This is a genomic window from Actinomadura xylanilytica (assembly GCF_030283145.1).
Classification (GTDB): Bacteria; Actinomycetota; Actinomycetes; order Streptosporangiales; family Streptosporangiaceae; genus Spirillospora; species Spirillospora xylanilytica.
On record NZ_JASNWE010000004.1, the window covers coordinates 972,718 to 1,028,658 of the forward strand.

Consider the following 55,941-nt stretch of genomic DNA (forward strand, 5'->3'; position numbering starts at 1 on the left):
CCCTCGCCGGGGCACGGGGCGACCGGCACCCCGTCGCGCGCCAGGCCCAGCCGCAGCAGTTCGGCCGTGTGCTTGGGCACCGCCGCCGGACGGTCGCCGGGCGGGCCGCCGAACAGGTCCACCGCCAGCCGCTCGGCCAGCTCGGCTAGCGTCTCGACGCGGGCCCGGCCGACGCGCAGCAGCCCCGGCGCGGTCCCCGCCACGGGGACGGTCCGCGCGTCGACGAGCAGCCGGCTCAGCAGCTCGCCGTTCGCGACCAGGTCGCCGGGCAGCAGCACGACCGGCGCGGTGGTGCCGCGCGTCAGCCGGGCGATCTCCCGCAGGTCGGCGGCCGTGTCCTCGCACTCGATGACGTCGTGGCCGTCCTTGCGCAGCGCGGGGGCCAGATCGGGACGGGTCACGATCCGCCGTTCCGGTACCTTGAGCGTGGCCAGCTGGTCGCACAGGCGTGTCAGCACCGTCGGCGCCTCGGGGCCGTCCCCGCACGGCAGGACGGCCGTGGGGACCGGATCGGCCCCCGTTCCGGTCCGCCCGGTCGCGATGATCACCGCTATGGTCATCGGCGCCTCCGGCCTCGTCTGGCCGCACCGCGAAGACAGGGAACAAGGGTGCGGGCGGCTACACAGCGTATCCCTCAGATGACACTACGTCACAAGAGACCGTGTTCACCGGCCGGGGCGCCCGGCGCGATACCGGATAGAGGAGACATGACGACGCAGACGGTGGCGGTGGTGCTCGCGGGCGGCACCGGGCAGCGGGTGGGCGGCCCGCTGCCCAAGCAGCTCATCGAGGTCGGCGGACGGCCGATCCTGGCGCACGCGATCGCGGCCTTCGACTCCCATCCCGGCGTCGACGAGGTGCTGGTCGTGATGGCGGCCGGGCACATCCGCGCCGCCGCCGCGCTCGCCGCGCCGTTCCGCGCGGTGATCGCGGTGCTCGAGGGCGGCGACACCCGGACCGCCTCCACCGCCGCCGCGCTCGGCGCGCTGGCCGGGCGGCCGGACGGCACCCGGGTGCTGCTCCACGACGCGGCCCGCCCGTTCGTCGGCCGCGGCGTGATCGACCGGGTGCTGGCCGCGCTGGACGAGCACGACGCGGTCGCGGTGGGCGTCCCGTCCCCCGACACGATCGTGGAGGTGGCCGGCGGGCTGGTCGCCGCGATGCCGCCGCGCGCGTCGATGAGCCGCTTCCAGACCCCGCAGGGCTTCCGGCTCGGCACCCTGCGCGCGGCCTACGAGCTGGCGCTCGCCGATCCGGACCTGCTCGCCACCGACGACTGCGGCGTGGTGCATCGTTATCTCCCGGACGTGCCGATCCGGGTGGTGGAGGGCAGCGAGCGCAACCTCAAGGTCACCCGCCCCCTGGACGTGCTCGTCGCCGAGCATCTCGCCACCGACCCCCCGGAGACCCCGTGATCTTCGAGCACACCCCCACCGTCATCGGCCACCGCGGCGCCGGCAAGGGGAGGACCGAGAACACGCTGCCCGCGATACTCGCCGCCATCGCGGCCGGCCTGTCGTGGGTCGAGATCGACGTCACCCGCACCGCCGACGACGGCCTGGTGCTGCGGCACGACCCCACCACCGCGGACGGCGCGTTCCTGGTCGACGTCCCGGCCGCGGGCAGCGGCCTGCTCCGGCTGGAGGAGCTCTTCGCGGAGCTGCCGCCCGAGGTCGCGGTCGACGTGGACGTCAAGACGGTGCTGGAGGACGCGGTCGACGCCCCGTCCCGGCGCACCGGCGCGCTGCTCCTGCCGCTGCTGCGCCGCGAGGCCCGGCGCCGTCCGCTGCTGGTCACCTCGTTCGACCCGTCGCTGCTGCTGCACCTGCGCGACGAGCTGCCGGAGGTGCCGCTCGGCCTGCTGACCTGGCTGCGGTTCCCGCTCTGGCACGCCGTCCCCGCGGCGGCCGGGCTGGGCCTCCAGGCGGTCGCCGTGCACACCGGCTCCTGCGGCTTGGACCACCCCGACACCCGGCTGCGCCCGCTGGAGCAGTGCGTCGACATGACGCACAAGGCCGGCCTGGAGTTCGTCGCCTGGTGCCCCAGCGCCGAACGGGCCCCCGACTACGCGGCGGCCGGGGTCGACGCGATGGTCGTCGACGACGTCCCCGGCGTGGTCGCCGCGCTGGCCTGACCCCGTCCGGGGTGGCCCGCGTCAGGCAGGCGGGCGGCCCGCGCCGCGCCGGTCGTCGCCCCCGCCGTACATCTGCGTCCACTCGCCCGCCGGCTCGTCCGCCCCGGACTCGCCGGCCGCCGACGGCGCCCCGGACCCGGGGGCGGCCCCGCCGGACCCGCCGTCGTTGGGCGGCAGCGGGACGGCTCCGTGGCCCTGCTGCTGGGGCGGCTGCCACGGCTGGTCCTGCGCATGCCGGCCGATCGCGGGCTGACCCAACTGGGGCGCCGGAGGGGTGTCCATGCGCGCGGGAGGCGGTCCCTGCGGTCCGGGCGGCGGCGGCCCGTAGGGACCGGCGAACGCCGGTGCCCCTGAGACCGGACGGCTCGAACGGGCCGACCAGCGCGACGGTGCCAGGGACGCGACGACGAGGGCGACGCCGATGACCAACAGCAGGCCGAGAGACGCCGCGGTGGTGTAGCCGTAGTCCAGCTCATCGGGCAGCTTGCGCGCCGTGTGGATCATCGCCCAGCGGGGCGCGACGGCCCACAGCAGCCCGAGGGCCGTCAGCACGAACCCGGGGATCAGCGACGCCAGCGGCGACAGGCGCGACCCCATGACGAGCCCGAGCACGACGGCGACGGCCACGAGCACAGCCGCCGAGGTCAACTGCTCGGATCCCGCGTCCCGCATGAGGAACATCCGGACCAAGCGGCTCATCCGGTAGGTCCCGAAGCACAATCCGGCCAGGACCAGGGGCGTGGCGATCAGTCCGATCACCACGCCGAGCCCGTGACGTGCACCGTTGGTCATGGCCACCTCTTCGTGGATCGGGGCGCGATGGCGCCAAACCTAACCCTCAGACGTGCCCGAGACCAGCAAAGTTCAGCCGATTTGTCAGTTTTTCGACGGACTCGGCTGCCCGAGGCCGGGCGGACTGGTAAGGAAGCCCACCCCCCACGAGACGTGCATGGTGGCGAACACCAGCGGCAGCCGGACCCAGGCCGCCACCGGCAGGCCCCGTCCCTCGACCGCGGCGCCGGCCACGACCGCGACCGCGTAGCCGCCGGGCAGGATCCAGCCCGGCCAGAAGCCGAACGCGCCCGCCACCGCGCCCGCCGCCATCGCCAGCACCGCCGCCGGCGGCGCCAGGTAGCGCGGGTTGAGCGTGCCCTGGTGCTCGCGCCCGACGACCCGGCGCCAGCGGCCGGTGTGGAAGTACTGCTTGGCCAGCGCCCGCAGGTTGGGCCGCGGCCGGTAGGTGACCCGCATCCGCGGGGTGAAGAAGATCCGCCCGCCGCTCTGCCGGATCCGGTGGTTCATCTCCCAGTCCTGCGCGCGCACGAACGTCTCGTCGTAGCCGCCGACCCGCTCCAGCGCGCTGCGCCGGAAGGTGCCGAGATAGACGGTCTCGACCTCGCCGGCCTCGCCGCCGGTGTGGAACCGGGCGTTGCCGACGCCGAGCCTGGACGTCATCGCGCGCGCCACGGCCTGCTCGAACCCGGTGACGCCCTCGGCCGCCATGATGCCGCCGACGTTGTCGGCGCCGGTCTCCTCCATCGTCTCGACCGCGGCGCGGACGTAGTCGGCGGGCAGCAGCGAGTGGCCGTCGACGCGGACGATGATCGAGTACTGGGACGACTTGATCGCGATGTTGAGGCCCTGCGGGGTGCGGCCGGTCGGGTTGGCGACCACCACGATGCGCGGGTCCTCGGTGGCCAGGTGCCGGCAGATCTCCTCGGTCCGGTCCCGGGACGGGCCGACCGCGAGGACCAGTTCCAGCTCACCCGGATAGTCCTGGGTGAGGATGCGCCGGACGGCGTCGGTCAGGTGCCGTTCCTCGTTCAGCACCGGCATGACCACCGACACCGCGGGCCACGTGCGGTCACCGGTGCCGGCCTGTGGCTCCGGCTGCTGGCTGTGCTGAGCGCTCTGCGCGCGGGGCGAGGGATTCATCTGGGCTCGCGGGCACACCCCGGCCATGGACCGAGGGACGGCCCCTCTTCCTCTCTCTTGCAAGCGGGTCCGCGACGCACCCGCTCGACCCTGGTGAGCGCGGGCAGCCGGGGTGGAGGTCAAGACGGCGCCACGTTACTGCAAGGACACGAAGGCCCGGTAGCGAACGGACGGGTGTCCCCCACTTTAGAGTGGTGGGCACTCGGGTCAGAACACGCGGATGAGGCATCGGGAGGCGGGCCGCCAGAATGGCAGACGGGCACGACTCGGATCGTGGCGACGCCGATCCCCTTGAGCGCTACTTCCGCCCGCGCCCCGCGGGCGGCGACGCCGCCGGCGACGGCGACGACATCGAAGGCGTGACCGTCGAGGGCGTCCCCGCGCCCCGGGTGGCGGTCGACAGGCCGCGCGGCCCGCGCCGGCCGGGCCCGGGGCTGAGCCCGCGGGCCGCGATGAGCGCCCGGCGGCAGCGCCGCTTCCTGATGGTGACCGGGACGATGTCGGCGTTCGTCCTGCTGACCTCCGGCGGCGCCTGGGCCTTCCAGAACTACGTGAGCGCGGCGATCGACAAGGTCAAGGTCGGCGGGCTCGGCAAGGGCGGCGACACGCCGAAGGGCGCGATGACCATCCTGGTCGCCGGCGTCGACCGCCGCGACGGGCTGACCAAGGAGCAGCAGCGCGCGGCCAAGCTGGGCCACGAGCCGGGCGAGCGGTCCGACACCATGCTGCTGGTGCACGTCTCGCGCGACCACGACCGGATCTCCGTCGTGAGCCTGCCGCGCGACTCCTACGTCACCATCCCCGCGCACAAGTCCAACGGCACCGAGGGCGCCAAGGGCGCGCGGATCGGGGCCCGTCCCGGCAAGCTCACCTGGGCCTACCAGTTCGGCGGCCCCGACCTGACCGTCGACACGATCAAGAAGTCCACCGGCGTGTCGATCGACCACTACGTCGAGGTCAACTTCTACGGCTTCGTTAACATGGTCGACGCGCTCGGCGGCGTGGACGTCTGCACCGAGCAGGCGATCAACGACAGGAAGAGCGGCCTCCAGCTCCCGTCCGGCAAGTCCCACGTCGACGGCCTCAAGGCGCTCGGCTTCGCCCGCGCCCGCTACACCCTGACCGGCGGCAGCGACCTCGGCCGCATCGACCGCCAGCAGCAGTTCATGGCCTCGATGATGAAGCAGGCCCTGTCCACCAAGACCCTGAGCGACCCGGTGAAGTCGACCCGGTTCCTGAACGCGGCGCTCAAGTCGCTGCGGGTCGACCCGAAGCTCGCCAAGAACCTGCCGGGCCTGGCCGACCAGATGAAGGACCTGTCCACCGACAAGCTCACCTTCGGCAAGGTCCCCCTGTCCAACCCGGCCTACGACGTCGTGCTGTGGAACGCCGCGACCCCCCAGTCGACGGTGCAGTGGGACCAGGGCAAGGCCGACGACCTGTTCACCAAGATCCGCCGCGACCAGCCGATGGAGAAGGAGGACAAGCCCGAGCCGAGCCCGTCCCCCACCGCCGCGGACGCCCCCACCGTTCCCCCGGACGAGATCGAGCTGCGCGTCCTCAACGCGATCGGCACCAGGGGCCTGGCCACCCAGGCGGGCGCCAACCTGCACAAGGTCGGCTTCAAGACCACCGTGGTCCCGGGCGTGGCCCGCCGCGGCCTCCAGAAGACGGTGATCCAGTACGGTCCCGGCCGCAAGGACTCGGCCAAGACCGTCGCCGCCGCCATCCCCGGCGCCAAGATCAAGCAGATCGACTCGCTGGGCTCCCGCGTCCAGGTCCTGGTCGGCGCCAACTGGGACGGGGCCGAGAAGGTCAAGACCACCCCCTCGTCGTCGCCCACGTCCGAGAGCCCCGCCGCGGAGACCGGCACCGCCACCCAGAAGCTCTGCAAGTGACCCGCCCGGCGGACGACTCCCACCGTCCGCCGGGCCGTCCCGGGCTCGCCGCGTCATGGGCCGGGCAGATTCCCTGACATCGCCCGTGACATCCGGCTCTGCCCCGACATAAGAGGGCAGACGGCCAGGGACGGGGGAATGCGTGCGCGGTGACGTGGATTTCACGCGGATGTTCGAGGAGCACTACGAAGCGGTGCTGCGCTACGCCTGGCGGCGGGTCGGGGCCACCGACGCGTCCGATGTCGCCGCCGAGACCTTCCGCATCGCGTGGGAGAAGCGCAGCCGCTGCCCGGTGGACAAGCCGCTGCCCTGGCTCTACGCCACCGCGCGCAACGTGACGCAGAACCTGCGCCGCCGCGAACGCCGCCGCGAGGCCCTGCCGCTGCATGAGGACGCCGCGTCCGAGACCGACCACGCCGGCGCCGTGGTGAACCGCGAGGCGGCGATCGCCGCGTTGAACACCCTCAAGCCCGCCGACCGCGAGCTCGTCCTGCTGGTCTCCTGGGAGGGCCTCGATCTGCGCCAGGCGGCGGCGGTGGTCGGCATCACCCGCGCGGCGGCCGGGATGCGCCTGCACCGGGCCCGCGACCACCTGCGCCGCGCGCTCGCGGGCACGCCGGAGCCCGCCGCCTACGAGGAGAGGTTCTCATGAACGACATCGAACAGATCAGAGCCATGATCGGTGAGCACGACCCGGCCCGGGACGTCCGCGCGACGGGAGCGCAGGGCATCCTGGACGAGGTGACCCGGGCCGCGGCACCGCCCGCGCGGCGTCGGCGCCGGCGCCTGGCCTTCGCCCTGCCGGCCACGGCGGCGCTCGCGGCCTCGCTCGTCGCCGTGTCCGCCATCGGCTGGCCCTCCACGCCGATGGGCCCGCGGCCGGCCCAGGCGCTGTCCCTGCACCGGACGGGAGGGAGCATCGAGGTGCGGATCATCGACCCGGACGCGGACCCGGCCCGCTACCGCCGGGAGTTCGCCGCGGCGGGCCTGGACGTGGACCTGCGGATGCTGCCCGCCTCCCCCGGCCTCGTCGGCCGGATGGCCTCCTACAGCGCGCCCGGAACGCGCGTCCCTCCCCCCATCAAGGTGCTCGACGCCGACCGGGCCTGCGGCGACACGTGGTGCCCGTCCGGCGTCAGCCTCCCGAAGGGCCTGAGGCAGCGGATCGAGCTGACGTTCGGCCGGCCGGCCAGGCCCGGCGAGGGCTACGTGCTCACCGGGTCGGCGGGGTCCGGCAAGGGCTACTCGATCACCGGCGATCCGAAGGCGCCCCACGAACCGCTCGCCGGCCTGACGCTCCGCGACCGGACCGTGGCCGACGTCCGCCGCGACCTCGCCGCACGCCGGTTCCCGGTAGGCCGCTACCTGGCCGCCCCGCCCGAGCCGCGCCCGGCGCAGTGGTCCTACGACGAGCACGTCCTCAAGCCCGCGGACGTGTCGGGCACCTGGTACGTGACCGACGCGTGGCTCGGCAGGACCAAGGGCACCGTCGAACTCGCCGTCGCCCCCACCAAGCGCTGAGGCGCTCACGTGGATTCGACCCGTCCGAGCGGGTCGGGGCCGGCCGTCAGCGCGTCACGCGCCGCCTGCCAGGCGGGGTCCCCGGGGTAGAGCTCGCTGCGGAGGTAGGCCCAGGTGAGCCGCTGGACGGCGGCCACTCGCTCGGGGTTCTCGTCCGTGGTCTCGGCGACGTCGTATCCGGAGATCCCGCCGAGCCCGTGCTCGGCGCCGAACAGGGTGAGCAGGGACTTGGGGCCCGGGGAGAGGAAGTACGGGTCGGCGTGCCAGTCCGGCCCCTGGACCGTCAGGTGGGCGGAGGCGTCCTTGTCGCCGGCGACCACGAGCGTGGGGGTCGTCATCGTGGAGAAGTCCGGGGTCAGCATGAAGAGGTAGTTCTCGGCCGCGAACCTGCTGAGGGCGTCGCCGCCTCGGCCGGGCGCGGCGAGCAGGACGCCCGCCTTGATCCGAGGCTCGGCCAGGTTCACTTCGGTTCCGTCGTCCGGGTCGGTGAGCCGGGCGCCCAGCAGCAGGCTCGCGGTGTGCCCGCCCATCGAGTGCCCGGCCACGGCGACCCTGTCGTGGTCCAGGCGCCCGCTGAGCTGCGGGACGGCGGCCTCGATCTCGTCGAGCCGGTCGAGGACGAGCGTCATGTCCTCGGCCCGTGACCGCCAGTACAGGGGCGCCCCGGGGGTGCCGTGGTCCAGGCTCAGCGTCGTGGAGCTCAGATGGGTGGGCTGGATCACGGCGAAGCCGTGCGCCGCCCAGAAGTCGACGAGGGGGGCGTAGCCGTTCAGCGAGGAGAGGTTGTTCGAGTGGCCCTGGCCGTGCGACAGGAGGATGACCGGCAGGTCGCCCCCGGTCACGGGCACGGAGACCCGCATCTCCAGGTCGACGGCCCGGCCGGGTGCCGGCAGCACCACCGGACCGACCGACAGGACCGGAGTGGGCGGGCTGAAGGCATGGGTCGATTCGCTCACGGTGCGTGTTCCCTTCATGGGCCTCTGCCGCCGGTCCCGTTCGGCCGGCGGAGGCGTTCAGGCGCGTCCGGCTTCAGCTAGACTAAAGCGGAGCGTTGTTCCGATTAACATACGGAGCAGTGTTCCGTTTTGTCAACCGGGGCCGGAAGGAGAGCGTGGTGCCCACTACAGGCCAGTCCGGAGAGGTACCGGCCCGGCGCAAGCGCGCCGACGCGGTGCGCAACCAGCAGGCGCTTCTCGCCGCCGCCGCCGCGGTGTTCGTCACCTCCGGCGTGGACGCGCCGATCCGCGAGATCGCGGCCAAGGCGGGCGTCGGGATGGGCACGATCTACCGCCACTTCCCGACCCGGGCGGACCTCGTCGTCGCCGTCTACCGCCACCAGGTCGAGGCATGCGCCGAGGCCGGCCCGAGCCTGCTGGACAGCGCCGGCTCCCCGTTCGCGGCACTCCGCCAGTGGGTCGACCTCTTCGTCGACTTCCTGGTCACCAAGCACGGGCTCGCCAACGCGCTGCAATCGGACGACAGCGGCTTCGAGGCGCTGCACACCTACTTCCTCGACCGCCTGGTGCCCGTCTGCGCGCACCTGCTCGACGCCGCGGCCGACGCCGGCGAGATCAGGCCCGGCACGCACGCGTTCGAGCTGATGCGCGGCATCGGCAACCTCTGCATCGGGCATGACACCGATCCCCGCTACGACCCCCGCCGCCTGGTCGACCTGCTCCTTCGGGGACTACAGGCGGCGACACCTTGATCTCAAGTGCACTTGAGGTCCCACTCTGCGCCCCTGTTACGGACTGTCACGAACCAAGAAGATGGACGATGGTCTTCACAGCAGCAGAGCGCGACTACCTGGAGGGGCAGTTGCTGGGACGGCTGGCCGCGATCGGGCCGGACGGACGCGCCGCCACGCCGCAGCGGAGCGGCCAGGGTTCTAGGCTCGCGGTGTGATCACGTCCGTCGTCTTCGACATCGGCGAGACCCTGGTGGACGACACCCGGGAATGGCACGCGTGGGCCCGCTGGCTCGGCGTTCCATCGCACACGATGTCCGCGCTCGTCGGCGCCGTCACCGCGCTGGGACGCGACAACGCCGACGCCTTGCGCCTCGTCCGCCCTGGTCTGGACCTGTCCGCCGAACGCCGTGCCCGTGCCGCCGCCGGGCAGGGCGAGGACCTTACCGAAGACGACCTCTACCCGGACGTCCGTCCCGCACTGGCCGAGCTTCGCCGACAGGGCCACTGGGTCGGTCTCGCGGGCAACCAGACCGCGCGTGCCGGCATGCTGCTCCGCGCGCTGGGCCTGCCGGCCGACGCGATCGCCGCCTCCGAGGAGTGGGGGGTGGCCAAGCCGGACCCCGCGTTCTTCGAGCGTCTCATCGAGTGGACGCCGGGCGAGCCAGAAGAGATCGTGTACGTGGGCGACCATCCCGCCAACGACATCGGGCCGGCGAACGCCGCCGGGCTACGGACGGCGATGGTACGGCGCGGACCGTGGGGCCACCTGTGGGCCGACGACCCTGCGGGTGGAGGCGCGGCCGACTGGCTCGTCAACTCCCTGACCGATCTTCCGGCCCTGCTGACGACCTCCTGACATCCCGGCCATGTGGCGCCCGTCCGGGTACGGTTCCGATTGAACCGACCCTTCGGAGACGCGAGTGAATGCGGAACGGCGAACCAATGACCGCATCGCGGCCACGCGCACCGCACGACGTCTCACCCAGCGGCAACTCGCGGAGTCGGCCCACATCTCGCTCAGCCTCATTCGCAAGATCGAGCAGGGCCGCCGTCCGGCGAGCGATCAAGCGCTGGAGGCCATCGCCAGTGCCCTCGGCGTCCAGCCCGATGCACTGACAGGCCGCCGCCTCGATACCGATAGCCGGGTACACGCGGCCATCCCGAGCCTCCGTACCGTCATCGACGCCTACGACCTACCCGAAGACGGCCTCATCCGCCCACTGGACCAGCTCCGCAAGGCGGCGGATGAGGCGACGAGGCTGCGCCTGGCATCGCAGTACACACGGCTCGTGGAGACCTTGCCTCCTCTCCTGGCCGAACTGACGCGCGCTGCTCATGGCGCTCATGGCTTCCAACTCCAGGCCACTGCGGGACTCTTGGCCGTCGCGTACCGGGCTGCCGACGCCGTCGCCTACAAGTACGGGTACTACGACCTGTCCGCGCGTCTGGTCGAGCTGATGCGCCGAGCCTCCGATATGGCCGATGACCCCGCTCTACGGGCGACGGCGGCTTACGTCCGCACCGAGGTGTTCTTCGCGAGTTGCAATCTCACGCCCGCCATGCGCGCCCTTGAAAGCGCCATCGATGAGATCCCACAGCAAGGAACCCCGGTGACACGGGCAGCAGCGGGCTCTCTGCACATGCGGGCCGCAGTCGTCGCCGCCCGGTCGACCGATGATCCTGCGGCCGTGGACGAGCACCTTGCACACGCCCAACGTCTCGCGGCATCGGTGCCAGAGGGCATATACAACGGGACCGCCTTTGGTCCGGCGTCCCTTCGCGTACACGAGATCGCCGTCGCGGTGGAACTGGGTGACGCGTCGCGCGCCCTGAACGTAGCCGAGTCATCCGTGGACGAGACAGACCGCACGACACTGGCTGGACTACCCGCGGAGCGGTCTTCGCACTACCTGATCGACCTTGCGCGCGCCCGGCTCTGGCTGGGGCTCCGCGATGAGGCGTTCCAGTCGCTCCAGGCGGCCCGAAAGATCGCACCCCAGCACGTTCGCGAGCATCCACATGTCCGAGATGCTCTCGTAACGCTACTGCGCCTGCATTTCGCCCCACCGCACGCCTTGGTCACCTTCGCGGAGTGGGCGCACGCGATTTAGCCGGCTCACAGCCGGTGACACACGATGTGTCACTCGCATGCCTTGCAGAGCATCAGCATCAGAGAGGTCGGCATCACATGCCGCTTCCCGAAGACACGACGGCCCCGGCCGGTGCTGCGAACACCGGTGCTCCGGGGCCTGACCAGGAACGAGGTCCTGGCTATGAGCAACCCACTGGAACCGCCTGAATTGTTCGCGTGGGACGCCGAGCAAGCGGGCGGCGTGACCGACGACTACGGAAGAGCGATCGGCCACGTCCACCGAGCTCTTGCCGACGCGCCCGCCGGAGCGTCCGGAATCGTCCGTCAGGTCCGGCTGGGCGGAGCCAGCGGTGTCCGCTACATCACGCTCGGCGTGGTCGGGCTGGCCCGGCGGGACGAGGCATCCGGTGCGGTGGAGTGGACGGACGGGACAAGGTGAGCCCCGCCCAAGCCGGGGAGGACCGTCCCGACGCGTTCACGGCCATCCCGGAGTTCACGGTGACGTGGCTCCCCGATGGAACGTGGCGTGGGCGGTATCACGTCGATCCGGCGCTGGTCATCGATAGGAACACCTGGCCGGAACTGCAGGCGGCGTGCCGCGACGCGCGCCTCAAGCGGAGCCGGCCCCGCGCCGCCGAACAGACGACGGAGGCAGGCACATGAGCGTGGCAGATTCCGCGCGCCCCGCCCGGCACGCTAGGAAGAGCAGCCCCCGACGGACGCGCGTCAACATCTTCTGACCGGTCGGCGCTTTCACCGCCGCCGACCGGTCTGGGCGATCGATCATTCTCGACCCGCACGGGGACGCGCTCGTCCTCACCCGATGTCCACACGGCGCGCCGGGGCCTCATGGCTGTGCGATGCGGGGCGTGGCTCTGGTCTCGCATGAAGGGCCGCACCGGCCTGTGGTCGCTCAGTTGCCTTCGAGGAGGAGCAGGCCGAGGGGCGTGACGGCGTGGTTGACACGTTTGCCGAGGCGTTGGGTCGTGATGAGTCCGGCATCGCGGAGCACGGTGGTGTGACGGCTGGCGGTCTGTAGCGGGATGGCGACGCGGGCGGCCAACTGGGTAGTGCTGCAGGCCCCCATGGCCACGGCTTCCAGCACGTTTGCGCGGGTGCGTCCGAGCAGAGCCGTCAAAGCGCATTCCCGGGAGCGGCCTGCGGATGACACCAGACCGGTCCAGTCGAGCAAGTGCGCAATGGGATAGGCGAGCACCGGGGTAAGCGAGGGATCGAGCAGGGCGACCGGCGGGCCCCAGCAGAAGAAACTCGGTTGCAGGACCAGGCCCCGTCCGTCCAGCACGATGTCATGGTCGGCGGGGTAGTCCAGATGCAGGACCGGGAAGCTCCATTGCGCCGAGGGATGCAGCGTTTCCAGGACTTTGGGCCAGCCGCCCTCGGCCAGAGCCTTGCGCCGCTGCGCACGATCACGGTCGATCTGTGCTTGGAGTGCATCCCAGTACGGAGCCATGCAGCGATCGAAGTAGCTGGTGACGGCATGGGCAAGCTGATCGAGCGTGTCAAGGCGCCCCGCTGCCAGCCGACCGATCCACGCGGGGACGGGGCGACCGGGGTGCCTGGTGGAAAGCTCGGTGAGGTCAGTGCGCAACCGGGATCGGGACGTGCTGCGCAGTGCCTCAATGCCGCTGGCCAGTGCACCTGTGCCGGTGGTCGGGGTGAGGAAATCGGCCGCGTAACCCGTCGCGGGGGCCAGGTCGGTCAGCAGGCGGGCGGAGGCCGGGACACTCGGCCGCACTTGGCGTTTCCATCCCGCGAATACCGCTGTGCCCTCGGGGCGGCGCAGCCGATGCAAGCTGAGCAAGATCTCCCACATCGCGTCCGCCCCCGCGGCGAGACGGATTCTCGACAGATCATCGCCGGTAAAGAAGATGCGCAACATCATCTTTCTCCGTGAATCACCTATGCCATCAGATCAGCATCTCTGATGTTAGCGCGAAGGTGAGCACGTCACCTGTCCACAACACGTCAGAAATCGAGTCCTGGCGCGCCTCGCGAACTGCCCACCCGTGCCACAGATCCATGCTTCCCATCGTGCCGGGAAGGACTTGTCGGCGACGTCAGGTCGCCCCAGGATCGACCACATGATCCGAATCGCACTGTGTGCCACGTTGTCGGCCGTGGTGTTCGCCGTCCCGGCGACCTCACAAGCCCAGGAGACCACCACCGGCTCAAGCGCATCGGCAGCCGGGAAGGTGTTCTACGTCAAAGGCTCCAGCGTGTCGCTCAACACCAGCTACGGCAACGGCTGCAAGGCATGGATGAACGGCAGAACCCCCGGTAGACACCGGCAGGGGCTCGTGCAGTCGTGGGGCGACTACTGCACTATGGCCCTATATCACTACAAGAATGGCAAGCCCACCCGACTGTCGGGCTGGCACTCGCTCAACCACGGAAAGAAGCACACCGGCTTCTACAGCGGCTCATCCGGCAAAAAGATCTGGGTGTGCCTGTTCGATCGCCAAGGCAATCCCGACGCCATCTGCAGCAAGGCGAAATGACATACGCGCGGCATGAACCGTAGGGACGGGAAGTCCGGGCGGGGTGTGCAGCCGGAATCGCGGTGCGGCTGATCCGGCCCGCCCGCCATGCCGGACTCCCGCCGCGGCCCCGGAGGCGCATGATCGCCCCCGGGGCCGCGGATCAGGTGAAGACCCGAGAGAAGATCTTCAGCACGTCCAAGCCGACGGGCTGATGAGTACCCAGGTCAGGTGCTACTTCAGGAGCTGGCGGGCCATGACCATGCGCTGGATCTGGTTGGTGCCCTCGTAGATCTGGGTGATCTTGGCGTCGCGCATCATCCGCTCGACCGGGAACTCGCGGGTGTAGCCGTAGCCGCCGAGGAGCTGGACGGCGTCGGTGGTCACGTCCATCGCCACGTCCGAGGCCAGCGTCTTGCAGGCCGACGACACGAAGGTCAGGTCCGGGATCTTCTCGCCGTGGAAGGCGCGCTCGGACTTCATCGCGGCGTGGTAGGTGAGCTGGCGGGCGCCCTCCAGCCGCATCGCCATGTCGGCGATCATGAACTGGACGCCCTGGAAGTCGGCGATGGCCGTCCCGAACTGCTTGCGCTCCTTGACGTACCCGAGCGCGTAGTCGAGCGCGCCCTGGGCGATGCCGAGGGCCTGGGCGGCGATGGTGATGCGGGTGTGGTCCAGGGTGGCCAGCGCGGTCTTGAAGCCGGTGCCCTCGGCGCCGATGATCCGATCGGCGGGGATCCGCACGTCCTCCAGGATGACCTGGCGGGTCGGCGAGCCCTTGATGCCGAGCTTCTTCTCCTTGGCGCCGAACGACACGCCCGGGTCGGACTTCTCCACGACGAACGCCGAGATCCCGCGCGACCCGGCGGACGGGTCGGTGACGGCCATCACGGTGTAGTACTCCGACACGCCCGCGTTGGTGATCCACATCTTGGCGCCGTTCAGCACCCAGTGGTCCCCGTCCCGGACCGCGCGGGTCTTCATCCCCGCGGCGTCGGACCCGGCGTCGGCCTCCGAGAGGGCATAGGAGAACATGGCATCGCCCTTGGCCACCGGGTTCAGGTACTTCCTCTTCAGCTCCTCGGAGCCGGACAGCAGCACCGGCACCGTCCCGAGCTTGTTGACCGCCGGGATCAGCGAGGAGGACGCGCACGCCCGCGCGACCTCCTCGATGACGATCACGGTGGCGAGGGCGTCGCCGCCGGAGCCCCCGTACTCCTCCGGGACGTGCACCGCGTGCAGCTCGTTCTGCACCAGCGCGTCCAGGGCCTCCTGGGGGAAACGGGGCTCCTCGTCCACCGCCGCGGCGTGGGGGGCGATCTTGGCATCGGCGAGCTCGCGCACCGTCTGCCGGAGGAGCTCGTGATCCTCGGAGGGCGCGTACGTGGGAAGGTCGGGACTCATACCACGGATGCTACCGGCCGGTATAGCGAACCGGTCGGCTGCGGGTAGGACTTGGAGAACCAGCGGAGAGAGGGGAGTCGCCTTGGCCCACCGGCTGACGGTGATCGGAACCGGGTACCTCGGCACCACCCATGCCGCCTGCATGGCGGATCTGGGCTTCGAGGTGCTCGGCCTGGACGTCGACACAGAGAAGATCGCCCGGCTGTCGGCCGGAGACCTGCCGTTCTACGAGCCCGGCCTGGAGCCGCTGCTGCGCCGCGGCCTGGACAGCGGACGGCTGCGCTTCACCACGTCCTACGACGAGGTCGCCGGGTTCGGCGACGTGCACTTCCTGTGCGTCGGCACCCCGCAGAAGTCCGGCGAGTACGCGGCCGACATGGCCTACGTGGACGAGGCGGTCACCCGGCTGGCGTCCCGGCTGCGCGATCCGTGCCTGATCGTCGGGAAGTCGACCGTGCCGGTCGGCACCGCCGACCGGCTCTCCCGCCGCATCGCCGCCCTCGCCCCGGCCGGCGCCGACGCCGTGCTGGCCTGGAACCCCGAGTTCCTGCGCGAGGGCTTCGCCGTCAAGGACACCCTGCACCCGGACCGGATCGTCGCCGGGCTGCCGCCCGAGGAGGGCGCCGCCGGGCACGCCGAGAAGATCCTCCGCGAGATCTACGCGCCGATGCTGGCCGAGGGCAGCCCGTTCATCGTCGCCGACTACCCCACCGCCGAGCTGGTCAAGGTCTCGGCCAACGCCTTCCTGGCCACCAAGATCTCCTTCATCAACGCGATGGCGGAGGTCTGCGAGGCCGCGCACGCCGACGTCACCAAGCTGTCGGAGGCGCTGTCGCACGACGACCGGATCGGCGGCAAGTTCCTCGGCCCCGGGCTCGGCTTCGGCGGCGGCTGCCTGCCCAAGGACATCCGCGCGTTCATGGCCCGCGCCGGCGAGCTCGGCGTCGACCAGGCGCTCAGCTTCCTGCGCGAGGTGGACGAGATCAACATCCGCCGCCGGATCCGGATGGTGGAGCTGGCCCGGCTCCAGCTCGGCGGCTCCTTCGCCGGCCGCACCATCGGGGTGCTCGGCGCGGCGTTCAAGCCCGACTCCGACGACGTCCGCGACTCGCCCGCGCTCGACGTCGCCGCGACCATCCGCGCCCAGGGCGGCGACGTCACCGTCTACGACCCGCAGGCCATGGAGAACGCGCGCCGCGCCCAGCCGGACCTCGCCTTCGGCGACTCGGCCCTCGACGCGGCCCGCGGCGCCCACGCCGTCCTGCTGCTCACCGAATGGGCCGAGTTCCGCACCATGGACCCGGCCGAACTCGCCGCCGTGGTCGCCGAGCGCAACATCGTCGACGGCCGCAACGCCCTCGACCCCGAGCGGTGGCGCGCCGCCGGCTGGACCTACCGCGCCCTCGGCCGCCCCTGACGGGAACGAGCGGGGCCGGACGGGCGTTGTCGCCTGCATGACCGATGCCTTCGCCGACCCGGACGTGATCCGGCGGCTCCTGAACGACTCGACGACGTGGGCGTTCGTCGGACTCGGCGACAACCCCGACCGGGAGGTCCACAACCAGGCGCGGCTGCTCCAGCGGCGCGGCAAACGGATCATCCCCGTCCACCCGTCCGGGGCGGAGGTGCTCGGCGAGCCGGGCGTCACCTCGCTCGCCGACCTCCCGGACGGCGTGGACGTCGTCGGCGTCTACCGCCGCGCCGAACACGCCGGCGCCGTCGTGGACGAGGCCGTCGCGGCCGGCGCGAAGGCGGTGTGGCTGCCCCTCGAAGTGATCGACGAGGCCGCCGCCCGGCGCGCCGCGGACGCCGGCCTCGACGTCGTCATGAACCGCTGCCCCGCCGTCGAATGGGCCCTGCGCCGCTAGACTTTTGAAGTCCCGGCCTACGGCCCTCGCCTGGCGGCTCGTGCCTTACCGGGCCTTGGCGAGCGCTGCATCGCTTCGCGATCTGCCCGGCGAGGCTCGCCTCCGGCATCGCCCCACCGGGCAGGTAACGCGCTCGCGCGGCGGCTGAGGCCGCTGGGGGGCAGGTCTAGAGTCCCTCTCGGAGGCGGGCGCCCTTCGCCTTGGCCTGGTCGTACAGCTCACGCTGGAAGTCACGCATTCGGGCCTGGAGCGCCTCGTCGGAGGCCGCCAGGATCCGCACGGCCAGCAGGCCCGCGTTCCGCGCCGCGCCGACGGCCACCGTCGCGACCGGCACCCCGGCCGGCATCTGGACGATCGACAGCAGCGAGTCCATGCCGTCCAGGTACTTCAGCGGCACCGGCACCCCGATCACCGGCAGCGGCGTCACCGCGGCGAGCATCCCCGGCAGGTGCGCGGCGCCCCCGGCCCCGGCGATGATCACCCGCAGCCCCCGCCCGGCCGCCTCCTCGCCATAGGCGATCATGTCGTGCGGCATCCGGTGCGCCGACACCACATCGGCCTCGAACGGCACCCCGAACTCCTCGAGCGCCTCACCCGCCGCCTTCATCACCGGCCAGTCCGAGTCACTCCCCATGACCACACCGACAACAGCGTTCATGCTCTCCCCTTTCCTGGGGGACGACCCCCAGACCCCCGCCACCCCGGAAATCCTCGCTCCGCTGCGGCTTACCGGATCGCCCTGGGGGACGACCCCCAGACCCCCGCCACCCCGGAAATCCTCGCTCCGCTGCGGCTTACCGGGGACCCCACCTCAAGTAGTCCGCCGCGTGGCGGGCGCGTTCTCTCACCTCGGCGAGGTCGTCGCCGCAGGCGGTGACGTGGCCGATCTTGCGGCCGGGACGGACGTCCTTGCCGTAGAAGTGCACCTTGACGGCCGGGTCGTGGGCCATCACGTGGATGTAGCGGGGGTACAGGTCGGGGTCGTCGCCGCCGAGGACGTTGGCCATCACGGTGTGGCGGGCGGTCGGCTCGGTGGAGCCGAGGGGCAGGTCGAGGACGGCGCGCAGGTGCTGTTCGAACTGGGACGTGCGGGAGCCCTCGATCGTCCAGTGGCCGGAGTTGTGCGGGCGCATCGCCAGCTCGTTCACCAGCAGGCCCGTCTCGGTCTCGAACAGCTCGACGGCGAGGAGGCCGGTGACGCCGAGCTTCTCGGCAATGTCGAGGGCCAGGCGCTGGGCCTCGGCGGCGCGGCCGGGGGCGAGACCGGGGGCGGGCGCGAGGACCTCGACGCAGATGCCGTCCTCCTGGACGGTCTCCACGACCGGGTACGCGGCGCCCTGGCCGTATGGGGAGCGGGCGACGACGGCGGCCAGCTCGCGGCGGAACGGGACGTGCTCCTCGACCATCAGGCCGACGCCCTCGGCCGCCAGCCGGGCGATCAGGGCGGACGCGTCGTCGAGGTCGTCCAGCAGCCAGACGCCCTTGCCGTCGTAGCCGCCGCGGGTGGCCTTGAGGACCAGCGGCCGGCCGTGCTCGCGGGCGAACGCCTCCAGGAACTCCAGCGGCTCGGCGGCGGGGACGGGCGCGTGGGCGGGGCAGGGCGCGCCCAGCTCGGTGAGGCGCTCGCGCATCACCAGCTTGTCCTGGGCGTGCAGCAGGGCCGCGGCGCCCGGACGGGCGGGGACTCCGGCCTCCTCCAGGGCCCGGATGTGCGGGCCGGGGACGTGCTCGTGGTCGAAGGTCACCACATCGCAGCCCTTGGCGAAGGTCAGGAGGTCGTCAAGGGAGGCGTCGTCGCCGACGACCACGTCGGCGCAGACGCGGGCCGCGGAGTCGTCCGCCGAACCGGCCAGCACCCGCAGCGACACGCCGAGCGCGATCGCGGCCTGCTGCGTCATCCGGGCCAGCTGACCGCCGCCCGCCATCCCGACGACCGGCATCTGGGCAGGGTTTCTCACGCTGAAAGGTTATCGGCCGGTAAGGAGTGAACGGATCGCGGGCACGCCGCGTCGAACGGGGTATGGCCAACATGGCGGCGGGACGGGACGGCGCGGATACCGTTGTTCGATCCTGTTCCCGCCTCCCGGTGGCAGCCTGCGTCTATCCTCGTGGTGCCTCCGAAAGCAGCCGCGTGCCGATCCGCGGCGCAGTAGCCGAAGTCCGGAAGGACGGTTTCTCTTCGTGAGCCTGGTCGCCACTCTCCACCGGCGGTTCGCGCACCTGGTGCGCGAGCTCGCGAAGTTCGGCAGCGTCGGCGCGATCGCCTTCGTCATCACGCTGGTGCTGGGCAACGCCCTCAACTCCGGCATGGGCGTCGGCCCGCTGACCTCCAACGGCGTCGCCACCGTGGTCGCGACGACGTTCTCCTACCTCGCCAACCGCTACTGGACGTTCCGGCACCGCGACCGCACCGGGCTCGGTCGCGAGTACGTGCTGTTCTTCGCGCTCAACGGCGTCGGCCTGGTGATCACCGAGCTGTTCATCGGGTTCACCCACTACGTGATCGGCGCGACCGGGCCGCTCGCCTACAACATCTCGCTGGTGATCGGCACCGGCGTGGCGACGCTGTTCCGGTTCTGGTCGTACAAGAAGTGGGTCTTCCTGCCGACGTCGGCGCCGCCCGTCGATCCGGCCTCCGGGCTGCCCGAGACCGGTCCCCGGGCGCCGGCCGGCGGGGAGGCCCCCGGGCAGCCCGCCGACGGGCGGGGGCTGCCCGGGCAGGGACTCGGCCGTCCGGCCGGCACGCAGGACGCCGAGTTCACCCGGATCCGCTGACCGGCGGGCCTCAGGTGGGGCCGATGACCACGCGTTCCTCGGCGAGCCGCGCGTCGGCGACCTGGCGGAGGAAGATGCCGAACACCGCCGGGTCGGCCTGGATCAGCTCCAGCCGGCCGCCGTCCACGACCGCGAGCGAGCGGGCCAGGTAGAGGCCGAGGCCGGTGCCCTTGCCGCTGGTGACGCTGCGTTCGAAGATCCGCGGTTCCAGCTCGGGCGGGATACCGCGGCCCTGGTCGCCGACCTCGACGACCACCGAGCTCGCCCCCTGCTTGGTGTTGATCGTGACGGTGCCGGCGCCGTGCACCAGCGAGTTGTCCAGCAGGGTCGCCACGATCTGGGAGAGCCCCTCGGGGTTGGCCAGCCCGACCAGCCCCTGCTCCCCGGTGAGCCGGACGTCGCGGCCGTCCCGCCGGAAGATCGGCCGCCACTCCTCGACCTGCTGGGCGATGACCTCGTCGATCCCGGTCGGGACGGCGCCGCCGGTGCGGTCGTGCCGGGCGCGGGCCAGGAGCTGCTCGACGACCGCGACCAGCCGCTCGGCCTGGGCCACCGCCGCCGCGCCCTCCTCGCGCACCACGTCGGGGTAGTCGGCCGCCTCGATCATCTCCTCCAGCCGCATGGACAGCGCGGTCAGCGGGGTGCGGAGCTGGTGGCTGGCGTCGGAGGCGAACTCGCGGCTGGCGGCCAGCAGGTCGGCGATCCGCACCGCGCTGCGGTCGAGCACCTCGGCGACCCGGTCGACCTCGGCGATGCCGTACCGGCGCCGTCGCGGGCGGGCGTTGCCGCTGCCGAGCCGGTCGGCGGTCTCGGCCAGGTCGATGAGCGGGAGGGTCAGCTTGCGCGCCTGGAACATGGCCAGGCCGACGGTGACCGCGACGCCGAGCGCGGCGAGGCTGCCGATCAGCAGCATCTGCCGCAGCGCCTCGTCCTGGATCTCCGACGCCGCCCGGGACACCTGCACGCGCACGCCGCCGGACGTGCCGGCGGCGGTGAGCAGCTCGGCGCCGCGGGCCGGCTCGGCGCCCGCGGTCACGATGCGGTTGTCGGGCAGGACGATCACGATCCGCCGGCCGGGGTACTCCTGGGCGATCTTCTCGCTGGAGATCGGCTGGCGGGACTCCAGGCTGAATCCGACGCCGCCGAGGATGGAGGAGACCTCGCGTTCCAGTGACTGGCGGGCCTCCTCGTAGATGAGCTTGTGCGTGGCGTAGGCGAGGGGGATGCCGAGCAGCAGGATCGCGACGACCGCCACCGCGAGCGTCGACAGGAGCAGTCGGCGCCTCATCAGGGCTCCTTCGAAGGTGAAGCCACGATCATGCGGATCTGCCCCGGGTCTCTCGGGAAGACCCGTGGCGGAACCGCATGACCATGGCGGGTGGTGCTAGTCGCCGCGCTCGAACCGGAACCCGACGCCCCGCACGGTGGTGATGTAGCGGGGACTGCCGGCGTCGTCGCCGAGCTTGCGGCGCAGCCAGGAAATGTGCATGTCGAGGGTCTTGGTGGAACCCCACCAGTTGGTGTCCCACACCTCGCGCATGATCTGTTCGCGGGTCACGACCTTGCCCGCGTCCCGGACCAGGACGCGGAGCAGGTCGAACTCCTTGGTGGTGAGCTGGAGCTCCTGTTCGCCCATCCAGGCCCGGCGCGACTCGGCGTCGATCCGGACCCCCTGGACGATCGGGGTCTCGGTGCTGCCGCGGCGCAGCAGCGCCCGGACCCGGGCCAGCAGCTCGGCCAGCCGGAACGGCTTGGTCACGTAGTCGTCGGCCCCGGCGTCGAGGCCGACGACCGTGTCGACCTCGTCGGCGCGGGCGGTCAAGATCAGGATGGGCACTCCATGCCCCTCGGCACGGACCCGGCGGGCCACCTCGAGCCCGTCCAGTTCGGGCAGGCCCAGGTCGAGAACGATGAGATCCACGCCGCCCCCGAGCGCCCGTTCCAGGGCCTGCGGCCCGTCCGGACTGACTTCAACGGTGTACCCCTCGCGACGCAGCGCGCGGGCGAGAGGCTCGGAGATGGACGTGTCGTCCTCGGCGAGCAGTACTGAGGTCATGAACCGATCGTATGGCCATTCATGAACGTTTCCCGGCAGCCGCCGCGCTCTTGACCTGCGGTTTGCCACTCGTAGTACATCCTCGAATACGGACACACCACAAGCAATCCGGAGGTAACCGTACGTGCCGCCACTCCGGCAGGATGTCGCCCGGCCGGTGGCGGCAGTCCTCCTCCTCGCTCTGGCCGCGCTGCACTTCCAGGCCGTCCCCGGCGGATTCGGCACCGAGTCCTATTTGGGGGTCTTCCTGATCCTGGCCGTGATCACGGCGCTGGCCGGGGTCGCCGCCTTCCTGCTGGACGATCGCGACCGCGTCTGGTGGTACGCGCTGGCCCAGGGCGCGGCGAACCCGCTCGGCTACCTGTGCAACCGGCTCACCGGGCTGCCGCTGGCCGGGGACGTCCCCGAGCGCTGGTACGGGGCGCGGGCCGGATGGTCGCTGGTCTTCCTCGGCGTGCTGCTGTTCGTGCTGGCGCTGGGGGTGCTCATCGCCCGGCACCGGCGCCGCCGGCTGCCGCAACCCGTGCTGTCGGCGGACGACCGGGACCTGTTGTCGATCCCGCGACCGGGCCGCTCGGGAAGGTGATCCGGGAACGTCTGGACACGCCCGAACGTCGGGACACGCCAGACGAGCCCGCTATGAACGCATCTCCTTGGGTACGAGCAGCGCCACCGGCAGGCGTTCGAGCACGTCGCCGAGGTCGAGGACGGGTCCCCAGAGCAGGGCGCCGGTGAGCACGTCCCGCCAGCCCTGGTAGCCGAGGTCCAGCGTGGTGCCCTTCCAGCCGCCCAGGCGCTCCAGCCCGACGGGCAGCCTCGTCGCCACTGTGAGCGCGTTCCCCCGCCAGAACGCCACGGCGTGCTCGGCGGCGGGCCCGGCGGCGGGGAGCGGCCGGTACGCCGTGGCCGGGTCGTTCACCAGGGGCGGCCCGTGGTCGGGGACCGGCTCGTACTCGGCGGCGGGACTGTGCGCCGCGGCCGGATCCCATTCGACGGGCGGGCCGTACCAGTCGGGATGTTCCCGGCGCTGGCGCAGCGCCCGCGAGGTGACCAGCAGCTTCTCGTCGTCCAGGCCGCGCGGCGGGCGCCCGCTGTCGAGCCGGAGGAGGCGGTCGCGCCGCCACGCGTGGTCGACGGGCCGCAGGTTGTCGGGGCCCGCGACCGCGAACCCGGTCAGCTCGCAGCCCTGGTAGACGTCCGGGACGCCCGGCATGGTGAGCTGGACGATCTTCTGCCCGAGCGTGTTGATCCGCGCGTACGGCTCCAGCAGGTCGACGAACGCGCCCACGTCGGCCATCAGGGCGCGATCGTCGAGCACCTGGCGGGCCCGCGCGGCGATGCCCGCCTCGTACGCGCGGTCCGGGACGGCCGCGGTGGTCCGGGTGCCGGCCGCCCGCGCCGCCCTCACCAGGAACGCCGTCAGCCGGTCGAAGGTGAGCGGCCAGGCGCCGACGAGCGTCTGCCACATCAGGTAGTCGAGATCGGGCTCCAGCGGCGACCCCGTCCCGGCACCGGCACCGCCCGTCCCACCGCCCGTCCCACCGTCCGCGACGGCGCACCGGGCCTGCCAGCGGGTGACGGCGTCGGCCCAGGGGCCGGGCATCTCGGCGAGGACGGCGAACCGGGCCCGGACGTCCTCCTGGTGCTCGGTGTCGTGGTCGGACAGGGCCGTCATCGTGGACGGCCAGTCGCGGACGAGGCGTGCACAGTGCGCGTGGAAGGCGTCCGGGGCGACGGTGAACCGCCCTGGGGCGTGGCCGGCGCCGATGTCGTCGAGCGAGGCCGCGCCGCCGCCGGTGAACGACATCCGGAGGTCGGCGAGCGGCTTCTCCCCCTCGCGGTCGACGAACAGGCCGTTCACCATCGCGAGCGAGTCGTACCCACTGGTGCCCGCGCACGGCCAGTCGCCCGGTACGCGCTCCTCCCCGGCAGCCGCCTTCTCCAGCAGGATCCACTTGCCGGGAAGCCGCTCGGCGAGGCGCTCCAGGTAGCCGCGCGGGTCGCTCAGGCCGTCGGGATCGTCGATCCGCAGCCCGTCCACCAGCCCTTCGGAGACGAGCCCCAGCAACGGCCCGTGCGGCCGTTCGAAGATCTCGGGATCGTCCGCACGCGCTGCCACCCCGGATGGGGGCGTGGACGTGGAGACGGGTGCGGGGAGCACATCGACCAGCACGCCCAGCCCATGCGCGCGGAACCGGGCCGCCATCGCGCGGAACGCCTCCAGGCCCCCGAGCTCCTCCGACAGCCGCACGTGACCGTCCACGGGCACGGTGACGGCGGCGGACGCGGGCCCCCGCGCCACCGCCGCCGGCTGGAGCACGGGCGACAGGTGGACGTGCGACACCCCGAGAGCCATCAGGTACGGGGCGAACGCGGCGGCCTCGGCGAAGCCGAAGCGCTCGTCCGCGGTGCCGCACAGGCGCAGGCGGTAGGACCCGGCGGGCGCCGGGAGCTCCGAGGCGTCATGCACCTTGGACCACATCCCCTCAAATCGTCCCAAACCATGCTTCCCGCTGAGGGGTGGCTCACACCGATCGGGATGGCACTGGTCAGAACGGACATCCGTGGGTTACCTTAGGGGAGCCTTACCTTAATGAGGGGCCCCTAAGCATCCGGCGGCCCCGCCGGCCGCCCACCGCATGAGAGGTCCCCCAGCGCATGTACGTCTGCGTCTGCAACGCCGTCACGGAGGACGACGTGCGCGACTGCCTGGCCCACGGCGGCAGCCGCTCGGCGAAGGACGTCAAGGCCGCCTGCGGCATGCTGCCCGGCTGCGGATCGTGCACCAAGCGGCTGCACGCCATGGTCAGCGAGCACCGCACGGCCAGCGAGCTGGTGGACGCCCTCACCGGCGGCCCCGCCCCCCTCGAACTCGCCCCTGAGCTTCCCCGCGAAGTCCCGGTGGGCGACACCCCGATGATCGAGCTCGAGAGGGGTTCCGCGCCGCAGACCGCCGCCTGAGGCAGCTCCGAAGCCGTCCGCACCGGCCGTCCTCCCCGATGAGGACACGCCCCGTGCGGGGGTCAGTGCTGCCCGAGGAACGGGTCCCATGGAAGCATGGGCGATATGGAAGGCGACAAGGACATCATCGCGCTGCTCAACGAGCAGCTCACCGCGGAGATCACCGCGATCAACCAGTACTTCCTGCACGCGAAGATGCAGGAGAACTGGGGCTTCACCCGCATGGCCGAGCACACCCGGGCCGAGTCCTTCGACGAGATGCGGCACGCCGAACGGCTGACCGACCGCATCCTGTTCCTCGAGGGCCTGCCGAACTACCAGAAGATCGGCACGCTGCGCATCGGGCAGACCGTCTTCGAGCAGCTCGAGGCCGACATGAAGGTCGAGCTGGAGGCCGTGGCCCGGCTGCGGCCCGGCGTCGAGCTGATGCGCTCGCGCGGCGACATCACCTCCGCGCGGATCTTCGAGGAGATCCTCGCCGACGAGGAAGAGCACATCGACTACCTGGAGACCGAGATCGCGCTCGTCGCCGCGCTCGGCGAGCAGAACTACCTCCAGCGCCTCACCGGTGCCCCGGGCGAAGGCACCCCCAAGCCCGTCTGACCTGCCCCCGGCGGCCTCCAGAGACCCCACCGCCTTCGGGGCCGGCGTCTCCGGGGGAACTTCCAGGACGAGCGCTCCCGGCGGTGGACCGGCCTTCTCAGGCCGGTCCGCCGCCGGCGGCGTTCCCGGGGCCGTCCGGCGCGTCCGGCGTGTGCGGAGCGGCCGGAGCGGCCGGAGCGGCCGGGTTTCGGGTGGAGCGGCGCAGGACGGACGGCTGGATGATGCCGAGGCCGCGGACCGGACGCCGGACGATCTTGGTGACCTCCAGCCCCGGCTCCCCCTCCAGCGCCGCGGCCAGCTCGGTGTCGATCACGACCGAGCCGGGCCGGGCCAGCTTGGTCAGCCGCGCGGCCAGGTTCACGGTGGTCCCGAACATGTCGCCCATCAGCGGCAGCACCGGGCCGTAGGCCACGCCGACCCGGACGTCGGGCACCTCGATCTCGTCCTGGATCGTCTCGGCGATCGCGAGCGCGATCTCGCCGCCCACCAGCGGCGAGTCCGCGCAGAACAGCACCTCGTCGCCGAGCGTCTTGACCAGCCGCCCGCCGCACGAGGCGACGATGTCGGAGGCGGTCTCCTCGAACCACTCCACCACCCGGGCCAGCTCCAGCTCCTCCAGGTCGCGGCTCACCTGGGTGAACGACACCATGTCGGCGAAGCCCACGGTCGTCAGCGTGCGTCCCGCCGCGACCGCGCCGGGCTCGCCCTGCGCGGCGGCCTCGCGGGTGGACGCGGCGGCGATGGCGCGGGTCCCGGCGGCGGCGAGCTGGCGCCGCCAGGCGTGCACCACCAGCGGCTCGAACTCGCCGATGTGCTTCTCGGCGATGTCGACGATCGAGCCGACCGCCTCGGCGGTGGGCGGCTCCTGCGGGTCCTGGCTCAGCATCCCGCCGAGCAGGTTGACCTGCCATTCGGCCAGCCGGGTCATGGTCTGCCCGAACGCCCGGACGAGCCGGATCACGCCGTCCTCGTCGAGCACCCCGTCGTCCATGAGCCGCCGGATCCGGCACAGCGCGGCGACGTCGCCCTCGGTGTAGGCGATCACTTCGTCCGGCATCGAGGGGTAGCCGAACGCCCGCCACACCCGGCCGGAGAACTCCCGGGTGACCCCGGACAGCCGCACCGCGTCGACCCGGGTGTAGCACAGCTCGCCACCGAGCAGGAGTTCCTCGATCTCCTTCGGGTCCGGCAAACCTGCTGCCATCGTCTGCCCCTCAGCCCGCCGCCGGGGACGCCCGCGGCATCGTGGTCCAGTTCATCGTCGGGCGGTCTCCCGGTCACGAAACGGCCCGTTGTGTGCCGCTTTCCCACGCCATATCGTCGCAGATCCGGTGCCCAGTCCGAGGTCAGGACGACAATTCCGCTCAATCCGTCGTCCGGCCCCGGGCGGCGGGCCCGCGCGGACGGGCGTCCGGGCCGTCCCCCGGGCGCGGCCGTTCACGGGGCCGCCGTCCCGCGCACGTGCACGACGTCACCGGCGCTGACGGGCCGCTCCCCGCGGGGCCCGGCGACCACGAGGCGGCCCGCGGTGTCGATGTCGGACGCCGTCCCTTCCAGGGCCGCGTCGCCGGGCAGCTCGACCCGGACCTCGCGGCCGAGGGTGCGGCACAGCTCCTTGTAGGCGGTGCGCAGCCCGCTGGTCTCGGGGTCGCCCTCCAGCGCGACCCACTCGCGGTACCAGGTCGCGAACTCGCGCAGGATCGCGCGCAGCAGCGGCGCCCGGTCGCTGAGCGGCGCGCCCTCGATCGCCAGGGAGGTCGCGGTGGGCACCGGGAGCTCGTCCTCGCGCAGCCCCACGTTCAGCCCGACGCCGACGACGAGCGCGTCGTCGAACTTCTCGACCAGGATCCCGGCCAGCTTCCGCTCGCCCACCAGCAGGTCGTTCGGCCACTTCAGCCGGACGTCGACGGCGGCGGCGCCGGTCCGCTCCCGGTCGGCGGCGGGGGCGAAGAACCCCTCGCCCTCCTGTGACCACATGGTCATCCTGCGGACGGCGGTGGCCACCGCGACCCCGGTGAGCAACGGCGCCCAGCCGAGCCGCGCCGCCGGGACGGCGGGCCGCAGCAGCAGCGAGAACATCAGCCCGGAGCGCGGCGGGGCGGCCCAGGGGCGCCCCAGCCGGCCCCTGCCCGAGGTCTGGAGCTCGGTCACCAGGACGGTGCCCTCGGGCGCCCCGTCCCTGGCCACGGCCGCGAGGTCGGCGTTGGTGGACCCGGTCTCGGGCACGACGCGGACGTCCCGCCACAGCGAGCCCTCCCCCACGAGCGCGCGCCGGAGCGCCGCCTCGTGCAGGGGCGGCCGGTCGAGGTCGGCATACGGTGAGTCGCTCACCACACCATCCAACCCCACCGGCCCCGGGTGCCCCCGGCCGGGGAAGCGATCTAGAGTGACCGGCGTGGACGGAGTGGCGCTGAGGCGCGAAGGGCAGGGCGGCCACGTCGCCGAGATCGTGCTGGACCGGCCGGAGGCGCTGAACGCCCTCTCGACGGCGATGGCGCGGCGGCTGGCCGCGGTGTGCGCCGAGGTGGCGGCCGACCCGTCCGCGCGGGCCGTGGTGCTGAGCGCGGCGGGCGAGCGGGCGTTCTGCGTGGGCGCCGACCTCAAGGAGCGCAACACGATGAGCGACGCGGAGATCCTGGCGCAGCGCCCGGTCTTCCGCGCCGCGTTCGGCGCGGTGCTCGACCTGCCGCAGCCGGTCGTCGCGGCCGTGCACGGGTACGCGCTCGGCGGCGGCTGCGAGCTCGCGCTGTCGTGCGACGTGATCGTGGCCGACGGGACCGCGGTGTTCGGGCTGCCCGAGGTGGGCGTCGGGCTGGTCCCCGGGGGCGGCGGCACCCAGCTCGCCGTCCGGCGGCTCGGGCCGGGCCGCGCCGCCGACCTGGTGCTGACCGGCCGCCGCCTCGCCGTCGCGGAGGCGCGCGAGTACGGGCTGGTCGACCGGAGCGTCCCCGCCGGGACGGCGCGCGAGGAGGCCCTGGCCGTCGCCGGGACGATCGCCGGGAACTCCCCCGCCGCCGTGCGGGCGGCCAAGCGCGCGATGCGGCTCGGCGCCGAGGGCAGCCTGGCCGCCGGGCTCGACATCGAGGACAACGCCTGGCGCACCCTCGCGCTCTCCGCCGACCGCCGCGAGGGCATCGCCGCCTTCAACGACAAGCGCAGGCCGAACTGGCCGTCGTAGGCCGGGTCAGCCGAGCGGCCCGGCCATCTGCTCGGCCATGTGGACGACGGACCTGCCGCCGATGTCCTCCCGGCCGGCGGGGACGGCCGGCCTGATCACCACCATCAGCCGGTGTTCTGGAGGCCGGCGGCGACGCCGTTGACCGAGAGCAGGAGCAGTTCCTCCAGGTGGCCGCGTTCGGCCTCGTCGGCGACGCCCTCGCGCAGGGCCGACAGCGCCCGGAGCTGAAGGTGGGACAGCGCGTCCACATAGGGGTTGCGCAGCTCCACCGCCCGCGAGAGGACCCTGCGGTTCTCCAGCAGCCGGTCGTGGCCGGTGACGGCCAGGACCAGCGAGCGGGTCCGGTCGTACTCGGCGAGGACGGCGGTCGACAGGTCCGGCCGGTCGCCCAGCGCCAGGTAGCGTTCGGCGATCGCCCGATCGGACTTGGCCAGGCTCATCTCGGCGTTGTCGAGCAGCGCCGCGAACAGCGGCCACGCCTCGTACGCCTCGCGCAGCTCGCCGACGTCGGTCCCGCCGCCCGAGACGGCGCCGAGGCCGCTGCCGATGCCGTACCAGCCGGGCAGGTTGACCCGGGTCTGCGTCCAGGCGAACACCCACGGGATCGCGCGCAGGTCCTCCAGCCCCCGGGCGGCCTTGCGGCGCGCCGGACGCGAGCCGATGCGCAGCTCGGAGATCTCCTCCAGCGGGCTGACCCGGGCGAACCAGGCGGCGAAGCCCTCGGTCCCGATCAGCGACTGGAACGCGTCCCGGGCCGCGTCGCTGATCTTGTCGGCGAGCGGCCGGTACCGCGCCGCGGCCTCCCTGGCCCGGTCCTGGACGGCGTCCGTGGAGGCCAGCAGGACCGCGTTGGCGACCTGCTCGACGTGCCGCCGCGCGATCTCCCGGTGGCCGTACCGGGCGAAGATCACCTCACCCTGCTCGGTGACCTTGAACCGGCCCGCGACCGAGCCGGGCGCCTGGGCCAGGATCGCCCGGTTGGCCGGGCCGCCGCCGCGGCCGAGCGAGCCGCCGCGGCCGTGGAACAGGGTCAGCGTGATCCCGTTGGCCGCCGCCCACGCGGTCAGCGCCTCCTGGGCGTCGTACAGCCGCAGGGTCGCGCTGGCCGGGCCGAGCTGCTTGGCCGAGTCGGAGTAGCCGAGCATGACCTCCAGGCGGCGGCCGGTCTCGTCCAGCCGGCGCCGGACGGCGGGGATCTCCAGCATCCCCTCCAGCACCTCGGGGGCCTGCTCCAGGTCCTCACCGGTCTCGAACAGCGGGACGACGTCCAGGACGGGCGCGTCGTCGCCGAGCGAGGCGGCCAGCTCGTGCACGTTGGCGATGTCGGCGGCGGTGCGGGTGAACGACACGACGTAGCGGGAGCAGGCCCGCACCCCGAACCGGCGCTGGATCCAGCCGACCACGCGCAGCGTGTCGAGGATCTCGTCGGTCATCTCGCTGTGCTCGCCGTCCGCGCGCAGCTCGGCGAGCGCCTTCTCGTGCAGCTCCGAGTGCTGCCGGATCTCCAGCTCGGCCAGGTGGAAGCCGAACGTCTCGACCTGCCAGACCAGATGCTGGATCCGCCCGTACGCCTGCCGTGCCGCGCCCGCCCCGGCCAGCGACTCCTGGACGGTCCGCAGGTCGGCGAGCAGCTCGTCCGGCGAACCGTAGGCCAGGTCGGCGTCGCGTTCGCGGGTGGCCCGGATCCGCGCCGCCGCGAACAGCAGGAACTGCCGGTGCGGCTCGCCCGGGGACCGCTTGGCGATCCCGCCGATGAGCTCGGGCTGCGCGGTCCGCGCGGCGGCCAGCGCATTGCCGAGCTCCTCGGACGGCGGCGTGGTGGACACGTGCGCGGTCAGCTCGCGGCCGACCCGTCCGCAGGTGGCCTCCAGCGCGCGCAGCACGTGCTCGGCCTGGATCACCACCGCGTCGCGGGTGACCTTGGCGGTGACGTGCGGGTTCCCGTCGCGGTCGCCGCCGATCCAGCTCCCGAACCGCAGGAACGGCCGGACCTGCGGGGGCCGGGCGCCGGTTCCGGCGGGGTCCAGGGCCACATCGAGGGCCCGGTAGATCTGCGGCACCACCCGGAAGATCGTCTCGTCGAACGCGGCCATCGCGGTGCGGACCTCGTCGAGCGGGTCCATCTGGGCGTTGCGGCGCAGCGCGGTGCGCCACAGCAGGTCGATCTCCTCGCGCATCCGCCGCTCGACGTCGTCGCGCTCGCGCACGCCCGGCTCGGCGTTCAGCGCGGCGAGCAGGTCGCTGATCCGCTGGATCGCGGTGACGACGGCGCGGCGGCGGGCCTCGGTCGGATGCGCGGTGAAGACCGGCCGGAACTCCAGCCCCTCGACCACCCCGGCCAGCCGGTCGCCGCCGGCCGCGCGGATCTCCTCCACCGCCGCCGCCATCGAGCCGGACACGCTCTCGCCGAGGTCCCGCTCCCGCAGCGTCCGGATGCGGTGGTGCTCCTCGGCCAGGTTGGTGAGGTGGAAGTACACGGTGAACGCCCGCGCGACCTGCCCGGCGCGCTCCAGGGTCCAGCCGTCGACGAGCGCGGCGACCTCGGCGCCGTCGATCTCGCCCTTGCGGGCGGCGATCACGGCGTGCCGCAGCCGCTCGACGTCGTCCAGGAGATCTCTGCCCCGGTACTCGACGAGGCTGTCGCCGAGCATCGCGCCCAGCAGCCGCACATCGCGCCGCAGCGGTTCGGGCATGTCCTGCCGAAGGGTGTCACGCGTGTTCGTAGCCACATGCCAAGCGTACTGAGCAGGGATATCGGCGCCCCGGCCGCACCCGCCGCAGCGGCGTGCGGTTACCCTGGCGGGCATGGCGACGGAAGCTCCTGAACCCGTGGTGGACTTCGACATCCACACGACCGCGGGCAAGATCGCAGATCTGGAAATGCGCCGCTACGAGGCGGTGCACGCGGGCTCCGCACGCGCGGTCGAGAAGCAGCACGCCAAGGGCAAGATGACCGCCCGAGAGCGGATCGACGCGCTGCTGGACCCCGGCTCGTTCGTCGAGTTCGACGAGATGGCGCGGCACCGCTCCACCAACTTCGGGATCGAGAAGAACCGCCCGTACGGCGACGGCGTCGTCACCGGCCACGGCACGGTCGACGGCCGCCACGTGGCGGTGTTCAGCCAGGACTTCACCGTGTCCGGCGGCTCCCTCGGCGAGGTCTTCGGCGAGAAGATCTGCAAGGTGATGGACCACGCGGTGAAGACCGGCTGCCCGGTCATCGGCATCAACGACTCCGGCGGCGCGCGGATCCAGGAGGGCGTGGCGGCCCTCGGCCTCTACGCCGAGATCTTCAAGCGGAACGTGCACGCCTCCGGCGTGATCCCGCAGATCTCCCTGGTCATGGGCCCCTGCGCGGGCGGCGCGGTGTACTCCCCCGCGATCACCGACTTCATCGTGATGGTCGACCAGACCTCGCACATGTTCATCACCGGGCCGGACGTGATCAAGACGGTCACCGGCGAGGAGGTGACCATGGAGGAGCTCGGCGGCGCGCACTCGCACAACTCCAAGTCGGGCGTGGCGCACTACCAGGGCTCCGACGAGGGCGACGCGATCGAGTACGTCAAGGCGCTGCTGTCGTACCTGCCGTCCAACAACCTCTCCGACCCGCCCGAGCTCGGCGGCCCGGTCGACCCCGAGGAGCTGGTCGAGGAGCTCGACACGCTGGTCCCGGACTCGCCGAACCAGCCCTACGACATGCACACCGTCATCGGGCACGTGCTCGACGACGGCGAGTTCCTGGAGGTCCAGGAGCTGTTCGCGCCCAACATCATCTGCGGCTTCGGCCGGGTCGAGGGCCACTCGGTCGGCGTCGTCGCCAACCAGCCGATGCAGTTCGCCGGGACGCTCGACATCGACGCCTCCGAGAAGGCGGCGCGGTTCGTCCGCACCTGCGACGCGTTCAACGTGCCGGTGCTGACCTTCGTGGACGTGCCCGGGTTCCTGCCCGGCACCGACCAGGAGTGGAACGGGATCATCCGGCGCGGCGCCAAGCTGCTCTACGCCTACGCCGAGGCGACCGTCCCGCTGGTCACGGTGATCACCCGCAAGGCGTACGGCGGCGCCTACGACGTGATGGGCTCCAAGCACCTCGGCGCCGACATCAACCTGGCCTGGCCGACCGCGCAGATCGCGGTGATGGGCGCGCAGGGCGCGGTCAACATCCTGTACCGGCGCGAGCTGGCCGCCGCCGAGAGCGCGGCCGACGCCGACGCGCGCCGCGCCGAGCTGATCACCGAGTACGAGGACACCCTCGCCAACCCCTACGTGGCGGCCGAGCGCGGCTACGTCGACAACGTGATCAAGCCGTCCGAGACGCGCGGCCAGATCGTGCGCGCGCTGCGCGCGCTGCGCGAGAAGCGCAAGACTCTCCCGCCGAAGAAGCACGGCAACATCCCGCTTTAGGAGACTCTGGTGACTGCCGAAGACAGGCCGTTCCTTCAGATCGTGCGGGGCGAGCCAACGCCCGAGGAGGTCGCGGCGCTCATCGCGGTGCTCACCGCCCGCGCCCAGGCCGCGGCCACGGCGCGGGCCGGCGGCGACGGGCGCCGCCCGTCCCGCTGGGCCGACCGGTCCCGGCTGGTACGTGGCGCCGCGGGTACGGCGATGAGACCGCGCGGCCCGGGAGCGTGGCGGGCGAGCGCGCTGCCGGGGTAGCCGCGACCCGCCGTGGGACGGGTCCGCCACAGAGCCTCCGAGCTGCGGTGGAACCACGTCGGGGGCGCCGATCCCGGAATGTTCCCCCGAACATGTAACCGTGGTTTCGCGCCCAGCGACGGCCTCCGCACGAATAAGGTGAAAGGCCATGGCCACCTCGGAGTTCGTCCCACAGCCCGCGCGCTACGCCGTTTTCGTCGACGCGGGGTACCTCTACGCGGCCTCAGGTGCGCTGCTCCTCGGCTGCGGTTCGCGGCGGGAGTACCGGGTCGCGGCCGAGAAGCTCATCAAGCTGCTGACGAGCCACGCCGACGACCAGCTGCTGGGCGAGCTGCTCCGGGTGTACTGGTTCGACGCGGCGCCCAAGCGGCAGCCGACGGTCGACCAGCGGGTGATCGCCAACCTGCCGCTGGTGAAGCTGCGGCTGGGCAACCTGAACGCGCAGGGGCAGCAGAAGGGCGTCGACGCACAGCTCCGCGCCGACCTCGAGGCGCTGGCCCGGCACCGCGCGATCACCGACGCGGTGCTGCTGGCCGGCGACGAGGACATGCTGCCCGCGGTCGAGGCGGCGCAGCGGTACGGGGTCCGCGTGCACCTGTGGGGCGTCGAGCCGACGCACGGGTCCAACCAGGCCGAGTGGCTGGTGTGGGAGTCCGACACCGTCGAGGTGCTGTCGGCCGACTTCCTGCGCCCCTACTTCACCAAGGCCAAAGTGCTGCCGGTACCCGCGCCGGGCACCGCCGCCGCGGCCCGCGACGCCGCCGCCGCCAACCACGCCAGCCCCGTCCCGTCGCCCGCGCAGGTGTTCGCGGGCCGCGCGCCCGCGGTGCGGCCCTCGCCGGCCGCCGCGACGGTCCGCGCCACCGTGCCCGCGACCGGGCCCACCGTGACGCCCGCCACCGTGGCGGCCACGCTGAACTCCACGCCCCTCACGCCGGGCACCGAGGGGCGGCTCGGCCCCGACCGGCACCACATGCTGGAGATCGGCGAGCATGTCGCCCAGAAGTGGATCTTCGAGCGGGGCCGGGACAACATCCGCGACCTGCTGCCCGGCCCGATCCTGCCGCCCGTCATCGACAAGGAACTGCTGATCGAGGCCGAGAAGGACCTCGGCAGCTCGCTGCGCCCCTACCAGGAGGCGCGGACCTGGCTGCGGGACGGCTTCTGGGAGCGCGTCTACCGCGAGTTCGGCATCGGCGTCGGCAAGTCCGACTGACGCGCCCCGGGGCGCGGTCAGATCCGGCCGGGGACGGCCAGCCCGGTCTCGTAGGCGGCGATCACCGCCTGCGCCCGGTCGCGCAGCCCAAGCTTGGTGAGCACGTTGCTGACGTGCGTCTTCACGGTGTGCTCGCTGACCACCAGGGCCGCGGCGATCTCCCCGTTGGTCAGCCCCCGGGCGAGCAGCCGCAGCGTCTCGCGCTCGCGGGCGGTCAGCGCGTCCAGCCGTCCGGCCTGCGGGGGGCGCACCGCCGCGCCGGAGGTGAAGGCGGCGATCAGCGTGCGGGTCACCGAGGGCGCCAGCAGCGAGTCGCCGGCCGCGACCATCCGCACCGCGTGCACCAGATCGTCCCGCCGGACGTCCTTGAGCAGGAACCCGCTCGCGCCGGCGCGCAGCGCCTCGAACACGTGGTCGTCCTGACCGAACGTGGTCAGCATGATCACCCGGCAGCCGGTCTCGGCGCAGACGATCCGGGCCGCCTCGATGCCGTCCATCCCGGGCATCCGGATGTCGAGCAGCACCACGTCCGGACCGTGCTCGCGGACCGCGCCGACCGCCTCGAAGCCGTCCCCGGCCTCGGCGACGACCTCGATGTCCGGCTGCGCCGAGAGGATCATGGCGAAGCCGGCCCGGACCAGCTCCTGGTCGTCGGCGACCACGACGCGGATCGTCATGCCATCGCCCCCGCCAGCGGCAGCCGTGCCGACACCTCGAAGCCCGGCCCGTCCGCGCGGGGCCCGGCGGACGCGGTGCCGCCGCACGCGGCGGCGCGCTCGCGGATGCCGATCAGCCCGTTGCCGCTGGAGGGCAGGCCCGTGCCCGTGCCCCGGCCGTCGTCCACGACGCTGATCATCAGGCCGTCCTCCGTCCAGTTCAACCGCACCTCGGCGCTTGCCGCGCCGGCGTGCTTGACCACGTTGGTCAGCGCCTCCTGGGCGATCCGGTACGCGGCGACGCCGGCGGCGGCCGGGAGCGGGCGGGGCTCGCCCTCGGCGGTGCAGCGTACGGTCAGGCCCGCCCCGGCGACCTGGCCGGCCAGCGCGGGCAGGTCGTCGATCGTCGGCTGCGGCGCGCGCGTCCCGTCCTCCTCCTTGAGCACGCTGAGCATGGTCCGGAGCTGGTCCAGGGCGTCGCGGCCGGTCCCGGCGATCGCGTCGAACGCGGCGGCGGCCCGGTCGGGGGCGCTGCCGATCACCACCGGCCCGGCCTCGGCCTGCACCACCATCAGGCTGATGGAGTGGGCCAGCACGTCGTGCATGTCCCGGGCGATCCGGGCCCGCTCGCGTTCGGCGGCCCGTTCGGCGTCCACCCGGCGCTCGCGCTCCAGCCGTCCGGCGCGTTCCTCCAGGACGGCGGCCTGCGCCCGCGCCCCGGCGGCGGCCCGGCCGAGCGCGTAGACGGTCACGTAGAGGATCACGCCGCGGAACGCGGTGTTGGCCGAGCCGACGGTGACCATCCCGCCCGCGGAGAGGACGGCGAACATCGACAGCCGCACCAGGGGACGGGAGCGGGAGGCCACGGTGTAGAGCGCGGCGAGCACGCCATACCAGAGCGGCTGCGACGCGACGTGGTCGACGGCGTCGTAGAGCGTGCCGAAGCCTGCGCAGAGGATCAGGACGGGGGCCGGGGCGCGGCGCCGCCACACCAGCGGCAGCGCCGAACCGGCCGCCGCGACGTACCCCCACCAGTGCCAGGGCTGACCCGCGTCCGGTGTGGTCAGCAGCGGCCAGATCTGGGCGAGCGTCGCGGCGGCGGCGAGCACCGCGTCCGACCAGGACGATGCCGCCAGCCGACGGAGCGGCACAAATGCTGGCATAGCGGACACAGATCGTGATTCTGTCACGCGTGCGCGGGGACCCGGACCGGGCGGACCAGCGGCACGAGTGCGGCGGTCATCAGCAGTCCGGCCAGCGGCAGCAGGTCCAGGTCGACCATCGAGACCACCACGCCGAGCGTCAGCACCACCGGCGCCCACACCGGCACCACACGGACCACCGCGAGATGGATCATCGCGGCGAGCAGGCCGAGGTAGAACAGCGGCGGCCCGGCTTCGTAGACCGCGAGCCCCACCCCGGGGACGCTCTGGACGTCGTGGAACATCCGCTGCATGTGAGCGTCGTCGGTGGCCAGGACGCCGACGATGATGTCGATGCCGATCTGCGCCATGGCGAACCCGATCCCGACGATCCCGACCACCGCGGTCACCGTGGCGAAGCCACCGCGTCCCGCCCGCCTCCGCATCTCCAGCAGGGCGGGGACGAAGAGGACCAGCGCCGCGAGGAAGGCCGCATGCCCGGCCGTCCAGAAGAATCCGGGGCCTCGGCCGCCGATCCCGTCCACGAGGCGGACGAGCCCGTAGACGGTGGCCAAGAGCGGCGCGGCGATGAAGGGAAGGTTTCTGTTCACGCCCTGAATCCTCGTTCGCGCACCCCCCTCCGGACATCGCCGACACCGGCGATCTCTCCCCTCCCTCCCACGACGGAGGCACGTATGCCGCTACGGGCCGATGCGGTGTTCCTCGGTGTCGAGCCAGACATGCTGGCCTTCGGGCATGACCGTCAGGCCCCACCGGTCAGCGGCCGGACGGCCGAGCCCGTCCCACCATCGGTAGGCGGCCTCCACCTCACGCCACAGGTCCCGCTCCCCAGACTCCCGGACCGGAAACCGATCCGCGCCCGGCTCGTACTCCAGGCCGGCCCACGACCCCGACCACGGATCGACCAGCCACACCGTGTACGCCCCGTCGTCGTGGTGGGTAACGATCAGCTTGCAGCGCGGCACCCTGAGCCCGACCGCCAACGACACGTCGTACTCACCCAGCAGGTCGTAGGGGTGCAGATCGGTGACCGACCGGCGCGCCCGGTCCTCGTCGTGCACGTCGCGGTCGAGCGAGGCGCGCCTGCCGCGCTGGTCGCGCAGCCGCATGAACGCCACGTTCCCCACGATCCGACCCCGCATCGCGCCGTCCCGCGACACCTCGAACGACAGCAGCGCGCCGTTGTGGAAGTCGGTCGTCCACGGCACCAGCACCCGCCCACCCGGCCGAGTCTGCGACGCCCACGCATACGGCACCCGGTCGGCCGCCACCGTCGCGATCACCCGATCGAACGGCGCGGACGACGGATACCCCAGCGCACCGTCCCCGGCCGCGACGGTGAGCTTGTAGCCCGCATTCCACAACACGGCGCGGGCGCGGTCGGCCACCTCCAGGTCCACCTCCACCGAGGTCACGTTGTCCGAGCCGAGTCGTTCGGCCAGCAACGCCGCGTTCCACCCCGTTCCCGTACCGATCTCCAGCACACTCATGCCCGGCTCGATCTCCAGCGCCGCCAGCATCAGCGCCACCACGTCCGGACGGCTGGCCGAGCTGGTGATCTCCCGGCCCGTCCGTCCCGGTCCGGCCGGAACACCGTCGTCCACCTGGGTAATGACGAAGTCGTTGGCATAGCAGCGCTCCAGCCACGCCGTTTCGTCGTCGGCACGGTCCACCGGCACCAGCCGGTCCCCGTCCTCGACCCACACCGTGTCCGGCACGAACCGATGCCGGGGCACCGCCTCGAACGCCGTACGCCAGTCGGGTGCCAGATCGCCCGCCTCGACCAGCTCAGTGACCAGCCGCGCGGACAGCTCGGCATGATCGGCCATCGCTACTTGCCGTCCTTCTCGTGCTTGCCGCCATCCCTGGGATCGTCCTTCTCCGGCGGAGGGATCGGCTTGTCCCACTCGCCGTCGCCGCCCTTCTTCTCCTCATGCCTGCCCATCGCGAACTCCCTTCATCCGACCCGGCGCGGCCGTTCGCCGCACGGCAAGCCCTCACCCGTGCAGCACCCGAACCGTGACCTCCTCGCCGCCGTCACCGGATCGGCCGCAGACGCCGGCCCGGGGGAACTCGGCTCGCAGCGACGCAGGAACCCCGCCGCCTCCCGCAGCACCACCGCCGACCGCGTCGCGGCCACTTGCGGCACAGGGCGAGGCTGCCACTCGACCCTCCCACCGGTAACGACGTGCAGTGCATTACCCGACACGCTAGGTTCGCGGCGTCCCCAGGCCCTACTGGTGTGCCCAAGGTTGTCCGGGTTCCAGCCCAGGTCTGGGACGGCTCTGCCGATCAAGGTCCGGGCTCGTCTGCCGAGGCTAGAAGGAGGCGGCGTGGTGCCCCTCGGGGATGAGCTCCTCGACGAGCGCCTCGGTCTCGGGCTGGAGCTGGTCGAGCAGCGGATCGCGGCCGACCCGTCCGCGCAGCTCCTCGACGGCCACCCGCACCTGCGCGTGGTCGCCGGTCGCCTGCGTGGCGCGCAGCAGGTCGCGCCAGAGGCCCTCGTCCTCGGGGGCGAGCCGCAGCCCGGCCCGCGCCGCGCCGATCGCGCCGCGCACGTCGCCCTCGTCCAGCCGCAGCACGACCAGCCGGTGCGCGACGTCGATCACCCGCGCGACCGCCTCGTACTCCAGGTCGTGCGAGGCCAGCCACCCGTACCGGCCGCGCGACCGGCCCGCCAGCACCGGCCCGCGCACCAGGTCGAGCGCGTAGGACATGTAGGCGGGCTCGGACGCGGGCTCGGCCGCCGACCGCCACACCAGCCACCGGAACACCGCCCAGTCGACCCGGACCTCCGAGCCGAGCCGGATCCGTCCCCGGTCGTCGTAGTAGAGGTTGGGCCGGCCGCGCGCGTCCCGTCCGAGCCAGTCGGAGACCCGCGCCACGCAGGCGTCGCGGACGCCCGCGCTGACGCCGCGCGGCCACACCGCGCCGCTCAGCACCGTCGGGTGCACGCCGTTCGGATGCGCGGCCAGGTACACCAGCACCTCGGTGCACAGGCCGCGGCGGCTCTCGTCCATCGGGCCGGGCGCGTCGATCTCGATCGGGCCGAGCAGCCGGATGTCGACCGACGACCGGTCCCCGCTGGGCGGCTCGGCCGCGCCCGCGGGCTCGGGCAGCGGCACCGAGTCGAGCCGCCCGGCCGTGCGGAACAGCTCGAAGACGCCCCGGTAGTGCTCGTCCGGGACGAGCTGCGCGTCGACCTCGAAGCCGAGGACGCCGGCCTTCAGCCGTCCGGCCGGGTCGACCTCCCAGGTCCAGGTCGCGCCCTGCACCTCGCCGGGGACCAGGTAGCCCGCGGCCATCCGGGTGCCGGTGCGGGCCAGCGCGACGAGCCGGTCGGCCTCCCGCTCGGTGGGCTGGTCGGCCATGATCAGGTAGTGCGGCATCCACGCCTCGCCGAACACGCCGCGGCACCGTCCGGTGAGCACCGAGTCGACGCCGGACGCGGCCAGCGCCTGCCGCACCTCCTCGGTGCGGCCCTCCAGCTCGGGCAGCGCGTCGGCCAGCGTCGGGACGGCGCGGACCCGGTCGGGCGCGATCTCGGCCAGCCCCTCGCCGAGCTCGGCGCCGAACCCGACCAGCGTGATCCGCATGTGGTCGGACCAGCGGTTGGTGGCCAGCTCCAGCGCCAGCGCGGCCAGCACCGCGCGCCGCTCGTCCTCGGGTCCGCGCAGCGCGATCAGGCCGTGCGCGGCCTCCAGGTCGACCAGGATCCGGCCGTTGTCGTTGGTGCCGATCGAGACCAGCCCCGGGTACGGCGCCAGCACGTCGGCGAGGTCGGCCGACTCCAGCCCGGCGAGCGAGTCGGCCTTCAGCCGCCACACCTGGCCCTCGTCGAACGCCTGCCAGGGCGCGGGCGGGTTGCGGTCGGCGGGCGCGATCCACAGGTCGAGGCTGCCCGGCCCGAGATGCACCCCGTACACCGTCGGCAGCGCCCGTCCGCCCGCCGCCATGGACTTCGACAGGTGCCGCAGCCCGAGGTCGAGCAGGTGCACCGCGTCGTCGTCGGCGCCGATGCGCAGCGCCCGCTCGGTCTCGGCGGCGGCGCCCTCGGGACGGACGATCGCGTGCCCGAACGCGCGGTGCCACATCTGGGTGCGGCGCCGCCGGCCGAGCGCGCCGAGCAGCCCCGCCGCCAGCAGCGACGCCGCCGCCAGGCCCTGCGGCCATTCGAGGTCGAACGACAGGGACGGACCCTGCCCGGGGACCGACACGCCCCCGCTCCCGGCCTTGCCGCCCATCTCCTCGTGCGGCCGGGGCGCCACAGGCCCCTGCGCCAAACCGTCCGGCACGGGCGTCTCGACGGAGGGCGTCTCGGGTGCCGGGGTCTCGACGGTGGGCTTCTCGACGCTGGGCGTCTCCTGCACCGGCGCGTCCGGCGCGGGGGCCGCCGCCGCGCCCGGCGCCGGCTCTCCCGGCTGCTCTCCCGGCTGCTGGTGCGGGGGCTGGTCGCGGGGCTGCTCGTGCGGGACCGGGTGCCCGTGGCGGTAGTAGTCGTCGAGATCCCGGGCGGGGACGACCTGCGTGCCCTTGGCGTCGGCCGGCATCTCCAGGATCCAACCCGGCCTGATCAGGCTCGAAATGCTGAGCTTGGTGCCGTCGGGCTGCACCCGGCCCTGGTTCAGCCGGTAGATCTCCTTGTACCGGCGGCCCTCGCCGAGGCACTTGTCGGCGATCTCCCACAGGCTCTCGTGGTGCCGTCCCTCCGGAGGCTGGACCCGGTAGATCTTGGTCGTCGCCACCTTCGCGGCCGGGTTCGCGGTGAGGTCGGCGGCCATCCGGTCGGCGGCCCGCTGCGGCTCCGCCGGGACATGCTGGAACTCCTGCGTCTGCGTCTGCGGCTGCGGCTGGAGCTGGGGCCGCGCCAGCTCCTGGGCCTGCGCGGGACGCTGCGCAAGGCCGCCGCCGGAGAACGCCGGCGCGATCACGGTCGCCGCGGTGAACAGCAGCAGCGCCGCCACCACCAGCCGGTGCACCAGCGACTGGGTGCCCCCGGCCAGCGGCACCCGCGCGGGCACGCCGACCCCGCGGACGCCCGCGTACACCTCGACGACCACGCACAGCGCGAGCTGGAGCCAGGCCAGCCAGACCAGCACCACCAGCACGGTGAGCACCGACCCGGGCCCCACCCGGTGGGTGAGGTCGCCGAGCTCGGGCAGCCGCCCGGGGAGCGGCGACCCGAAGAACGTCAGCAGCGCCCACGGCACCCCGCCGAGCAGCGCGGCCAGCGCCGCGACCGCCGCCAGCCCGGCCAGCACGTCGCCGGGGCCGCGCCGGCCCCGAACGGGCGTCCTCTGCCCATGCCGTGTCACCATCGCGCCCCTGCCGATCGCCGGTCTCTGGGTGGTCGAGCGGACGTCGTCCACGCCATCGTAGACGCGTGCGTTCCGGACATCACTGTGGTCCGTTCCCGGTCACCGGCCGCGCGGACGCGGTCGAGGTCATGGTGAACGTCCCGAGCCCCGGGACGATCCCGAGGAGCTGCGGCTCGACCTTGATCTGCACCGTGACCTCGACCTCCTGGTCGTCGGCGTCGCACCGGGAGGCGGCGACCTGGGCGCCGTAGAAGCCGAGCAGGTCGCAGGCCGCGGCCCGCGCCCGGCCCGGGTCGATCGCCGGCCTGCCGGTCGCGCGCAGCGCGTCGGTGTCGATCTCGTTCGCGCCGGCCCGCGCGGCCTGCTCGGCCATGTCGGCGGCGCGCTGCCGGGCGTGGATCGCCAGCCCGCCGTCCACCAGCAGCCCGGCCAGCAGGAACACCGCCGGGGTGAACAGCACCACGTACATCGCGACCGACCCGCGCTCCCGCTCGTCGCCGCGTTCATCACGGCCCCGGAGGGCACGGAGGGCGCGGAGCGGGTGTTCGGCGCGGCGCCTCATCCCGCGCCTCCCGGGTCGTCCTGTTCGGGGTCGGTGCCCCGGTAGGTGTAGGTGTCGATCGGCGCGACGGCCTTGCCCGCCAGGCTCTTGACGCCGGGCAGGCCGATGAACGCCAGGTCGGCAAGGTCGACGTCGCAAATGATGGTCACCGCCACCCGGCCGCCGGGCCGCCAGTCGACGAGGTCGGTGTCGGTGCGCGGGCCGCCCGAGCACCAGCTGTGCCCCTTGAGGTTCGCGGCGGCGGCGTCCCGCGCCATCTGGTCGGCGCCGCCCGCGCTGCGCGCCACCGACGCGGCCCGGACGGCGTCGCGCGCCGCGCCGTCCACCTGGCTCTGCGCGTCGACCATCCGCCCGGCCCCGGCCAGCAGCAGGAGGAACGCGATGAAGACGGGCGTGACCAGCACCATCTCCAGCGACATCGACCCCCGGTCGGCACGGTCGGCAGCATCGCCGCGGCCGGCGCGCGGGCGGGCGAGCGGCGTCATGGCGCGTCCCCCTGGCAGGCGGTGCCGCCGTCGACGTCGGGACGGAAGCACTCGATCGGCCCCTCGGAGCGCTGCTCGACATGGAAGCTCATGAACGGGATCACCTTCACCGCCTCCCCGCTGACCTGGACCCATCGCTGGTCACCCTCCTCGCCCGCCGCCACCCGCAGGCCGCCGAGCAGGTTCGGGCCGATCTTGCGGACGTCGCCGGTGGCCTTGGCGACCGCCTCGTCCCGCCAGCCGCCGCCCTCGGGCTGGGTCCGCGCCACCCGGGCGCCGGACTGCGCCGCCGCGAGCGCCACGTGCCGCGCGTGGTAGACCATCGCGAACTGCACCACGGCCAGCAGCACCAGGATGATGATCGGGGTGAGCAGCGCCCACTCCATCGAGGACGCGCCCTGGTCGCCCCGGCCCCGGGGGGACCAGGCCCCGGGTGCGCCGGCACGGCGGGCCACCGCTACTCCGTCTTGATGCTGTTGGCCTTGCTGACGATCAGGTTCCTGATCGTCGCCCCGATGGTGATCGCGATGATCGCCAGGATCGCGGTGATGATCGCCCACTCGATCGCCGAGGCGCCCGCGCTCCGCTCGGAGCCGTCGCGCAGCCGGTCGATCCGGCTGCCGAGCAGGGCGCGCAGGTAGACCAGCACCGGATCGTTCAAGGGGTTGATCGGACCCATGGGTTCTCCTCAGATGGTTGGGGGCCGCTCATGCGGAGATCACCCGCATCAGCGCCGGGTAGGCCAGGAAGACCAGGAACGCGGCGCAGATGAGGAGCTGTGCGACGAGCATCGACTGGGACCGCTCCCCGGCCTTGCCCTCCAGCTCCGACAGCTCCCTGCTGCGCATCGACGCGGCGCGGGCGGTCAGGGACTTGCGGATCTGCGCGCCGTCGTCGGCGACGAGGGCGAGCGCGCCGGCGAGGTCGCGCAACTCGGCGATGTCGAGCTCGTCGCCGAGGCGGCCGAGCGCCTGCCAGGGGGTGTGGCCGGTGATCCGGGCGTTGGCGAGCGCGTCCCGCAGGCGGGTCATCGCCCAGCCCTCGCCGACGTTGGACGCGGTCATCAGCGCCTCGGGCACGCCCCGTCCGCCGGCCAGGTTCATCGACACCAGGTCCAGGAACGCGCCGACCACGTGCCGGAAGTCCTGCCGCCGCGCCGCCGCCTCCTGCCGGAGCTGGAGGTCGGGGAAGAAGAAGAACAGCACCGCGAAGAACGCGCAGATCCACACCGGGACCTGGAAGGAGATCCCGGCGCCGAGCAGCGCGAAGTAGCCGACGATCACCGGGATGAACACCAGCGCGGCGGCGGGCAGCAGGAACTTGGTGGCCAGGAATCCCTCGAGGGACCGCTCGGTGATCGCCAGGTCGGCGCGGACCGACTGGAGCTTCCAGCCGCGGATCTCGCAGTAGTGCGCCAGCTCGCGGCCGACCCGGGTGCGCAGCCCGCCGACCCGTTCCAGCGTCGGCGACATCCGGCCCGCCTGCGCCTCCTCCAGGTCGCGGCGGCGCGCCGCGTCGAAGGCCGCCATCCGCGCGACCAGCCCCGGCCGCGCCGGGAACAGCGCCCGCGCGAGCAGGAACAGGCCGACACCGACGAGCGCCCCGGCGAGCATCGCCCCGGTCACGGCCCGCCACCTCCCCCGGCGTCCATGGTGTGGCGTCCGCGCAGCGTGCGGCCCCGGGCGCCGGAGTCGGCGGCGGGCGGCGCGCCGCCCTGCCAGCCGGCGACGGTGCTCGGCACCTCGCCGGGCACGCCGGGCACGCCGGGCTGCGCAGCGCGCGGACGGGTGAGGAAGCGGCTCGGCATCTCGTACCTGGCGAGGCGCCGCAGCCAGAGGAACCCGGCGCCGTACAGCGCGATCACCAGGCACAGCACGAGCTGGCCGAGCAGGTCGTCGTACGGTTCGACGTAGGCGTGGTTGAAGACGGCCAGCCCGAGGGCGGTGCCGACCGAGACGCCGACGACGATGCGGACGCTGCGGCGGGTCGCGCGGCGGTCGGCCTCGACGCGGCGGCGCATGTCGAGCTCGGCGCGGGCGGACCCGGCGAGGGCGCCGAGCATGTCGCGCAGCCCGGGGCCGCGCAGCTTGGCGTTGAGGATCAGCGCGGCGATCACCAGATCGGCGGACGGGTCGTCCAGGTCGTCGGCGAAGCGGCGCAGCGCCTCGGGCATCGGCACCCGGGTGTGCAGCCGGTCGACCAGGTCGCGCAGCGGCTGCTGGAGGGCGGGCGCGGCGGCGCGCAGCGAGGCCGGGATGGCCTGTTCGAGGCCGACGGCCCCGGCGATGGTGTCGCGCAGCGACTCCGTCCAGGCGGCGAGGGCCTCCAGTCGCGCCATGCCCTGGCGCTCCTCGCCGGCGCCGCCGGCCAGGCCCTTCCAGCCGAGGACGAGGACGCCGGTGCCGCCCGCGGCGATCGGCCAGCGGGTGACCACCAGCACCACCAGCCCGGTCACCACGGCGAGGGCGCCGCGGGTGCTGAGCGTCTTGACCAGCTCTTCGCGGCTGCGCCCGCGCGGCGGGCCGGAGCGCGGGGGCAGCCCGCGGATCGCGACGATCAGCAGCAGGATCCCGCCGCCGACCAGGGCGCCGGTCAGCACCGACAGCAGCACGTCGGGCGCGTACATCAGCGGCCCCCGGTCCCGGTGGCGCGGCGCCGGTTCACCAGGCGCCCCCGGCGGCGGTGTCGTAGCCGAACTCGGCCAGGTCGTCGGCGCAGGAGATCGACGCGGCCGGGAGGACGTGGCCCTCGGGGCCGAGCGCGAACACCTCCGAGGAGAGCACCCGGCCGTCGACGCCGGTGACCTCGCGGACGCTGGCGACGTAGCGGCGCAGCCGGCCGCCGCTGGCGTAGTCGTTGCGCTTCTCGATGAACACCACGAAGTCGATGGCGCCCGCGATGAGCATGTGGGTGGCCTCGACCGGGAGCCGCTCCTCCGCCTGGATCGCGTAGGTGGCGATGCGGTTGAACACCTCCATCGAGGAGTTGGCGTGGATGGTGGACAGCGAGCCGTCGTTGCCCTGCGTCATCGCGTTGAGCATGGTGACGATCTCGTCGCCGAGCACCTCGCCGACGATCACGCGGGACGGGTTCATCCGCAGCGAGCGGCGGACCAGCTCGGCCATCGAGATCGCGCCCTGCCCCTCGGAGTTGGCCAGCCGCTGCTCGAACGCCACGCAGTTGGGGTGCAGCTCGGGGAAGGCGTCCAGGCCGAGCTCCAGCGCCCGCTCGACGGTGATCAGGCGCTCCTCGATCGGGATCTCGTTGGCGACCGCGCGCAGCAGCGTGGTCTTGCCCGCGTTGGTGGCCCCCGCGATCATGATGTTCTTGCGGGCCCGGACGGCGGCGCGGAAGAACAGCCCCGTCTCGGGGGTGAGCGTGCCGTTGCCCACCAGGTCGGACAGGAAGACCTTGCCGAGCCGGGCGCGCCGGATCGACAGCGACGGCCGGACGGTCACGTCCATCACCGCCGACAGCCGCGACCCGTCGGGCAGCCGCAGGTCGAGCTGCGGGTTGGCGGTGTCGAACGGGCGGGACGACAGCCCGCTGTAGGCGGCCAGGATCTGGATCAGCTCGACCAGTTCCTCGTCGGACTCGGCGACCGGCTCGCCCATCACCTCGTGGCCGTCGGCGTAGCCGATGAAGACCCGGTCGCAGCCGTTGATGTCGATGTTCTCGATCTCGGGGTCCTCCAGCAGCGGCTGGAGCCGTCCCACCCCGAACAGCGCCGCGTGCACGCCCGCGGCGAGCGCCTCCTCCTCCTCGGCGTTGGGCGGGCGGCGGCCGGAGGTGATCTCGCCGCGGGCGAACTCCTCGAGCACCTGCCCGATCAGCGCGCGGGCGAACTGCCGCTCGTCCTCCCCGGTCATCACGGGCAGGCCGTGCGCGGCGTCGAGCCGGCGCTGCTGGCCGAGCCGGTCGCCGACCTCCTGGCGGAGCCGTTTGACGAGGGCGTGGTCCACCTAGCCCCTCCCCTCCGCGGACGCGTGCTCGGCGAGCGGTCCGCCCTGCCCGGGGGCGGGGCCGGGCCCGCCGCCGGTCGCCGGACCGGTGCCCTGCGGTACGGCCCGCGGGACGGGCGGCAGCTCGCCGCGCACCGGGTCGAGGGACGCGCCGCCGAGCCGCCGCACCAGCTCGCCGGCGACCTCGCGGGCCGACCGGATCAGCAGCGACCGGTCGAGCCGCCCGCCCCACTGGCCGGACAGGAGCGCGGCACCCTTGGGGTCGAGCGCCAGCCCGCCGAGCACCGTCACCGGCGGCGCGGCCGGGCCGCCGGCCGGGGCCGGGCCCGCGTCGGCCGGCGGGACGCGCTGCCGGGTGCCGGCGATGATGCGGTCGACCTCGGCGATCGAGGCGCGGAAGTCGCGCGGATCGGCGAGCACGATGATGCCGACGGGCGGCCCGCCGCGCAGCTCCTCGGTCAGCGCGGCGACGCGTTCGCGCAGGTGGGCGACCTGCTCCAGGGTGGCCCTGGTGAACAGCACGACCTGGTCGGCCTCGCGCATCAGGTCGGTCAGCGGGGTGCCGGCGCCGAGCCGGCCGCAGTCGGCGATCACGTCGACCGGGGTGAGCCCGGCGAACGCGCGGCCGAGCGGCCCCCACAGCCAGGTCATCGCCTGCGCCTGCTCGGCGTTGGTGATGCCGACCAGCACGTCGAGCCCGCCGACGAGCCGCTGGCAGTGCTCGGCGACCTGGTCGGGACGGAGCCCGCGGCGGGCGGTGGCGGCCAGGCTGAGTAGGCCGCGCGAGGGGTTGAGCATGCCGCCGTCCCGGCTGCCCGCGCCCTTGCCGCCCTTGGGGTCGGACTCGGCCGCGGCGGGCAGCCGGTAGACCAGGTCGCCGCCCGCCTGGTCGCATTCGGCGACGAGCACCGGCCGGGGCCACACCGCGCCGAGGGCCACAGCGGCGGTGGTGACGCCCGGCGCTCCCTTGTCGGCCGCGAGCGCGATCAGTGCCACGGTCAGTTCCCGCCTGTGCTCGGTGACCTCGGGGCATGCGGGGCGCCGGCGCCCTGGGGGCCTCCCGTCGCGGGGTTCTGCGTCCCGCCCGGTCCCTGCGTCCCGGTGGGCGGCTGCGTTCCGCCGGGGGTCTCGGGCGTGCCGGTGTCGGGGGTCTTCTTGGCGGGCCGGTCCGGCGCCGCCGCCGGCTCCTCGAGCTTAGTGCCCTCGGGGATCAGCGCGACCGCGACCGCGCCCGCCGAGGCCGCCTGGGTGAGCAGCGGCGCCTCGTCCGGCGGGACGGCGACGTCGACGGTGATCGCGTCGCTGCGCAGCCGGTCGCCACCGCCACCGCCCACGCCGATCACGATCGCCTCCTTCGACAGCACGGTGCCGGCCCGGGGGCCGCCGCCGTTGCCGCCGCCGACCGCGTACAGGCTGACCCGCTTGCCGGTCTCCAGGCCGCGGGCGGGGATCTGGCCGGGCTTGAGCGCGAGCCCGACGACGACGCGGCCCTTGGCGGCGTCGTCGGCGCGGCTGACCATCGCGTTGGTGAGCAGCGCGCCCTTCACCAGCGGGACGGCCGAGTAGTAGCGCGCCACGTTCTGCCGCTCGGACCAGTTGATGTACTCGATGCCGGTGTCGCCGACCTGCACCTCCTGGAGGGCGCCCGGCGGGATCCGCTGGCCGGCCGCGACCGGCTGGGCGATCCGGATCGCCGACACCCGCTGCCCGCTGGCCATCACCAGGTAGGCGCTGGCGAGCGCGCCGCCGAGGATGAGGAGCACGGCCAGCGCGGCGAGGGCCGGCTTGCGTTCGCGCGGCGCCGACGGGAGCCGCTGCCCGCCGGAGGTGCCGAGGCCCGAACGGCCGAGCCCCCCGGGACCACCCTGGGCGGTGCCCTGCGGGGTGGCCGCGACGGTCGACTGGTTGGACTTCATCGGCTGGTCCACGACTCCTTCCCGCCTCGGGAGACCCCGCACCACGAGATCTCCGCACCATCAAGCGATCCATGCTCGCGGGATTGACAAGGTCACGTCAATGGATTCGGAGAGGTGAAGCCGTCCCGTGACTCCACGTACCAGGATGACCAGTCAATTCGGTGATCACTTCGATGCTTACCATCAGTCACCGCGGGCACTGACTCCGATCCGCCGGATCCGGGCCGGCCGGGATTACTAAGCTGGCGCGAGCGGCGGCGCCGCCGGCGAGTCCCCGGACCGCGGGCGCCGGCGACCGGGACGCACCCCTGGAGGGCTTGAATGCGGATCTCGTTCACGGCACTGACCGGCCAGGGGCCCCGCGACGTGGTGATCAACATCGATTCCGAAGCGACCGTCGACGGGGTCGCCCAGTCGCTTTTCGCGGCATTGGACGGAAAAGGCTCGGCGAAACGCGCGGCGACCGTTCCGGTTCCGCGCTTTTCGAAGGATTCCCTGCCCCGTGACGGACGTGCCGGAATCGCGCCGCGGCCGGCCCGGCGGGCGCTCTGGCTGGACGGCCGGATGCTCGACCCGCAGGCGCTGGCGGTCAAGGAACTGCGCGACGGCGCGGTCGTCGCCGTCGAGCAGCGGGCCGCCGCGGCGACCGCGCTCGCCGAGCCGACCGGGCTGGTGGAGGTCCGGGTGGTGAGCGGCCCCGCCGCGGGCCCGGTGCACCGGCTCGGCCTCGGCGCGACCACGCTCGGCTCCGGACCCGACGTGGACGTCACGCTCAGTGACCCGGCCGTGCCCGCCCGGTCGCTGCGGATCACCGTGGAACCCGACGGCGTGAAGGTCGAGGCGTCCGCGCTGACGATCGACTCCCCCACCGGCAGGGCGTCCCTGGACGGGGAGCCGCTGACGGCGAAGGCCGACTGGCCTCTCGGGGGGCTGGTGGCGGTCGGCGGCAGCGTCCTGGCCCTGGCGCGCAGCACCGCCCCCGATACCCACCTGGAGCCATTGCCCGAGGGCGGCCTGGCGTTCAACCGGCCGCCGCGGCTGAGCCCGCCGCACCGGTCCCGGCGGCTGGAGGTGCCCAAGCGGCCGGTCCGCGACCCCAAGGAGCGGCTGCGGCTGTTCGGGGCGCTGCTGTTCTCGGCGTTCGGGCTGGTCATGGCGTTCGGGCTGGGCCAGTGGTGGTGGGCGCTGTTCGCGCTGGCGTGGCCGATCATGACGGTCGGCGAGTGGGTCGGCGACCGGATGCACGGCCGCAAGTCGTACAAGAAGGCCCTCAAGGACTACCAGCGCGCGACCGCCGAGTTCGGCGGCCGGCTCGACCGGCTGCGCCGCGAGGACCAGGACGAGCGGCGCGCGCTGCATCCCGACCCGGCCGAGGTGCTGCTCACCGCGACCGGGCCGCGGCGGCGGCTGTGGGAGCGGCGGCTCACCGATCCCGACGTCCTGCACCTGCGGCTCGGCCTCGCCGACCTGCCCGCCCGCATCGAGCTGGCCGGGAACGACGGCGACGGCGCGGCCGGACGGGGCGGCGGCGCCGAGCGCGGCGGCGCCGGGCCGATCGAGATCCCGCGGGCGCGGCAGGTGCCGGTGGCGCTGCCGCTGCCCGAACTCGGGGTGATCGGGCTGACCGGCCCGCGGCCCGCCTCGCGCGGGCTGGCCCGCTGGCTGGTCGCGCAGGCCGCGGCCCTGCACAGCCCGCGCGACCTCGCGATCGTGGTGCTGTCGGCGGACCCGGAGGCCGGGGAGGCGTGGAACTGGGTGCGCTGGCTGCCGCACTGCGCGCCGCGCGAGGGCGAGGAGTGCACGGCGCTGGTCGGCACCGACCCCGAGTCGGTCGCGCACCGCGTCACCGAACTGGCCATCCGCGTCACCGAACGGCGCCGCGCCGCGCAGGCCACGGCGTCGCTGTTCGGGCAGGCCAAGCCCGCCGAGTCCGTCCCGTACAACATCCTGGTCGTGCTCGACGGGGCGCGGGCGCTGCGCCGCGTCCCGGGCATGCCGATGCTGCTCTCGCGCGGCGCCGAGTACGGGCTGTACGCCATCTGCGTGGACGACGAGGAGCGCCTCCTGCCCGAGGAGTGCAGCGCCGTCGCCGCGTGGGACCCCGAGCGTCCCGAGTCGGTGCTGCTGCGCGGCCAGGGCCTCGACGTGGTCGGCCCCGTCCTCGCCGACCAGGTCTCCCCGGCGTGGACCGACCGGGTGGCGCGGTCGCTGGCCCCCGTCCGGGACGTGTCGCGCGAGGACGCCGAGGACGCGATCCCCGCCGACGTGCGGCTGCTCGACCTGCTCGACATGCCCGACCCCACCGCCGAGCACGTCCTGCGCTCCTGGACGCTGACCGGCGGGCGCACCACCCGCGTCCCCATCGGCCTCGGCACCGGCTCGGCCCAGGCGCGGTCCTCGGGACGCCCGGCCGCCCGGCCGGGCGGCGGTCCGTCGCTCGGCGCGTTCCAGCCGTACGAGGTCGATCTCCGCACGGACGGCCCGCACGGGCTCATCGCGGGCACGACCGGCGCGGGCAAGTCCGAGCTGTTGCAGACCCTCATCGCGTCCCTCGCCGTCGCCAACCGGCCGGACGAGATGACGTTCGTGCTCATCGACTACAAGGGCGGCGCGGCGTTCAAGGACTGCGCGCGGCTCCCGCACACCGTCGGCATGGTCACCGACCTCGACGGGCACGCGACCGAACGCGCGCTGGAGTCCCTGGCGGCCGAGCTGCGGCGGCGCGAGGAGATCCTCCTGGACGCCGGCGCCAAGGACATCGACGACTACGACGACCTCAAGGCGCAGCCCGACCGGGCCCCTGGCGAGCAGGCCCCCGGCGGGCCGGGCGGGCTGCCGCCGATGCCGCGGCTGGTGCTGGTCATCGACGAGTTCGCGGCGATGGTCACCGAGCTGCCCGACTTCGTCACCGGCCTGGTCGACATCGGGCGGCGCGGGCGGTCGCTCGGCGTCCACCTGATCCTGGCCACGCAGCGTCCGGCCGGGGTGGTGACCGGCGACATCCGCGCCAACACCAACCTGCGGATCGCGCTGCGCGTCACCGACCCGGACGAGTCGACCGACGTGCTCGACTCCCCCGAGGCCGCGCAGATCTCCAAGTCGACGCCGGGGCGGTGCTACGTACGGTCCGGGGTGTCGTCGGTGCACGCCGTCCAGTCCGCGCGGATCGGCGGGCGGCGGCCGGGCGGCGGCGCCGCGGGCTCCCCGGCGGCGGCCGTCCGGCCGGTGCCCTGGCAGGGCCTCGGCCGCCCGCTGCCCGTCTCCCGGGACGCGGGCGAGGGGGCCGCCGACGACTCCACCATGGTCACCGACCTGGCCGTGCTGGTGCAGGCGATCGGCGAGGCCGCGCGCCGCGCCGGCATCGCCCGGCAGCCGTCGCCGTGGCTCAACCCGCTGCCCGAGCAGGTCCGGCTGACGCCGCGCGCCGCGGCCGGCGGCTCGGTGGTGGACGTGCCGCCGATCGCGTTCGGCATCACCGACCTCCCGGCCGTCCAGTCGCGCGAGCCGCTCCGGCTCGACCTCGCCAAGGGCGGGCACCTGTACCTCGCCGGGGCGGCCCAGTCGGGCCGCTCCACCGCGCTGCGCACCATCGCCGGATCGGTCGCCGGGGCCTGCTCCCCCTACGACGCGCACCTCTACGCGATCGACTGCGGCGCGAACGCGCTGCTGCCGCTCGTGTCGCTGCCGCACTGCGGCGCGGTCGTCACCCGCGACCAGCTCGACCGCTGCGAGCGGCTACTCACCGCGCTGCTGGCCGAGGTGGCGCGGCGCCAGCAGCTTCTCGCCGAGGCGGGCTTCTCGTCGCTCGCCGAGCAGCGCGCGGCCGTCGCCGCGACCGACCGGCTCCCCTGGATGATCCTCCTGCTCGACCGCTGGGAGGGGTTCCTCGCCGCGTTCGAGAACTACGACTACGGCCGCCTCGTCGACCAGGCCCTCCGGCTGCTCCGCGAGGGCTCCGCCGTGGGGCTGCGCGCGGTGTTCACCGGCGACCGGTCCGGGCTCGGCGGGCAGGTCTCGACCGTGTTCGACCGGCGTCTCATCCTGCGGATGGGCGACCCCAACGACTACGGCTACGCGGGTCTCCAGGAGAAGCAGGTGCCCGCCGCGATGCCGCCGGGACGCGCTCTGGAGGCCGTCGCCCCAGGCGTGCCGCTACGCGAATCGCAGATCGGCCTACTGGGCGACGACCCGTCCGGTACCGCCCAGGTCTCCGCCCTCCAGGAGATCGCGCGCGCCTGCGTCACCCGCTACGGACGGCTCCCGCGCAGGCAGCGTCCCCTGCACGTGGACGAGCTGCCCGTACGCGTCACCTATCGCGAGGCGATGGCGCTCGACCCGGAGTTCCTCCCGCCGTCCGCCCTCTGGACGCTCGTCGGCGTCGGCGGCGACACGCTCGCGCCGGTGGGCGTCGACCTGCTGAACGAAGGGCCGGGCTTCGCCGTGGCGGGGCCGCCGCGCTCGGGCCGCTCCACCACGCTGCGCACGATCGTGCACTCGCTGCTCGATCCGGCGGTCGGCGGCGGGCTGGTCCCCGTCGTGCTGGTCACCCCGCGCCGCTCGCCGCTGCGGCTGCTGTCGGGACGGCCCGGCGTGCTCGGCCTGCTGACCGCCGACTCCGAGCCGGACGACCTGGTGGCGGCGATCGGCGACGAGCACCGGTACGCCGTCGTGGTCGACGACGCCGAACTGCTCGACGAGACCGACCTCGACGACGCCCTCCGCGACGTGCTGCGCACCGCCCGCGACGGCGAGCACGCGCTGGTCATCGGCGGGACGACCGAGGACCTCGGCCGCGGCTACCGCGGGTTCCTGGCCGACACGCGCCGCTCCCGCTCGGGAGTGCTGCTGTCGATCGACTCCCCCGACGACGGCGAGATGTTCGGCCTGCGGCTCCCGCGCAACGCCCCGCTCGGCGGCCCGACCGGCCGCGGGCTCCTGGTCGCGCTGGGCGCCACCACCCAGATCCAGGTCGCGCTCCCCCCGCCCGTCAGCGGCGACCGACCGGAATGATCACGGGACGGGCGGACGGGCGGGGCGGCGCCCGGCCCGTCCGCCCGGTGCCCGCGGGGCCCTGCCAGGCGGTACCCGGTGCCGTCCGGCGCCGTCCGAGACCGTCCGGCAGCTCCGCGCGAATCCGCCGACAATGGCCGGCCGCGGCATTTCCGAGCGCCCGGTTCCGCACCGCCTGGCCATCGCGCATTTATGCTCTCGGCGTCATTTGTGCGCGTCCGGCGGACTCAGATGGGCATCCTCCGATTGGGGTTTCCGACGCTCCGCGCCCTCCAGCCGCCCCCGCTCTGATCAGCACGGACGCCCTTCTTAGATGATCATGCTGGGCCGGGCCGCGCCCATGCCGGCCCGGCCCGAGGGCGCATACCGGGGATTGGCGGGATGCCGCCGGCGGCGGGCCTTCACCCGAACGGCCCGGCCACTTCGAATTGATCGATAGCCTGTTCGTCTTCAACCCGAAGGGCGGGATCGGCTATGGCGGCCTTCTGGCCTCGCACCCGGCGCCTGGTGCTGCGCGACCGGTTCGCCGAGAAGAGGATCGGCGACCTCGGCGCGGAGCTCGGCTGGCCGCGACGCGAGGAGTACCCCGCCGACCCCGAGGAGGGCACCGACCACCAGGTGGTCTGGTCGGTGGCGCCGATGCTGTCGCTGCACTACTTCGAGGACGAGATCTCGCGGCACAGCTACCTGGTGGTCGCCGGGGAGGACGCGGCGGCGGTGCGCGCCACGGCCGGGCTGGTCGAGTCGCGGCTCGACATCTGGCGGCTGGACGAGCTGCTCGCCGAGGTCGACGCCGCACCCGGCCCCGAAGGGCTCGCGGCGGCGGTCGTCCGCGCCGGCCTCGGCTGCCCCGAGGAGTTCGACGAGCGCTTCTTCAGCCGGCTGCACGGCGCCCTGCGCCATGTGAACCCGCGAGTGCGCGAGCGGGCGCTGTGGGCGGTGTCGTACGTGCCGTGGCCGAGCTACCGGCCGCAGCTCTCGTTCATCCGCGAGAACGACGCCGAGGTGGATCTGCGCGGCACCGCGGGGATCCTGCTGGAGGCCCTGGACGAGATGGCCCTCTGACCCTCGCGCCCTTCCGCCCTCCGCGCCCGCCTCGCCGGACCGCCGCCCGCGCCCCCGGAGAGGGTGCGGCGGCGGGCCGGCCGGAGAGAAAGGCGCGGGCCCCGACCTCGGGGGGATGGGCCGGGACCCGCGGTCCGTGGAGGCTCAGCGCGTGGCGGCCTCGATGTTCTGCTGGGAGCGCTTGATGTCCTGCCCGCCCTGCTCCAGGGCGAGGGCCATCTTGTCGAAGGCGGTCTTGGCCTCGGCCCAGGCGCTGCGGAACCGGTCGGCGCCCGGCCCCCACCAGACCTCGGTGCTGCCCACGGTGCGGCCGTTGAGGTCCTTGATCAGGGCATCGAGGTTCCGGGAGTGCTTGTTGAACATCCGGGACATGTCCTCGAGCGCACCGATGCTGGCGCCGCGCTTGTCACCGCTCATTGCTCCGCACCTTTCGTCGCCGAACGTCTTCGGTCCTGCCGCACATCCGGGAATTGGCGACAGCCTACGCCCCACCGATCACAAGAATCCAGCCGAACAACGCGGAGGGTGTGCCGATGGGGGCACATTACCTCCGGCCCGGGCTGGCCGGAACCGGCCAGCACTTCCCGCGCCGATCAGTGCCCGGGCGCTCCCGCCGATCTCTACCGAATCCACTCCATGCTCTCTGACCTGCATCATTACTGAGCGTCAAGGAGACGGCGGAGTACCGTGACCGGATCATCGGACGGTGCCCGGCCGGCGCATTTTCCGCCGACCGAATGACCGTTCCCCATTCGGGAGAAAACACCTCGGCACGCGGACCGGCGCGGCAGGCGACCGGCGGGGGCGGAGCGGGCGGCGCCCGTCAGCGCCCGTCAGCGCCCGTCGGAGGGGCCGTCGAGGTCGTTGAGCGGGTGCGCGGCCGGGTCGAGGACGCGCTCGCCGACCATCGTGATCCGCTCGTCGCGGGTGGTGAACTCGAACCGGCGCCGCACCGACTGGGTGACCTTGCCGGTGTCGTACCGCACCTCGGTGTGCTCGGTCGCCTCCAGCGTGATGCGGTCGCCGGTGCGGACGGCGCGCCCGCCGTCGAGACGGGTGCGGGCGCCGGTGAAGGCGGGGCCGCCCTCGACCGGCGCGCGGCCCCGGAAGCCCAGCTCGTGCACGGCCTGCTCCTGGACGCGTTCGAGCGAGGGCGAGATCAGCACGCCCATGATCTCGGACGGGGCGTCCTGCTCGCGGTGCCGCTTCTGGATCAGCGCCTCCGAGCGGTTCCGCAGCAGCGTCCCGGCGGCCACGGTGAGCTGGTGGGTGGTCTCGGCGTCCAGCGTGGGGGGCGGCTGCCCGATGGCGGACGA

General features: G+C 73.3%; 53 protein-coding genes (2 of these 53 cut by a window edge). 23 read left to right on the top strand and 30 right to left on the bottom strand.

Annotated features, from left to right (window positions below; translation table 11 throughout):
• Window positions 1–560 carry the 5' portion of a CDP-alcohol phosphatidyltransferase family protein gene (locus tag QP090_RS28290; protein WP_285942505.1) on the bottom strand. Its footprint begins 745 nt before the window's first position, so 560 of the gene's 1,305 nt are visible here — the first part of the coding sequence; its start codon is at window positions 558–560; the stop codon falls past the left edge of the window.
• A gap of 147 nt (window positions 561–707) precedes the next feature.
• Here QP090_RS28290 and ispD point away from each other — a divergent pair, with 147 nt between their 5' ends.
• Window positions 708–1,415, top strand: coding sequence for a 2-C-methyl-D-erythritol 4-phosphate cytidylyltransferase (gene ispD, locus QP090_RS28295; RefSeq protein WP_285942507.1), 708 nt, complete (start codon window positions 708–710; stop codon window positions 1,413–1,415).
• Window positions 1,412–2,134 carry a glycerophosphodiester phosphodiesterase gene (locus tag QP090_RS28300; protein WP_285942508.1) on the top strand — a complete coding sequence of 241 codons (723 nt, stop codon included), beginning with the start codon at window positions 1,412–1,414 and terminating at the stop codon, window positions 2,132–2,134. Before ispD ends, QP090_RS28300 begins: the two co-directional genes overlap by 4 nt.
• Window positions 2,135–2,155: 21 nt before the next feature.
• Here the strand turns inward: QP090_RS28300 and QP090_RS28305 are convergent, their stop codons facing one another.
• Both QP090_RS28305 and QP090_RS28310 read right to left on the bottom strand, forming a co-directional pair.
• On the bottom strand, window positions 2,156–2,926 hold the full coding sequence (locus tag QP090_RS28305; RefSeq protein ID WP_285942509.1) for a hypothetical protein: 771 nt from the start codon (window positions 2,924–2,926) through the stop codon (window positions 2,156–2,158).
• A gap of 84 nt (window positions 2,927–3,010) precedes the next feature.
• On the bottom strand, window positions 3,011–4,069 hold the full coding sequence (locus QP090_RS28310) for a glycosyltransferase family 2 protein (RefSeq protein ID WP_285942510.1): 1,059 nt from the start codon (window positions 4,067–4,069) through the stop codon (window positions 3,011–3,013).
• Window positions 4,070–4,317: 248 nt separating this feature from the next.
• Between QP090_RS28310 and QP090_RS28315 the strand changes: the two genes are divergently transcribed.
• From QP090_RS28315 to QP090_RS28325, 3 genes are all read left to right on the top strand, one after another.
• Window positions 4,318–5,967: an LCP family protein gene (locus tag QP090_RS28315; protein ID WP_285942511.1), complete on the top strand. Its 1,650-nt coding sequence runs from the start codon at window positions 4,318–4,320 to the stop codon at window positions 5,965–5,967.
• A gap of 154 nt (window positions 5,968–6,121) precedes the next feature.
• Window positions 6,122–6,619, top strand: a complete 498-nt coding sequence (locus QP090_RS28320) for an RNA polymerase sigma factor (RefSeq protein WP_285942512.1) — start codon at window positions 6,122–6,124, stop codon at window positions 6,617–6,619.
• On the top strand, window positions 6,616–7,488 hold the full coding sequence (locus QP090_RS28325; protein WP_285942513.1) for a hypothetical protein: 873 nt from the start codon (window positions 6,616–6,618) through the stop codon (window positions 7,486–7,488). Before QP090_RS28320 ends, QP090_RS28325 begins: the two co-directional genes overlap by 4 nt.
• A gap of 5 nt (window positions 7,489–7,493) precedes the next feature.
• On the opposite strand, the gene QP090_RS28330 is transcribed toward QP090_RS28325, so the two are convergent.
• Window positions 7,494–8,462, bottom strand: a complete 969-nt coding sequence (locus QP090_RS28330; RefSeq protein WP_432763083.1) for an alpha/beta hydrolase family protein — start codon at window positions 8,460–8,462, stop codon at window positions 7,494–7,496.
• Window positions 8,463–8,602: 140 nt separating this feature from the next.
• Here QP090_RS28330 and QP090_RS28335 point away from each other — a divergent pair, with 140 nt between their 5' ends.
• The 5 genes from QP090_RS28335 to QP090_RS28355 all read left to right on the top strand — a co-directional run bounded on the left by QP090_RS28335 (window position 8,603) and on the right by QP090_RS28355 (window position 11,709).
• Complete coding sequence (locus QP090_RS28335) at window positions 8,603–9,196, top strand: TetR/AcrR family transcriptional regulator (protein ID WP_285942515.1); 594 nt, start codon at window positions 8,603–8,605, stop codon at window positions 9,194–9,196.
• A gap of 68 nt (window positions 9,197–9,264) precedes the next feature.
• Window positions 9,265–9,393 carry a PNPOx family protein gene (locus tag QP090_RS28340; RefSeq protein ID WP_285942516.1) on the top strand — a complete coding sequence of 43 codons (129 nt, stop codon included), beginning with the start codon at window positions 9,265–9,267 and terminating at the stop codon, window positions 9,391–9,393.
• Window positions 9,390–10,034 (top strand): HAD family hydrolase, encoded by a 645-nt coding sequence (locus tag QP090_RS28345; protein ID WP_285942517.1) that lies wholly within the window; start codon window positions 9,390–9,392, stop codon window positions 10,032–10,034. Before QP090_RS28340 ends, QP090_RS28345 begins: the two co-directional genes overlap by 4 nt.
• Before the next feature lie 64 nt (window positions 10,035–10,098).
• Complete coding sequence (locus QP090_RS28350) at window positions 10,099–11,289, top strand: helix-turn-helix domain-containing protein (RefSeq protein WP_285942518.1); 1,191 nt, start codon at window positions 10,099–10,101, stop codon at window positions 11,287–11,289.
• A gap of 162 nt (window positions 11,290–11,451) precedes the next feature.
• Window positions 11,452–11,709 (top strand): hypothetical protein, encoded by a 258-nt coding sequence (locus QP090_RS28355; RefSeq protein WP_285942519.1) that lies wholly within the window; start codon window positions 11,452–11,454, stop codon window positions 11,707–11,709.
• A 474-nt stretch (window positions 11,710–12,183) separates the two neighbouring features.
• Here QP090_RS28355 and QP090_RS28360 read toward each other — a convergent pair whose 3' ends face one another.
• Window positions 12,184–13,173: an ArsR/SmtB family transcription factor gene (locus tag QP090_RS28360; protein ID WP_285942520.1), complete on the bottom strand. Its 990-nt coding sequence runs from the start codon at window positions 13,171–13,173 to the stop codon at window positions 12,184–12,186.
• Window positions 13,174–13,372: 199 nt separating this feature from the next.
• Between QP090_RS28360 and QP090_RS28365 the strand changes: the two genes are divergently transcribed.
• Entirely contained in the window at window positions 13,373–13,789 is a 417-nt protein-coding gene (locus QP090_RS28365) for a hypothetical protein (protein WP_285942521.1), read from the top strand.
• A 213-nt stretch (window positions 13,790–14,002) separates the two neighbouring features.
• Here the strand turns inward: QP090_RS28365 and QP090_RS28370 are convergent, their stop codons facing one another.
• Window positions 14,003–15,172 carry an acyl-CoA dehydrogenase gene (locus QP090_RS28370; RefSeq protein WP_285942522.1) on the bottom strand — a complete coding sequence of 390 codons (1,170 nt, stop codon included), beginning with the start codon at window positions 15,170–15,172 and terminating at the stop codon, window positions 14,003–14,005.
• 82 nt (window positions 15,173–15,254) lie between these two features.
• Between QP090_RS28370 and QP090_RS28375 the strand changes: the two genes are divergently transcribed.
• Window positions 15,255–16,589, top strand: a complete 1,335-nt coding sequence (locus tag QP090_RS28375) for a UDP-glucose dehydrogenase family protein (RefSeq protein WP_285942523.1) — start codon at window positions 15,255–15,257, stop codon at window positions 16,587–16,589.
• A gap of 37 nt (window positions 16,590–16,626) precedes the next feature.
• Complete coding sequence (locus QP090_RS28380) at window positions 16,627–17,040, top strand: CoA-binding protein (RefSeq protein WP_285942524.1); 414 nt, start codon at window positions 16,627–16,629, stop codon at window positions 17,038–17,040.
• Between the two features lie 166 nt (window positions 17,041–17,206).
• Here QP090_RS28380 and purE read toward each other — a convergent pair whose 3' ends face one another.
• Window positions 17,207–17,698 carry a 5-(carboxyamino)imidazole ribonucleotide mutase gene (gene purE, locus QP090_RS28385; protein WP_285942525.1) on the bottom strand — a complete coding sequence of 164 codons (492 nt, stop codon included), beginning with the start codon at window positions 17,696–17,698 and terminating at the stop codon, window positions 17,207–17,209.
• 136 nt (window positions 17,699–17,834) lie between these two features.
• Window positions 17,835–18,980, bottom strand: coding sequence for a 5-(carboxyamino)imidazole ribonucleotide synthase (locus QP090_RS28390; protein WP_285942817.1), 1,146 nt, complete (start codon window positions 18,978–18,980; stop codon window positions 17,835–17,837).
• Between the two features lie 241 nt (window positions 18,981–19,221).
• Here QP090_RS28390 and QP090_RS28395 point away from each other — a divergent pair, with 241 nt between their 5' ends.
• Window positions 19,222–19,815 (top strand): GtrA family protein, encoded by a 594-nt coding sequence (locus tag QP090_RS28395; protein WP_285942526.1) that lies wholly within the window; start codon window positions 19,222–19,224, stop codon window positions 19,813–19,815.
• Window positions 19,816–19,825: 10 nt separating this feature from the next.
• Here the strand turns inward: QP090_RS28395 and QP090_RS28400 are convergent, their stop codons facing one another.
• Window positions 19,826–21,103, bottom strand: a complete 1,278-nt coding sequence (locus QP090_RS28400) for an ATP-binding protein (RefSeq protein ID WP_285942527.1) — start codon at window positions 21,101–21,103, stop codon at window positions 19,826–19,828.
• A gap of 96 nt (window positions 21,104–21,199) precedes the next feature.
• Entirely contained in the window at window positions 21,200–21,871 is a 672-nt protein-coding gene (locus tag QP090_RS28405; protein WP_026402549.1) for a response regulator transcription factor, read from the bottom strand.
• Window positions 21,872–22,028: 157 nt separating this feature from the next.
• Between QP090_RS28405 and QP090_RS28410 the strand changes: the two genes are divergently transcribed.
• Window positions 22,029–22,457, top strand: a complete 429-nt coding sequence (locus QP090_RS28410; protein WP_285942528.1) for a hypothetical protein — start codon at window positions 22,029–22,031, stop codon at window positions 22,455–22,457.
• Between the two features lie 51 nt (window positions 22,458–22,508).
• On the opposite strand, the gene QP090_RS28415 is transcribed toward QP090_RS28410, so the two are convergent.
• Window positions 22,509–24,353, bottom strand: a complete 1,845-nt coding sequence (locus tag QP090_RS28415) for a hypothetical protein (RefSeq protein WP_285942529.1) — start codon at window positions 24,351–24,353, stop codon at window positions 22,509–22,511.
• Between the two features lie 176 nt (window positions 24,354–24,529).
• Between QP090_RS28415 and QP090_RS28420 the strand changes: the two genes are divergently transcribed.
• Both QP090_RS28420 and bfr read left to right on the top strand, forming a co-directional pair.
• Window positions 24,530–24,832, top strand: coding sequence for a (2Fe-2S)-binding protein (locus QP090_RS28420; RefSeq protein ID WP_285942530.1), 303 nt, complete (start codon window positions 24,530–24,532; stop codon window positions 24,830–24,832).
• A 105-nt stretch (window positions 24,833–24,937) separates the two neighbouring features.
• On the top strand, window positions 24,938–25,435 hold the full coding sequence (bfr, locus tag QP090_RS28425) for a bacterioferritin (protein WP_285942818.1): 498 nt from the start codon (window positions 24,938–24,940) through the stop codon (window positions 25,433–25,435).
• A 97-nt stretch (window positions 25,436–25,532) separates the two neighbouring features.
• Here bfr and QP090_RS28430 read toward each other — a convergent pair whose 3' ends face one another.
• Window positions 25,533–26,639: an adenylate/guanylate cyclase domain-containing protein gene (locus QP090_RS28430; RefSeq protein ID WP_285942531.1), complete on the bottom strand. Its 1,107-nt coding sequence runs from the start codon at window positions 26,637–26,639 to the stop codon at window positions 25,533–25,535.
• Between the two features lie 233 nt (window positions 26,640–26,872).
• Entirely contained in the window at window positions 26,873–27,766 is an 894-nt protein-coding gene (locus QP090_RS28435; RefSeq protein ID WP_285942532.1) for a biotin--[acetyl-CoA-carboxylase] ligase, read from the bottom strand.
• A 64-nt stretch (window positions 27,767–27,830) separates the two neighbouring features.
• Between QP090_RS28435 and QP090_RS28440 the strand changes: the two genes are divergently transcribed.
• Complete coding sequence (locus QP090_RS28440; RefSeq protein ID WP_285942533.1) at window positions 27,831–28,613, top strand: enoyl-CoA hydratase/isomerase family protein; 783 nt, start codon at window positions 27,831–27,833, stop codon at window positions 28,611–28,613.
• 104 nt (window positions 28,614–28,717) lie between these two features.
• Here QP090_RS28440 and QP090_RS28445 read toward each other — a convergent pair whose 3' ends face one another.
• The gene (locus tag QP090_RS28445; protein ID WP_285942819.1) at window positions 28,718–31,306 is read right to left on the bottom strand and encodes a phosphoenolpyruvate carboxylase; all 2,589 of its coding nucleotides are present in this window, start codon (window positions 31,304–31,306) and stop codon (window positions 28,718–28,720) included.
• Between the two features lie 112 nt (window positions 31,307–31,418).
• Between QP090_RS28445 and QP090_RS28450 the strand changes: the two genes are divergently transcribed.
• The 3 genes from QP090_RS28450 (at window position 31,419) to QP090_RS28460 (ending at window position 34,488) form a co-directional block, all read left to right on the top strand.
• Window positions 31,419–33,020 (top strand): acyl-CoA carboxylase subunit beta, encoded by a 1,602-nt coding sequence (locus QP090_RS28450; RefSeq protein ID WP_285942534.1) that lies wholly within the window; start codon window positions 31,419–31,421, stop codon window positions 33,018–33,020.
• Between the two features lie 9 nt (window positions 33,021–33,029).
• Entirely contained in the window at window positions 33,030–33,272 is a 243-nt protein-coding gene (locus tag QP090_RS28455; protein WP_432763084.1) for an acyl-CoA carboxylase subunit epsilon, read from the top strand.
• 148 nt (window positions 33,273–33,420) lie between these two features.
• Complete coding sequence (locus QP090_RS28460; protein ID WP_285942535.1) at window positions 33,421–34,488, top strand: NYN domain-containing protein; 1,068 nt, start codon at window positions 33,421–33,423, stop codon at window positions 34,486–34,488.
• A 17-nt stretch (window positions 34,489–34,505) separates the two neighbouring features.
• Here QP090_RS28460 and QP090_RS28465 read toward each other — a convergent pair whose 3' ends face one another.
• The 14 genes from QP090_RS28465 to QP090_RS28530 form a co-directional block, all read right to left on the bottom strand.
• Window positions 34,506–35,165, bottom strand: coding sequence for a response regulator (locus tag QP090_RS28465; RefSeq protein ID WP_285942536.1), 660 nt, complete (start codon window positions 35,163–35,165; stop codon window positions 34,506–34,508).
• A complete protein-coding gene (locus QP090_RS28470) occupies window positions 35,162–36,307 on the bottom strand; it encodes a sensor histidine kinase (RefSeq protein WP_285942537.1) in 1,146 nt (381 codons plus the stop codon). Before QP090_RS28470 ends, QP090_RS28465 begins: the two co-directional genes overlap by 4 nt.
• 23 nt (window positions 36,308–36,330) lie before the next feature.
• Complete coding sequence (locus QP090_RS28475) at window positions 36,331–36,897, bottom strand: hypothetical protein (RefSeq protein WP_285942538.1); 567 nt, start codon at window positions 36,895–36,897, stop codon at window positions 36,331–36,333.
• Between the two features lie 90 nt (window positions 36,898–36,987).
• The gene (locus tag QP090_RS28480) at window positions 36,988–38,136 is read right to left on the bottom strand and encodes a methyltransferase domain-containing protein (protein WP_285942539.1); all 1,149 of its coding nucleotides are present in this window, start codon (window positions 38,134–38,136) and stop codon (window positions 36,988–36,990) included.
• A 489-nt stretch (window positions 38,137–38,625) separates the two neighbouring features.
• A complete protein-coding gene (locus QP090_RS28485) occupies window positions 38,626–41,676 on the bottom strand; it encodes a bacterial transcriptional activator domain-containing protein (protein ID WP_285942540.1) in 3,051 nt (1,016 codons plus the stop codon).
• A 28-nt stretch (window positions 41,677–41,704) separates the two neighbouring features.
• Window positions 41,705–42,187: a TadE/TadG family type IV pilus assembly protein gene (locus QP090_RS28490; RefSeq protein WP_285942541.1), complete on the bottom strand. Its 483-nt coding sequence runs from the start codon at window positions 42,185–42,187 to the stop codon at window positions 41,705–41,707.
• Entirely contained in the window at window positions 42,184–42,672 is a 489-nt protein-coding gene (locus QP090_RS28495; protein WP_285942542.1) for a TadE family protein, read from the bottom strand. The genes QP090_RS28490 and QP090_RS28495 overlap by 4 nt, the downstream gene beginning before the upstream one ends.
• Window positions 42,669–43,127, bottom strand: a complete 459-nt coding sequence (locus QP090_RS28500; RefSeq protein WP_285942543.1) for a TadE family protein — start codon at window positions 43,125–43,127, stop codon at window positions 42,669–42,671. The genes QP090_RS28495 and QP090_RS28500 overlap by 4 nt, the downstream gene beginning before the upstream one ends.
• Before the next feature lie 2 nt (window positions 43,128–43,129).
• Window positions 43,130–43,351, bottom strand: a complete 222-nt coding sequence (locus tag QP090_RS28505) for a hypothetical protein (RefSeq protein ID WP_285942544.1) — start codon at window positions 43,349–43,351, stop codon at window positions 43,130–43,132.
• Between the two features lie 28 nt (window positions 43,352–43,379).
• A complete protein-coding gene (locus tag QP090_RS28510) occupies window positions 43,380–44,297 on the bottom strand; it encodes a type II secretion system F family protein (RefSeq protein WP_285942545.1) in 918 nt (305 codons plus the stop codon).
• Window positions 44,294–45,298 (bottom strand): type II secretion system F family protein, encoded by a 1,005-nt coding sequence (locus tag QP090_RS28515; RefSeq protein ID WP_285942546.1) that lies wholly within the window; start codon window positions 45,296–45,298, stop codon window positions 44,294–44,296. The genes QP090_RS28510 and QP090_RS28515 overlap by 4 nt, the downstream gene beginning before the upstream one ends.
• A gap of 34 nt (window positions 45,299–45,332) precedes the next feature.
• A complete protein-coding gene (locus QP090_RS28520) occupies window positions 45,333–46,634 on the bottom strand; it encodes a TadA family conjugal transfer-associated ATPase (protein ID WP_285942547.1) in 1,302 nt (433 codons plus the stop codon).
• Window positions 46,635–47,630 (bottom strand): hypothetical protein, encoded by a 996-nt coding sequence (locus tag QP090_RS28525; protein WP_285942548.1) that lies wholly within the window; start codon window positions 47,628–47,630, stop codon window positions 46,635–46,637. It lies immediately after the preceding gene.
• A 2-nt stretch (window positions 47,631–47,632) separates the two neighbouring features.
• Window positions 47,633–48,562 (bottom strand): hypothetical protein, encoded by a 930-nt coding sequence (locus QP090_RS28530; protein WP_285942549.1) that lies wholly within the window; start codon window positions 48,560–48,562, stop codon window positions 47,633–47,635.
• Between the two features lie 309 nt (window positions 48,563–48,871).
• Between QP090_RS28530 and QP090_RS28535 the strand changes: the two genes are divergently transcribed.
• Together QP090_RS28535 and QP090_RS28540 are read left to right on the top strand one after the other, a co-directional pair.
• A complete protein-coding gene (locus QP090_RS28535; RefSeq protein ID WP_285942550.1) occupies window positions 48,872–53,560 on the top strand; it encodes an FtsK/SpoIIIE domain-containing protein in 4,689 nt (1,562 codons plus the stop codon).
• Window positions 53,561–54,034: 474 nt separating this feature from the next.
• On the top strand, window positions 54,035–54,625 hold the full coding sequence (locus QP090_RS28540) for a hypothetical protein (protein WP_285942551.1): 591 nt from the start codon (window positions 54,035–54,037) through the stop codon (window positions 54,623–54,625).
• Between the two features lie 144 nt (window positions 54,626–54,769).
• Here the strand turns inward: QP090_RS28540 and QP090_RS28545 are convergent, their stop codons facing one another.
• Together QP090_RS28545 and QP090_RS28550 are read right to left on the bottom strand one after the other, a co-directional pair.
• Window positions 54,770–55,042, bottom strand: a complete 273-nt coding sequence (locus QP090_RS28545) for a WXG100 family type VII secretion target (protein WP_285942552.1) — start codon at window positions 55,040–55,042, stop codon at window positions 54,770–54,772.
• A gap of 416 nt (window positions 55,043–55,458) precedes the next feature.
• A protein-coding gene (locus tag QP090_RS28550; protein ID WP_285942553.1) for a hypothetical protein crosses the window boundary here: on the bottom strand, window positions 55,459–55,941 show its 3' portion. 81 nt of this gene lie beyond the right edge of the window; only the last 483 of its 564 coding nucleotides appear in the window; the start codon falls outside the window, past its right edge — the gene reads right to left on this strand; it ends in the stop codon at window positions 55,459–55,461.

Bases quoted from the DNA above. Each gene is read 5' to 3' on its own strand.
- ispD (WP_285942507.1), top strand. From the start codon at position 708: ATGACGACGCAGACGGTGGCGGTGGTGCTCGCGGGCGGCACCGGGCAG.
- QP090_RS28305 (WP_285942509.1), bottom strand. From the start codon at position 2,926: ATGACCAACGGTGCACGTCACGGGCTCGGCGTGGTGATCGGACTGATC.
- QP090_RS28310 (WP_285942510.1), bottom strand. From the start codon at position 4,069: ATGAATCCCTCGCCCCGCGCGCAGAGCGCTCAGCACAGCCAGCAGCCG.
- QP090_RS28315 (WP_285942511.1), top strand. From the start codon at position 4,318: ATGGCAGACGGGCACGACTCGGATCGTGGCGACGCCGATCCCCTTGAG.
- QP090_RS28325 (WP_285942513.1), top strand. From the start codon at position 6,616: ATGAACGACATCGAACAGATCAGAGCCATGATCGGTGAGCACGACCCG.
- QP090_RS28330 (WP_432763083.1), bottom strand. From the start codon at position 8,462: ATGAAGGGAACACGCACCGTGAGCGAATCGACCCATGCCTTCAGCCCG.
- QP090_RS28340 (WP_285942516.1), top strand. From the start codon at position 9,265: ATGGTCTTCACAGCAGCAGAGCGCGACTACCTGGAGGGGCAGTTGCTG.
- QP090_RS28355 (WP_285942519.1), top strand. From the start codon at position 11,452: ATGAGCAACCCACTGGAACCGCCTGAATTGTTCGCGTGGGACGCCGAG.
- QP090_RS28360 (WP_285942520.1), bottom strand. From the start codon at position 13,173: ATGATGTTGCGCATCTTCTTTACCGGCGATGATCTGTCGAGAATCCGT.
- QP090_RS28365 (WP_285942521.1), top strand. From the start codon at position 13,373: ATGATCCGAATCGCACTGTGTGCCACGTTGTCGGCCGTGGTGTTCGCC.
- QP090_RS28370 (WP_285942522.1), bottom strand. From the start codon at position 15,172: ATGAGTCCCGACCTTCCCACGTACGCGCCCTCCGAGGATCACGAGCTC.
- QP090_RS28380 (WP_285942524.1), top strand. From the start codon at position 16,627: ATGACCGATGCCTTCGCCGACCCGGACGTGATCCGGCGGCTCCTGAAC.
- purE (WP_285942525.1), bottom strand. From the start codon at position 17,698: ATGAACGCTGTTGTCGGTGTGGTCATGGGGAGTGACTCGGACTGGCCG.
- QP090_RS28390 (WP_285942817.1), bottom strand. From the start codon at position 18,980: ATGCCGGTCGTCGGGATGGCGGGCGGCGGTCAGCTGGCCCGGATGACG.
- QP090_RS28400 (WP_285942527.1), bottom strand. From the start codon at position 21,103: ATGAGGCGCCGACTGCTCCTGTCGACGCTCGCGGTGGCGGTCGTCGCG.
- QP090_RS28405 (WP_026402549.1), bottom strand. From the start codon at position 21,871: ATGACCTCAGTACTGCTCGCCGAGGACGACACGTCCATCTCCGAGCCT.
- QP090_RS28415 (WP_285942529.1), bottom strand. From the start codon at position 24,353: ATGTGGTCCAAGGTGCATGACGCCTCGGAGCTCCCGGCGCCCGCCGGG.
- QP090_RS28420 (WP_285942530.1), top strand. From the start codon at position 24,530: ATGTACGTCTGCGTCTGCAACGCCGTCACGGAGGACGACGTGCGCGAC.
- bfr (WP_285942818.1), top strand. From the start codon at position 24,938: ATGGAAGGCGACAAGGACATCATCGCGCTGCTCAACGAGCAGCTCACC.
- QP090_RS28430 (WP_285942531.1), bottom strand. From the start codon at position 26,639: ATGGCAGCAGGTTTGCCGGACCCGAAGGAGATCGAGGAACTCCTGCTC.
- QP090_RS28445 (WP_285942819.1), bottom strand. From the start codon at position 31,306: ATGCCCGAACCGCTGCGGCGCGATGTGCGGCTGCTGGGCGCGATGCTC.
- QP090_RS28450 (WP_285942534.1), top strand. From the start codon at position 31,419: ATGGCGACGGAAGCTCCTGAACCCGTGGTGGACTTCGACATCCACACG.
- QP090_RS28460 (WP_285942535.1), top strand. From the start codon at position 33,421: ATGGCCACCTCGGAGTTCGTCCCACAGCCCGCGCGCTACGCCGTTTTC.
- QP090_RS28465 (WP_285942536.1), bottom strand. From the start codon at position 35,165: ATGACGATCCGCGTCGTGGTCGCCGACGACCAGGAGCTGGTCCGGGCC.
- QP090_RS28470 (WP_285942537.1), bottom strand. From the start codon at position 36,307: ATGCCAGCATTTGTGCCGCTCCGTCGGCTGGCGGCATCGTCCTGGTCG.
- QP090_RS28480 (WP_285942539.1), bottom strand. From the start codon at position 38,136: ATGGCCGATCATGCCGAGCTGTCCGCGCGGCTGGTCACTGAGCTGGTC.
- QP090_RS28490 (WP_285942541.1), bottom strand. From the start codon at position 42,187: ATGAGGCGCCGCGCCGAACACCCGCTCCGCGCCCTCCGTGCCCTCCGG.
- QP090_RS28495 (WP_285942542.1), bottom strand. From the start codon at position 42,672: ATGACGCCGCTCGCCCGCCCGCGCGCCGGCCGCGGCGATGCTGCCGAC.
- QP090_RS28505 (WP_285942544.1), bottom strand. From the start codon at position 43,351: ATGGGTCCGATCAACCCCTTGAACGATCCGGTGCTGGTCTACCTGCGC.
- QP090_RS28515 (WP_285942546.1), bottom strand. From the start codon at position 45,298: ATGTACGCGCCCGACGTGCTGCTGTCGGTGCTGACCGGCGCCCTGGTC.
- QP090_RS28535 (WP_285942550.1), top strand. From the start codon at position 48,872: ATGCGGATCTCGTTCACGGCACTGACCGGCCAGGGGCCCCGCGACGTG.
- QP090_RS28540 (WP_285942551.1), top strand. From the start codon at position 54,035: ATGGCGGCCTTCTGGCCTCGCACCCGGCGCCTGGTGCTGCGCGACCGG.
- QP090_RS28545 (WP_285942552.1), bottom strand. From the start codon at position 55,042: ATGAGCGGTGACAAGCGCGGCGCCAGCATCGGTGCGCTCGAGGACATG.